Origin of the sequence: Acinetobacter pittii (assembly GCF_022449185.1) — a bacterium.
GTDB lineage: Bacteria > Pseudomonadota > Gammaproteobacteria > Pseudomonadales > Moraxellaceae > Acinetobacter > Acinetobacter pittii_I.
In genome coordinates this window covers 1-56194 of sequence record NZ_JAKUKO010000009.1, presented here as the reverse complement: position 1 = coordinate 56194, position 56194 = coordinate 1, and the positions used below count along the sequence as shown (strand labels likewise).

The 56194-nt window shown below is 38.3% G+C and carries 61 protein-coding genes, 1 tRNA gene and 2 pseudogenes (1 of these 64 cut by a window edge); 32 read left to right on the top strand and 32 right to left on the bottom strand.

The genetic code is table 11. The features are described from left to right. Positions 1 to 35, bottom strand: partial view of a winged helix-turn-helix transcriptional regulator gene (locus MKX14_RS16490; protein WP_240282994.1) — the 5' end (the start) only. Its footprint begins 412 nt before the window's first position; only the first 35 of its 447 coding nucleotides appear in the window; the start codon lies at positions 33 to 35; its stop codon lies beyond the left edge, outside the window. 111 nt (positions 36 to 146) lie between these two features. On the opposite strand from MKX14_RS16490, the gene MKX14_RS16485 reads away from it, so the two are divergent. After that, complete coding sequence (locus MKX14_RS16485; RefSeq protein ID WP_240282993.1) at positions 147 to 1412, top strand: MFS transporter; 1266 nt, start codon at positions 147 to 149, stop codon at positions 1410 to 1412. Between the two features lie 133 nt (positions 1413 to 1545). Continuing rightward, complete coding sequence (locus MKX14_RS16480; protein ID WP_240282992.1) at positions 1546 to 1950, top strand: hypothetical protein; 405 nt, start codon at positions 1546 to 1548, stop codon at positions 1948 to 1950. Between the two features lie 87 nt (positions 1951 to 2037). Here MKX14_RS16480 and MKX14_RS16475 read toward each other — a convergent pair whose 3' ends face one another. Continuing rightward, the gene (locus MKX14_RS16475) at positions 2038 to 3285 is read right to left on the bottom strand and encodes a mechanosensitive ion channel family protein (protein WP_005070199.1); all 1248 of its coding nucleotides are present in this window, start codon (positions 3283 to 3285) and stop codon (positions 2038 to 2040) included. 242 nt (positions 3286 to 3527) lie between these two features. Here MKX14_RS16475 and MKX14_RS16470 point away from each other — a divergent pair, with 242 nt between their 5' ends. After that, positions 3528 to 3890: a DUF3592 domain-containing protein gene (locus MKX14_RS16470; protein ID WP_240282991.1), complete on the top strand. Its 363-nt coding sequence runs from the start codon at positions 3528 to 3530 to the stop codon at positions 3888 to 3890. A gap of 4 nt (positions 3891 to 3894) precedes the next feature. Here the strand turns inward: MKX14_RS16470 and MKX14_RS16465 are convergent, their stop codons facing one another. From MKX14_RS16465 to MKX14_RS16450, 4 genes are read right to left on the bottom strand one after another with little or no spacing between them, the layout of a single operon-like run. Beyond that, a complete protein-coding gene (locus MKX14_RS16465) occupies positions 3895 to 4539 on the bottom strand; it encodes a glycosyltransferase (RefSeq protein ID WP_213073505.1) in 645 nt (214 codons plus the stop codon). After that, positions 4536 to 5135, bottom strand: a complete 600-nt coding sequence (gene nodS, locus MKX14_RS16460; protein ID WP_240282990.1) for a class I SAM-dependent methyltransferase — start codon at positions 5133 to 5135, stop codon at positions 4536 to 4538. Before nodS ends, MKX14_RS16465 begins: the two co-directional genes overlap by 4 nt. Continuing rightward, positions 5110 to 5904, bottom strand: coding sequence for a PIG-L deacetylase family protein (locus tag MKX14_RS16455; protein WP_240282989.1), 795 nt, complete (start codon positions 5902 to 5904; stop codon positions 5110 to 5112). Before MKX14_RS16455 ends, nodS begins: the two co-directional genes overlap by 26 nt. Next, positions 5892 to 6905 carry an acyl-CoA dehydrogenase family protein gene (locus tag MKX14_RS16450; RefSeq protein WP_130625970.1) on the bottom strand — a complete coding sequence of 338 codons (1014 nt, stop codon included), beginning with the start codon at positions 6903 to 6905 and terminating at the stop codon, positions 5892 to 5894. The genes MKX14_RS16455 and MKX14_RS16450 overlap by 13 nt, the downstream gene beginning before the upstream one ends. A 249-nt stretch (positions 6906 to 7154) precedes the next feature. On the opposite strand from MKX14_RS16450, the gene MKX14_RS16445 reads away from it, so the two are divergent. Beyond that, on the top strand, positions 7155 to 7388 hold the full coding sequence (locus MKX14_RS16445) for a DUF2171 domain-containing protein (RefSeq protein WP_002113991.1): 234 nt from the start codon (positions 7155 to 7157) through the stop codon (positions 7386 to 7388). A 305-nt stretch (positions 7389 to 7693) separates the two neighbouring features. Next, positions 7694 to 8638, top strand: coding sequence for a metal-dependent hydrolase (locus tag MKX14_RS16435; RefSeq protein ID WP_240282988.1), 945 nt, complete (start codon positions 7694 to 7696; stop codon positions 8636 to 8638). A gap of 68 nt (positions 8639 to 8706) precedes the next feature. On the opposite strand, the gene MKX14_RS16430 is transcribed toward MKX14_RS16435, so the two are convergent. The 3 genes from MKX14_RS16430 to MKX14_RS16420 all read right to left on the bottom strand — a co-directional run bounded on the left by MKX14_RS16430 (position 8707) and on the right by MKX14_RS16420 (position 10546). Further along, positions 8707 to 9261 carry a TetR/AcrR family transcriptional regulator gene (locus MKX14_RS16430; protein WP_240282987.1) on the bottom strand — a complete coding sequence of 185 codons (555 nt, stop codon included), beginning with the start codon at positions 9259 to 9261 and terminating at the stop codon, positions 8707 to 8709. Between the two features lie 646 nt (positions 9262 to 9907). Beyond that, positions 9908 to 10330, bottom strand: coding sequence for an HIRAN domain-containing protein (locus MKX14_RS16425; protein WP_240282986.1), 423 nt, complete (start codon positions 10328 to 10330; stop codon positions 9908 to 9910). Between the two features lie 90 nt (positions 10331 to 10420). Continuing rightward, positions 10421 to 10546: a YHYH domain-containing protein gene (locus tag MKX14_RS16420; protein ID WP_005076872.1), complete on the bottom strand. Its 126-nt coding sequence runs from the start codon at positions 10544 to 10546 to the stop codon at positions 10421 to 10423. A 153-nt stretch (positions 10547 to 10699) separates the two neighbouring features. On the opposite strand from MKX14_RS16420, the gene MKX14_RS16415 reads away from it, so the two are divergent. Next, a complete protein-coding gene (locus tag MKX14_RS16415; RefSeq protein WP_240282985.1) occupies positions 10700 to 11203 on the top strand; it encodes an AAA family ATPase in 504 nt (167 codons plus the stop codon). Positions 11204 to 11460: 257 nt separating this feature from the next. On the opposite strand, the gene MKX14_RS16410 is transcribed toward MKX14_RS16415, so the two are convergent. Beyond that, a complete protein-coding gene (locus MKX14_RS16410; RefSeq protein ID WP_108008429.1) occupies positions 11461 to 11799 on the bottom strand; it encodes a hypothetical protein in 339 nt (112 codons plus the stop codon). Between the two features lie 284 nt (positions 11800 to 12083). Beyond that, complete coding sequence (gene yafE / locus MKX14_RS16405; RefSeq protein ID WP_046812955.1) at positions 12084 to 12851, bottom strand: class I SAM-dependent methyltransferase; 768 nt, start codon at positions 12849 to 12851, stop codon at positions 12084 to 12086. A 364-nt stretch (positions 12852 to 13215) separates the two neighbouring features. Here yafE and MKX14_RS16400 point away from each other — a divergent pair, with 364 nt between their 5' ends. Both MKX14_RS16400 and MKX14_RS16395 read left to right on the top strand, forming a co-directional pair. Then, positions 13216 to 13701 carry an Lrp/AsnC family transcriptional regulator gene (locus MKX14_RS16400; protein ID WP_240282984.1) on the top strand — a complete coding sequence of 162 codons (486 nt, stop codon included), beginning with the start codon at positions 13216 to 13218 and terminating at the stop codon, positions 13699 to 13701. A 178-nt stretch (positions 13702 to 13879) separates the two neighbouring features. After that, positions 13880 to 13996, top strand: a complete 117-nt coding sequence (locus tag MKX14_RS16395; RefSeq protein WP_002117441.1) for a hypothetical protein — start codon at positions 13880 to 13882, stop codon at positions 13994 to 13996. Between the two features lie 15 nt (positions 13997 to 14011). Here the strand turns inward: MKX14_RS16395 and MKX14_RS16390 are convergent, their stop codons facing one another. From MKX14_RS16390 to MKX14_RS16375, 4 genes are all read right to left on the bottom strand, one after another. After that, on the bottom strand, positions 14012 to 14821 hold the full coding sequence (locus MKX14_RS16390) for a pyrroline-5-carboxylate reductase family protein (RefSeq protein ID WP_046812957.1): 810 nt from the start codon (positions 14819 to 14821) through the stop codon (positions 14012 to 14014). Positions 14822 to 15174: 353 nt separating this feature from the next. After that, positions 15175 to 15399 (bottom strand): hypothetical protein, encoded by a 225-nt coding sequence (locus tag MKX14_RS16385; RefSeq protein ID WP_046812958.1) that lies wholly within the window; start codon positions 15397 to 15399, stop codon positions 15175 to 15177. Positions 15400 to 15620: 221 nt separating this feature from the next. Then, a complete protein-coding gene (gene cspV, locus MKX14_RS16380; protein ID WP_240282983.1) occupies positions 15621 to 15836 on the bottom strand; it encodes a cold-shock protein in 216 nt (71 codons plus the stop codon). 345 nt (positions 15837 to 16181) lie between these two features. Continuing rightward, positions 16182 to 17114 carry a lauroyl acyltransferase gene (locus tag MKX14_RS16375; protein ID WP_032006555.1) on the bottom strand — a complete coding sequence of 311 codons (933 nt, stop codon included), beginning with the start codon at positions 17112 to 17114 and terminating at the stop codon, positions 16182 to 16184. A 239-nt stretch (positions 17115 to 17353) separates the two neighbouring features. On the opposite strand from MKX14_RS16375, the gene MKX14_RS16370 reads away from it, so the two are divergent. Beyond that, complete coding sequence (locus MKX14_RS16370; protein WP_014206232.1) at positions 17354 to 17971, top strand: LysE family translocator; 618 nt, start codon at positions 17354 to 17356, stop codon at positions 17969 to 17971. A gap of 97 nt (positions 17972 to 18068) precedes the next feature. Here MKX14_RS16370 and MKX14_RS16365 read toward each other — a convergent pair whose 3' ends face one another. The 3 genes from MKX14_RS16365 to MKX14_RS16355 all read right to left on the bottom strand — a co-directional run bounded on the left by MKX14_RS16365 (position 18069) and on the right by MKX14_RS16355 (position 19498). Beyond that, positions 18069 to 18614, bottom strand: a complete 546-nt coding sequence (locus tag MKX14_RS16365) for a glycoside hydrolase family 108 protein (protein WP_240282982.1) — start codon at positions 18612 to 18614, stop codon at positions 18069 to 18071. Positions 18615 to 18644: 30 nt separating this feature from the next. Next, positions 18645 to 19034, bottom strand: coding sequence for a hypothetical protein (locus MKX14_RS16360; protein ID WP_002119864.1), 390 nt, complete (start codon positions 19032 to 19034; stop codon positions 18645 to 18647). Between the two features lie 209 nt (positions 19035 to 19243). Continuing rightward, a complete protein-coding gene (locus MKX14_RS16355; protein ID WP_002119927.1) occupies positions 19244 to 19498 on the bottom strand; it encodes a hypothetical protein in 255 nt (84 codons plus the stop codon). 673 nt (positions 19499 to 20171) lie between these two features. Here MKX14_RS16355 and MKX14_RS16350 point away from each other — a divergent pair. Next, on the top strand, positions 20172 to 20843 hold the full coding sequence (locus tag MKX14_RS16350) for an XRE family transcriptional regulator (RefSeq protein ID WP_002119885.1): 672 nt from the start codon (positions 20172 to 20174) through the stop codon (positions 20841 to 20843). Between the two features lie 152 nt (positions 20844 to 20995). Here the strand turns inward: MKX14_RS16350 and MKX14_RS16345 are convergent, their stop codons facing one another. Both MKX14_RS16345 and MKX14_RS16340 read right to left on the bottom strand, forming a co-directional pair. Further along, positions 20996 to 21229 carry a transposase gene (locus tag MKX14_RS16345; protein ID WP_240282981.1) on the bottom strand — a complete coding sequence of 78 codons (234 nt, stop codon included), beginning with the start codon at positions 21227 to 21229 and terminating at the stop codon, positions 20996 to 20998. Positions 21230 to 21404: 175 nt separating this feature from the next. Beyond that, positions 21405 to 21481, bottom strand: a tRNA-Met gene (locus MKX14_RS16340). 255 nt (positions 21482 to 21736) lie between these two features. On the opposite strand from MKX14_RS16340, the gene xseA reads away from it, so the two are divergent. Together xseA and xseB are read left to right on the top strand one after the other, a co-directional pair. After that, a complete protein-coding gene (xseA, locus tag MKX14_RS16335; RefSeq protein WP_240282980.1) occupies positions 21737 to 23002 on the top strand; it encodes an exodeoxyribonuclease VII large subunit in 1266 nt (421 codons plus the stop codon). Then, the gene (xseB, locus tag MKX14_RS16330; RefSeq protein WP_046812963.1) at positions 22992 to 23186 is read left to right on the top strand and encodes an exodeoxyribonuclease VII small subunit; all 195 of its coding nucleotides are present in this window, start codon (positions 22992 to 22994) and stop codon (positions 23184 to 23186) included. Before xseA ends, xseB begins: the two co-directional genes overlap by 11 nt. A gap of 232 nt (positions 23187 to 23418) precedes the next feature. Here xseB and MKX14_RS16325 read toward each other — a convergent pair whose 3' ends face one another. Further along, positions 23419 to 23637, bottom strand: a complete 219-nt coding sequence (locus tag MKX14_RS16325; RefSeq protein WP_046812964.1) for a hypothetical protein — start codon at positions 23635 to 23637, stop codon at positions 23419 to 23421. A gap of 48 nt (positions 23638 to 23685) precedes the next feature. Further along, entirely contained in the window at positions 23686 to 24279 is a 594-nt protein-coding gene (locus MKX14_RS16320) for a LysE family translocator (protein ID WP_240282979.1), read from the bottom strand. Between the two features lie 440 nt (positions 24280 to 24719). On the opposite strand from MKX14_RS16320, the gene MKX14_RS16315 reads away from it, so the two are divergent. Both MKX14_RS16315 and MKX14_RS16310 read left to right on the top strand, forming a co-directional pair. Beyond that, positions 24720 to 25049 carry a hypothetical protein gene (locus tag MKX14_RS16315; RefSeq protein ID WP_240282978.1) on the top strand — a complete coding sequence of 110 codons (330 nt, stop codon included), beginning with the start codon at positions 24720 to 24722 and terminating at the stop codon, positions 25047 to 25049. A 475-nt stretch (positions 25050 to 25524) separates the two neighbouring features. Beyond that, on the top strand, positions 25525 to 25881 hold the full coding sequence (locus tag MKX14_RS16310; RefSeq protein ID WP_086266309.1) for a four-helix bundle copper-binding protein: 357 nt from the start codon (positions 25525 to 25527) through the stop codon (positions 25879 to 25881). 597 nt (positions 25882 to 26478) lie between these two features. Here MKX14_RS16310 and MKX14_RS16305 read toward each other — a convergent pair. From MKX14_RS16305 to actP, 3 genes are all read right to left on the bottom strand, one after another. Further along, complete coding sequence (locus MKX14_RS16305; RefSeq protein WP_046812967.1) at positions 26479 to 26886, bottom strand: GFA family protein; 408 nt, start codon at positions 26884 to 26886, stop codon at positions 26479 to 26481. A gap of 27 nt (positions 26887 to 26913) precedes the next feature. Further along, complete coding sequence (gene cueR / locus MKX14_RS16300; RefSeq protein ID WP_001020650.1) at positions 26914 to 27315, bottom strand: Cu(I)-responsive transcriptional regulator; 402 nt, start codon at positions 27313 to 27315, stop codon at positions 26914 to 26916. A gap of 75 nt (positions 27316 to 27390) precedes the next feature. Beyond that, positions 27391 to 29862 carry a heavy metal translocating P-type ATPase gene (gene actP, locus MKX14_RS16295; protein WP_240282977.1) on the bottom strand — a complete coding sequence of 824 codons (2472 nt, stop codon included), beginning with the start codon at positions 29860 to 29862 and terminating at the stop codon, positions 27391 to 27393. A gap of 165 nt (positions 29863 to 30027) precedes the next feature. On the opposite strand from actP, the gene MKX14_RS16290 reads away from it, so the two are divergent. Continuing rightward, the gene (locus tag MKX14_RS16290; RefSeq protein WP_001985155.1) at positions 30028 to 30228 is read left to right on the top strand and encodes a heavy-metal-associated domain-containing protein; all 201 of its coding nucleotides are present in this window, start codon (positions 30028 to 30030) and stop codon (positions 30226 to 30228) included. 51 nt (positions 30229 to 30279) lie between these two features. Here MKX14_RS16290 and mobR read toward each other — a convergent pair whose 3' ends face one another. Beyond that, complete coding sequence (mobR, locus tag MKX14_RS16285) at positions 30280 to 31950, bottom strand: phenol degradation transcriptional regulator MobR (RefSeq protein ID WP_046812969.1); 1671 nt, start codon at positions 31948 to 31950, stop codon at positions 30280 to 30282. Positions 31951 to 32319: 369 nt separating this feature from the next. Here mobR and mphK point away from each other — a divergent pair, with 369 nt between their 5' ends. From mphK to mphX, 7 genes are all read left to right on the top strand, one after another. Continuing rightward, entirely contained in the window at positions 32320 to 32607 is a 288-nt protein-coding gene (mphK, locus tag MKX14_RS16275) for a phenol hydroxylase subunit (RefSeq protein ID WP_000193470.1), read from the top strand. A gap of 20 nt (positions 32608 to 32627) precedes the next feature. Continuing rightward, positions 32628 to 33629 carry an aromatic/alkene monooxygenase hydroxylase subunit beta gene (gene mphL / locus MKX14_RS16270; RefSeq protein ID WP_240282976.1) on the top strand — a complete coding sequence of 334 codons (1002 nt, stop codon included), beginning with the start codon at positions 32628 to 32630 and terminating at the stop codon, positions 33627 to 33629. An 11-nt stretch (positions 33630 to 33640) separates the two neighbouring features. Next, the gene (mphM, locus tag MKX14_RS16265) at positions 33641 to 33907 is read left to right on the top strand and encodes an MmoB/DmpM family protein (RefSeq protein WP_000049450.1); all 267 of its coding nucleotides are present in this window, start codon (positions 33641 to 33643) and stop codon (positions 33905 to 33907) included. A 45-nt stretch (positions 33908 to 33952) separates the two neighbouring features. Further along, positions 33953 to 35479 (top strand): aromatic/alkene/methane monooxygenase hydroxylase/oxygenase subunit alpha, encoded by a 1527-nt coding sequence (gene mphN / locus MKX14_RS16260; RefSeq protein WP_240282975.1) that lies wholly within the window; start codon positions 33953 to 33955, stop codon positions 35477 to 35479. A gap of 59 nt (positions 35480 to 35538) precedes the next feature. Then, a complete protein-coding gene (mphO, locus tag MKX14_RS16255) occupies positions 35539 to 35901 on the top strand; it encodes a phenol hydroxylase subunit P4 (protein ID WP_240282974.1) in 363 nt (120 codons plus the stop codon). A gap of 14 nt (positions 35902 to 35915) precedes the next feature. Next, positions 35916 to 36977 (top strand): NADH:ubiquinone reductase (Na(+)-transporting) subunit F, encoded by a 1062-nt coding sequence (gene mphP / locus MKX14_RS16250; RefSeq protein WP_240282973.1) that lies wholly within the window; start codon positions 35916 to 35918, stop codon positions 36975 to 36977. A gap of 187 nt (positions 36978 to 37164) precedes the next feature. Beyond that, positions 37165 to 38046, top strand: a complete 882-nt coding sequence (mphX, locus tag MKX14_RS16245) for a SphA family protein (RefSeq protein ID WP_240282972.1) — start codon at positions 37165 to 37167, stop codon at positions 38044 to 38046. A 49-nt stretch (positions 38047 to 38095) separates the two neighbouring features. Here the strand turns inward: mphX and benM are convergent, their stop codons facing one another. Both benM and MKX14_RS18345 read right to left on the bottom strand, forming a co-directional pair. Then, on the bottom strand, positions 38096 to 39055 hold the full coding sequence (benM, locus tag MKX14_RS16240) for a LysR family transcriptional regulator (protein WP_017386346.1): 960 nt from the start codon (positions 39053 to 39055) through the stop codon (positions 38096 to 38098). 44 nt (positions 39056 to 39099) lie between these two features. Continuing rightward, positions 39100 to 39168: pseudogene (locus MKX14_RS18345) on the bottom strand (hypothetical protein); the annotation flags it as partial. Positions 39169 to 39342: 174 nt separating this feature from the next. Between MKX14_RS18345 and benA the strand changes: the two are divergent. The 7 genes and pseudogenes from benA (at position 39343) to MKX14_RS16205 (ending at position 47505) form a co-directional block, all read left to right on the top strand. After that, entirely contained in the window at positions 39343 to 40725 is a 1383-nt protein-coding gene (gene benA / locus MKX14_RS16235; RefSeq protein ID WP_240282971.1) for a benzoate 1,2-dioxygenase large subunit, read from the top strand. Further along, positions 40722 to 41241, top strand: a pseudogene (gene benB, locus MKX14_RS16230) (benzoate 1,2-dioxygenase small subunit). The gene benA and the pseudogene benB overlap by 4 nt, the downstream one beginning before the upstream one ends. Before the next feature lie 52 nt (positions 41242 to 41293). After that, entirely contained in the window at positions 41294 to 42310 is a 1017-nt protein-coding gene (benC, locus tag MKX14_RS16225; RefSeq protein WP_057076999.1) for a benzoate 1,2-dioxygenase electron transfer component BenC, read from the top strand. Between the two features lie 18 nt (positions 42311 to 42328). Continuing rightward, positions 42329 to 43114, top strand: coding sequence for a 1,6-dihydroxycyclohexa-2,4-diene-1-carboxylate dehydrogenase (gene benD / locus MKX14_RS16220; protein WP_240282970.1), 786 nt, complete (start codon positions 42329 to 42331; stop codon positions 43112 to 43114). 57 nt (positions 43115 to 43171) lie between these two features. Further along, positions 43172 to 44365: a benzoate/H(+) symporter BenE gene (gene benE / locus MKX14_RS16215; RefSeq protein ID WP_240282969.1), complete on the top strand. Its 1194-nt coding sequence runs from the start codon at positions 43172 to 43174 to the stop codon at positions 44363 to 44365. A gap of 480 nt (positions 44366 to 44845) precedes the next feature. Next, on the top strand, positions 44846 to 46204 hold the full coding sequence (gene benK, locus MKX14_RS16210; RefSeq protein ID WP_240282968.1) for an aromatic acid/H+ symport family MFS transporter: 1359 nt from the start codon (positions 44846 to 44848) through the stop codon (positions 46202 to 46204). Positions 46205 to 46248: 44 nt separating this feature from the next. Continuing rightward, on the top strand, positions 46249 to 47505 hold the full coding sequence (locus MKX14_RS16205; RefSeq protein WP_240282967.1) for an OprD family outer membrane porin: 1257 nt from the start codon (positions 46249 to 46251) through the stop codon (positions 47503 to 47505). 104 nt (positions 47506 to 47609) lie between these two features. Here MKX14_RS16205 and fabH read toward each other — a convergent pair whose 3' ends face one another. Together fabH and hrpA are read right to left on the bottom strand one after the other, a co-directional pair. Further along, entirely contained in the window at positions 47610 to 48716 is a 1107-nt protein-coding gene (gene fabH / locus MKX14_RS16200) for a beta-ketoacyl-ACP synthase III (RefSeq protein WP_060465968.1), read from the bottom strand. A gap of 95 nt (positions 48717 to 48811) precedes the next feature. Continuing rightward, positions 48812 to 52669 (bottom strand): ATP-dependent RNA helicase HrpA, encoded by a 3858-nt coding sequence (gene hrpA, locus MKX14_RS16195; protein WP_240282966.1) that lies wholly within the window; start codon positions 52667 to 52669, stop codon positions 48812 to 48814. 352 nt (positions 52670 to 53021) lie between these two features. Between hrpA and ahpC the strand changes: the two genes are divergently transcribed. Next, on the top strand, positions 53022 to 53585 hold the full coding sequence (gene ahpC, locus MKX14_RS16190) for an alkyl hydroperoxide reductase subunit C (protein ID WP_133480630.1): 564 nt from the start codon (positions 53022 to 53024) through the stop codon (positions 53583 to 53585). Positions 53586 to 53779: 194 nt separating this feature from the next. Continuing rightward, positions 53780 to 53995, top strand: coding sequence for a KTSC domain-containing protein (locus MKX14_RS16185; protein ID WP_005070287.1), 216 nt, complete (start codon positions 53780 to 53782; stop codon positions 53993 to 53995). A 65-nt stretch (positions 53996 to 54060) separates the two neighbouring features. On the opposite strand, the gene mdmC is transcribed toward MKX14_RS16185, so the two are convergent. Both mdmC and MKX14_RS16175 read right to left on the bottom strand, forming a co-directional pair. Next, positions 54061 to 54648, bottom strand: coding sequence for an O-methyltransferase (mdmC, locus tag MKX14_RS16180; RefSeq protein WP_046812983.1), 588 nt, complete (start codon positions 54646 to 54648; stop codon positions 54061 to 54063). A gap of 45 nt (positions 54649 to 54693) precedes the next feature. Continuing rightward, complete coding sequence (locus tag MKX14_RS16175) at positions 54694 to 54912, bottom strand: DUF1653 domain-containing protein (protein ID WP_002119929.1); 219 nt, start codon at positions 54910 to 54912, stop codon at positions 54694 to 54696. Positions 54913 to 55168: 256 nt separating this feature from the next. On the opposite strand from MKX14_RS16175, the gene MKX14_RS16170 reads away from it, so the two are divergent. Continuing rightward, a partial coding sequence (locus MKX14_RS16170; protein ID WP_240282965.1) for an FAD-dependent oxidoreductase occupies positions 55169 to 56194 on the top strand: 1026 nt, incomplete at its 3' end.

Sequence of the window (56194 nt, the reverse complement as noted above, 5' to 3'; positions counted from 1 at the left end):
CAAGGTTCATTTTTTATCAATGTAGAGTTCGCCATTAAGTTTCCTTACCAATCATCAGCAACAAGTTATCTAGTTGCATTTTAAAACTAGTCGATCTAACATTCAACTAGTTGCATTTTAAAACTAGATTGAATGGATTTAGGCCCATGAAAGCTTCTCTTGCATCTTCAACTTCACATGCTAAAAGCAATAAACCGCTTTCAAGCATGCCTCGTGGCATAATTTTGCTATTTGCTATAGCAAGTGGTGCAAGCGTAGCAAATGTCTATTATGCACAGCCTCTACTCGACATTTTGGCGAGTGACTTTAATGTGAGTCATGCCGCCATTGGTGGTGTGGTGACCGCCACTCAAATAGGTTGTGCCCTAGCCTTAATCTTTATAGTGCCGTTAGGTGATTTGGTAAATCGGCGTCGGTTAATGACACTGCAACTACTAGCCTTAATATCTGCATTGCTTGTGGTTGGCTTTGCTCATTCTACGATTATTCTTTTGGCAGGAATGCTTGCGGTGGGTTTACTCGGCACAGCCATGACTCAAGGGCTTATTGCCTATGCTGCGAGTGCTGCTCTCCCACATGAGCAAGGCCATGTGGTCGGTACTGCACAAAGTGGTGTGTTCATTGGTTTACTGCTTGCCCGTGTATTTTCAGGGGGAATTAGTGATGTAGCAGGTTGGCGTGGCGTATACTTTTGCGCAGCCATCATCATACTCATGATTGCATTGCCGCTTTGGAAACGTCTGCCTCATTTAGAAATTCAGCCCGCTACCATGCGTTACTCGCAACTTTTAGCATCGATGTTAAATCTGCTTCGCCAAGAAAAAGTACTCCAAGTGCGCGGTATGTTAGCTTTACTCATGTTCGCGGCATTTAATATTTTCTGGAGCGCATTGGTACTGCCGTTAAGTGCCCCGCCTTATAGCTTCTCGCATACTGTAATTGGGTCTTTTGGACTTGTTGGAGTGATTGGTGCTTTGGCTGCTGCACGTGCGGGTTACTGGGCCGACCGTGGATATGCTCAGCGCACAAGCTTGTTGGCACTCGTAATATTACTGCTCGCTTGGGGTCCACTTTCACTCATGGCTCACTCGCTCTGGGCACTCGTAATTGGCATCGTATTGTTAGACTTGGGCGGGCAAGCTTTGCACGTGACCAACCAGAGTATGATTTTTCGCACTCGTCCAGAAGCGCATAGCCGTCTTGTTGGTCTATACATGCTCTTTTATGCGGTAGGTAGTGGATTGGGTGCAATCAGCACAACAGCGACTTATGCTTATGCAGGTTGGCTTGGCGTGTGTGCACTCGGTGCAGGTGTAAGTTTCTTGGCCCTATTATTTTGGTGGATGACACGCCATATCGTGCCTCAAATCACTAATGAAAAAGATAACAATATACAAATAAATAAAATATAATAACCCAAAGTTTTATAAGCCCATGAATAAGAAAGTTTAGTCTTTAAATCTTAAGTTCGAACGGTAATAGAATGAAATCTTCTTTAACAATCTAAAGATTGATATGCAACTTTAGACAATTACTATCAAATATATGCAAATCCCTATAGGAACAAAATTGGGTATTAATAATAAATTGCTTTACACGGCTGTATTTGCCCTTGTTGCAGGATGCCACCAACAAGAAGCAAACGACAGTACAAATACTGTGAAACTCCCAGCCTATCAATACGATGGTTTCTCTGGTTCAGCACGCTTAAAAGGAAACTTAGAGTTAAAGCAAGGATGTCTTTATGTGAAAGATATACTCATTGTCTTTCCAGAACATAGCGCTCAGTGGGATGCTGAAAAAAACACTTTAAGTTATAAAGGTCAGCAGATCGGCTTAGGGGGCATATTAGATATTACTGGAGGGAGTGGTAATTTTGAGCAAGACAATCTACGCATTAAACATTTGAGTCCCATGTGTGATCATCAGAATATTTGGTTTGCTGGATAATCTTTTGTGAAGAGTATGAGTAAAAAAAGCCCCCGTCTGGGAGCTTTTTCCAAATAGTTTATGCGCTGTTATTTACAGCTTAAAAACTTAACTTGGGTGAATTTCTGCCGTCAATCTTTGCAAGTCATGACCCGAAGGTGCTTGGTAAACGCGTAAACCAAACTCGGGAAGAATCGCAATTAAATGGTCAAAGATATCTGACTGAATTGCTTCATAAGATACCCATGCAATCGTGTTGGTAAATGCATAAATTTCTAACGGCAACCCTTGGCTGGTCGGCTGTAACTGACGAACAATAATGGTTTGATTTTGAGCAATACCCTTGTGCTGACGTAAGTAAAATTCAACATAGGCTCTAAATGTACCAATATTGGTTAGACGGCGCTTGTTGTAACGAGATTGATTGCTTAAATGCTTATTGAATTCTTCAATCTCAGAGTTCTTTGCATTTAAGTATTGATCTAACAATAAAAAGTCTTTGAGCTTTTGTTGCTCTTCATCACTCATGAAATGAACGCTACTTTGATCGATAAAAAGTGAACGCTTCATTCGACGGCAACCCGAGTTGCTCATGCCTCGCCAGTTTTTAAATGTATCGGTCACGAGCTTATTGGTCGGAATGGTGGTATAGGTTTTATCAAAGTTTTGAACAGTCACGGTATGCAGTGAAATATCAATTACATCACCATCTGCATTGAGTGATGGCATTTCAATCCAGTCGCCAATACGCACCATGTCATAAGAGGCAATTTGTACACTCGCCACCAAAGACAAAATAGTGTTTTGGAAAACCAGCATTAATACCGCTGCCATTGCACCAAAACCAGCAAGTAAAGTGAACACATCCTTTTTAAGGAATGTTCCCAAAATCATGAGGCCACAGACAACAAATAAAATGAGTTTAACCAGTTGCAAGTAACCTTTAATCGGTTTGTTTCTAGATTTTGGATTACGCTGATAAATAAGGTTAAAGATATTTAACAGTTCGCTGACTGTAAGCGCCAGTGTAAGAAAAATGAATGCTTGTGCCGCCATCTCTACAAAAGCAATAAACTTCGGAGATAGATGAGGAACCGTTGCAATACCGTTCATAATCACAACGGCAGGAACAATATTTGCAAATTTCTTTATAACGCTATGCTGAGCAAAAATAGACTGATTTGGTGATTTGAGTTTTGTGACTAAATGACGAACGCCCCGAACAATAATGCGTTTGGCAATAAAATTTGCTATTGCAGCAAATAAAATCAAAATCGTGAGTGAAACCAACATTTCTAGCCAAGGATATTGACTTAACTCACCCCGAATATCACGGAAAAAATTTAAAAAATCCAAACCTATACACCTTTAAACTTTATTTTCAATAATTTTAAGGGTTAAGGCATTTGATCATAAGGTTTGTTTACATATGTAGTCATAAATACAACAACTAAGTTATATACCCTGCCCAAATTTAATTACGATCCGTTAATTTTAAAGCTTCATCTGCTTAGGGTTCAGACCAATTATATAAACTAGATCAGGCGTATCAGTTCATTTAGAATAATGCGTTAAACGAATAATTCTGGTTTGAGTGAGTGAAATTTTCTGATTTTTTGACTTTTATTGGAACAGTCTGGTTCAGCTTATTGTTTATCTATATTGCTTGGATATTTTTTCTTAAAAGTCAGTTTCAAAGATTTTTAATTTATAAACGAGGAAAGATGACTTCTGCCGAGGTCGTATATTTTCAAGACTCATTAGCTAAGGTGCAATATCGCCCTTTATGTTATGTCAAATTGAAATTTCAAACTGAGCAAGGCCAAGTCCTTACTGAAAATCTAAAGGTGCTTATTGCTAAACAAGATCAACATAAATATAAAGTGGGTAGCGTTATCAATATTAAATATGACCCTAAAAATTTCAAGAATATTTCGATATTGGGTGAAGTGATGATTTAGGTCATTAGAGATTATTTAAAAAATACGATAATCCCTGTGGGGCACGCCCATTTAAACGACTACTTGTGGTTACTCGTACCAGATTACTCCAAGTAATATTGCAACAATGATGGATCAATTTTTTAATTAAAGATACATCTTCATGACATGAAATAGGCTCAAAGCCACCGACCAAAAGATAGACCTCTGCACTAAAACTTAAATTTGCCCCGTGAATATGCTCGTGGTCCATCTGATCTTTATAGTGCGCTAAATATTTTTGCTGTTTCGTTATAGAGAGATGACTAAAATCATCAAGCGTCACAGTGCCGCAAATTGCATCTGTAGGTTGGTGCTGGATTTGATAGCGCAGCCAATCAGGACTCACCACGGTGTCTGCATCGGTACATGCAATCCAAGTTACACCACGCCCGATTAAATGACGGATTCCTAAATCCCTCGCTTGCCCCACGCATGCATAGTTGCATTCAATCCAGTTGATTTGATGGCTTTGTACAATCAACCGCGACTGATCTGTACAGCTATCGAGTACAACAAGCACTTCTACCTCATAACCACTAATGTTATCTATGGCGACCTGAATAGATTGCAAACAGGCCGATAGATAATACTCTTCGTTATGCGCTGGAATGACGATGCCTATTTTCATCTTAGTTTTTCCTGCTGCGCTAAAGAGGAAGTGTTCGCCGTCCACAGATCAATCATAAAATCTGGATCATTTAAACTGAGGTAATGATGAAACGGAAAATGTTGCTGAAAAGCTTGATGGACTTGCTCTGCATTTAATTCAAAATCTTGAATTTCATGACGCCAGTGACAACACAAAATCTCACCGTCATCATTTAAACTATGCTTTAATTTTTCAATAAACTGATGTAATTCATCCTTGGATAAGTAATAGGCCATCTCACTAATTAAAATCAGATCAAACTTTTGAATTGAGTAGTCTTCGGGTATTTTCCAGTTCTCAACCACCACATGCTCAAATTCTTTTAAACGCTCGGACGCCAAGCGAACAGCACTATCAGAGACGTCTATACACACTAACTCCTCAGCTCTTTGCGCCAAATGAAAACTTAAATGTCCATTTGAACAACCCACTTCTAACACTTTTGGGTAACGAGGTTTTGTCAGCAGCGCGAGACAAATTTGTCTTTTACGAGCTTCATACCAATGAAAGTCATAGCCCCATGGGTCACTGTTATGACGATATAAATCTTCAAAGTACACGCGAGAATGAATCACTCAAATAAACCTCATAAGGCATTAAAAGACGTTTAATCGCATTTGGAGAGAGAACGGCGGCATTACCCGTAGTTTCATCTGCTTCAAGTTGGGTTTTAAACTGCAAAATTGCTTGATGTTTTTTAGTTAGCTGTTCTTCGGTTAAGCGGTAGGCTTTTGCTCGGTGCCAATCAATGCGTGGGTCTAAAGGCTCTGCCCAATGCCAAGCCCAAATTAATACGTGTAAACAGAGTAGTTGCTTAGCGGTTGCATAGGCTTGTACGGTTTTACCTACTGCTTCATGGTCTGGGTGACCATCAAATTCATAGCTACAAATTAGAATATCGTTGGCTTGAACCAACTTGTCTAAACTCTGCCACAGTTGATCGGTTTGCAAATGAATCTGACCATCTAACAAATTAAGCTCTATATGCTCGGTGAACTTTGCTACGCCTAGACAATTTAAGGCTGCCAAGCTTTCTTGCGGGCGAAGAGTATTAAGCTGATCTGGAGGATATTTTGTAGAGTTAGGATGACTTTGGGTGCCGTTACTTACCGCTAAAACCAAAATCTTGCAGTTCAGTGCAAACAGCTGCTGCATTAATCCGCCACAGCCAAGCACTTCATCATCCGGATGTGGGGCTACAATTACTACTCTTTTTGAGCGGAATAGCTCAAGATCTAAAGCTGCTAACGGTTGTTCTTTAAATGCCTTTAACCATTGCTCTTTGGCCGTACCCTCACCAAAAATAACGCGGTCTTCAACTAAAGGATGTTTTAAAGTTCCCATAGGCTTTGCTCCGACACACAGAGTTCTGCAATTTGTTCATAGTCAAAAGCAGCATGACTTTGCCTGATAAACACAGGCAGATCAGCCATGAGCTGAGCAAATGTCGCATCTTCACAAAAAGGACGAGCACCCAAGGCTTTCCCTACTCGCTCAATAATGCTCAGGCAGCATTGTTCTGTTTGAGCACGTAATATGCGTATTTCCCGCTCATGACTTAGCGTTGGTTTATGGTCTATGAGCTTGGCAACATATTGAAAATACTGCTTAGTGATTTCTAGCTGCTGAGCGACCTCACCTAAATATAATTTTTTATAAGGATTCGGAGTTGCCTGACAGCTTTCTTGCAAAAAGTTAGCTAGACGCACGGCGGCACCATACCAACAGGCCGCTACACCTGCTGCACCATGCCAAAAACCTGGGCGTTTTAAATAACTATTTGGCTGACCAATCAATTTAACAGGTGTATTTTTAAAAGTTACTTGCGCAGTCTGTGTCGCATGCATGCCTACAGCGTGCCAGTGGCTTAAATCGGTTGTAATGGATGGATGACTTAAGTCGACAATACAAAGCTGCGCCAGCCCTTGCTGATCTTTATAACTTATTAAAGCTTTTTGAATGAATTCAGCACCAGAGCACCAAGGTTTTATGCCATTACAAAGATTGTCTTTTATTTGCAATGGTGCTGGTCCACCGTCTGCTGCCCAAACTGCCCAAGTCTGGTCATCTATTTCTTGCTGATAACCCAATTCATTTAAAATGCTTAAAGCATCACAATGAGACTCAAAAAGCTTAGCTAGACTTAAATCAACTCCAGCAATCTGCGCAAAAAGTTGCCAACGTTGATAGGTTTGACCCGAAGCTGGATGAGGCAAATTTTGAGTTAAATTTACAAGCTGAAAAAGTAAATTTATACGAAGCTTACTTTTATCTTCAGCTAGGGCAGCTTCAAATTCACTCAAACTGCTCAGTATCGTCATGTTTATAGGTATTTTAATATTCATTGCAAATAATTATTTATAAGACTTAACCCAACCATAACTAAAGATTTCTGTTTAGATAAACATATAAATTGTAATAAAAAGAAAAATATTATTAGTTTTATATCTAATTATTTCATTGTTACTCAAATATCATGATTAAGTGAACTTATAATCCGATCATGTAAGGTTTATTAAAAACTCAACATTTAATCGATTATTTAAAGTAGTTTAGTTCTTACCGTTTTTCTATTTCCAAAGAAGAGGTCTAAAATGAACACTTTAAATATTAATGATATTAAAAAACACGCAGATGTTATTGCTTCTTGTGGCACCAAAGTAGGTACTGTCGATCATCTTGATGGCGAGAATCAACTCAAACTCACCCGAGATGAAAGTGGTCAACATCACCTCATTCCTACTGGATGGATTGGGGAGGTAAAAGAAGACCAAGTTATTCTGAATAAAAACTCAGAAGAAGTTAAAGATCAGTGGCAAGCGATCTAAACTTCTAAGTAAGCTAGCTAGTTTTAGCTAGATTAAAATAAAATAAATTTATAACTAAAAATTTAAATTATAAAAACTAAAGCTCCTTTTTATTAAGGAGCTTTTTTTATTCATCTCATATTTAAAATAAATAAAGCTTACCCTCGTGTTGTGTTAAATATACCCAATCTTTAACAGAGTTGCTTTTATCTCTATAAACCTTTTTGAGGCTCATTTTGTCCCTTAAGCACATGGTGATCAATTTTACTTAATGCTAAAAATTGTCCATTCGCATTAAATGAACAATTATGAATAGGGTGACATATATGATCACAGGGAATCATCAGCTTAAAGCAAGAAAGGTCCATTTCGATTTTACCGAATCATCGGTCTGTTGGATGCCGAATGATCCTCTATGCTCGCATGTCGCCAATGGCATCAACATGCTCTTGCCGGCTGGTGAGTTTTGGTTTTGCCGTGTGTTTAATAAAACCCTTCCCTTGATTACCGATGAAGCACTAAAACAAGAAGTGATTGGATTTGTCCGCCAAGAAGCTGCTCATGCACGTGCCCATGAAAAAGCACAGGACTTCTTACGTGAAAATGGTTACGACATTCAAGAAACACTCAACCGTGCCCATTTTGTTTTTAATATTTTGTTGGGTGACAAACCTCTAGGCATACCTTTTTTAAAAGGCGAAAAGCTTGATGAATATTGGTTACTTTTCCGAGTGGGAGTGATTGCTGCAATCGAGCATTTTACTGGAACCATTGGTCAATGGACACTCGACAGTAAGACGTGGGACCAAGCCGACCCTGCTATGGCAGATTTGTTCCGTTGGCATTTAGCTGAAGAAGTTGAACATCGCTGTGTTGCTTATGATTTATTTGAGCACCTTTTAACAAACAAGTTTGGGTTTTATGTGTCGCGCCAAGTGATTATGGCGGCGGTTTTCCCACTGTTTATTTACTTCCTTGCTGACTTTGCCCGTAGTTTAGGTAAGCAAGATTTAGAACACGAAGATATTCAAAAATTGATGCGCCGTGGCTACTTCAAAATTATTCGTGAATTTGAAAAAACCGCAACTCGCTCAGACAACTTACCGACCATTAAATATTTGTGGAAAGCGACGTTAAGATGGGTTTCTCCAAAATTTAACCCAATTCATGAGGGAGATACCGCGCAAGCTTTAGCTTATATGGCTCGCTCGCCTGCAGTTCAATATTTTGAAGGTATGGCACAGGCTGCAAAACCTGCGACATTAAGCTAAGCAACTATTTTTATTTAGAATGAAAAGCCTCCTTGTTTGGAGGCTTTTTCTTTAGAGAGTTTTGTCGCTTAAGCAAAATTTAAAAAGAAATAATCCAACAACCGACCTCTTTCATCTACCACATTTTTATCTAAAAGCTGAACCATTGCCCCATCAATCATAAATAAGAACATGTAAGCATCTTGGAGTGAAGCCGAAGATTTTAAGGTTAAAAGCACCTTATAGATTTCGCTAACCAACCAGTTTCTATAATCAATCACGACTTTATAGGCAACTGGGTAGAGCTTTTCTATTTCAAAAATTGCTTTAAAGGGTAAATGATAAAAGCCATTTAAGTCGGCATGTAAAAGGTAAATCTGCTTAAGTTTATCGAGCACCATTTGCTCACGGTAAGAATTAATAATGGAAAACACTTTTACTTTGAGCGCGTCTTTTTGAAAAGTGAGACACATCTCGATGAGTCGTGCTTTTGAGTGAAAGTCGTTGTAAAAAGTAGCCTTGGCGACTTTGGCCTCTGCAATAATTTGGTCGACTCCGACCTTATGAAACCCATATTGATTAAATAAGTCTTTTGCTACGAGAAGCACTTTTAATGCTTTAAAGGAAGATTGTAAATTTGGCATAGATATACCGCTTAAAATAATTTTTTGTTGTATCTAAAAGAGATAGAAATGCCGTCACTCTTAAAATGAGTGCTAAAAACAGGCATGCAAAAGCCGCACAAAATGGCGTGCTGACCTATCTCAAGTTTTATAGTTGCTGTGTTTTAGATTCTTAAGGTGTAGAAAACCTAGAGTCGATTGAACCGCTTTATAGATTGCTCGAGTGGTATGAATAGAGAAACTTTGGCAAAAGTCAATAAAGAAGAAATAGTACGCATAGCGGACTCCTTTGGGTATAAAGAAGTTTCGCCACATCACTGCTAAATGATTATGGTGGCGAAACGAAAAGGGGTTAGCAGACTGATTTACCCAAAAATCAGCACATCCGAAGATGTCCCCCTCCCGTTCCGCCGCAGAGGGAGACACGTAGGGATGCCCACAAAAAAGAGAGACTTTTTCGTGTGCGTTGGGTAAATACGGCCTGCTAAAACCGACTGGCAATGTGGCCAGCAAGCAAAGGATAATCGGAGGGGTTTTAGGTGTCAATGTGATATTGGCTACAAATAAAGCTTTAAAAACATGAGTAAAAAAAATTTATTAATACCTTAGAGAATGATTTTATTTTTTTAGATTTTAAAATGTAAGTAAAACTTAAAAATGCAATTTGTTATATTAATTCATTAAGACTTTGAATACCGAGTTTTACGCCATAGCTACCTTCACTATCGTTATCAAGCCAACCACCATTAATTAAAGCTGGCACAGTCTTATTTATCACTTTACCAGCTAATAGTTTGGCATCATCCCTACTTAAATAGCCAACTGTTAAACCGTTAATTTCAATTTTAACTGCGTTCTTGTCATAAGCATTAAAAGGTTCAGAGACAACTCTAGCCATTACTTCTACATATTTTGACTTTTCTTGTTTAGGCCCAGCAATCTTTCTTAAATTTGCTTGATAGGATTGCTCCCCAACAATATCAACCAAATAGACTATTGATCTTTCACCAGTGAGATTTTTCTTCTTATGTTTTTTACTTAATATTAAAAATAAAACCAATAAGCCAAATACTGCCAATATCATTTCCATTCTTTTTCCTCTTATTATTCATAAAAAATATAAAACTAAAGATATTAAAAAGAGTAAACCAGAAATCAGCTTACTCTTTCATACCCTTATTTAATGACAATGATGGTCACCAGTTTTACTATTCGTATGACATCCTTTAGAGTTTGTACCCCCAGAATGAGCATTAACCTGTGTAACTGCTAAACCGATTAGACAAATGAATAAAAGTTTTTTCATGAGTTTATTTCCTTCAAGTCGGAATTATAATTGAGTTTTTATTGTACAAAATAAAATTATTAAGCTTTGATAAAACAGATGAGTGACTTATAAACTTTAGTCTAGTTTCTATTTATAACCATTTTTTGAAATATCCCTTTAAAAAGATAAACCATGAAAATTTGCATTGTAGGCCCTTCTGGCGCTGGTAAAACAACTATCACTAAGAAATTAGCTGATGAATTAAAGATATCAACTTATGAGTTTGATGAGATCTACTGGAATATAAGTGGAACTGAGTTTTTAAAGAATTCGGAAGAAACAATCTCAAGTGGTACTCAAGAAATCGCCTTACAAGATAGCTGGATTGTAGAAGGAGCTTACGATAAACGTTTACTTCCATTACTTCTTGAATGCTCTTTAATTTTAAAAATGGGAGTTCCTTTTTATTTAAGAACAATAAGGCTTTTACAACGTTACTTAAAGTCTGTAGCTACAGGCAAAAGACCTAAAGAAACTCTAAAAAATACATTAGAGCTGATTCAGTTTTCACATAGTTTTGATATACGTTTAGAAAAATTTCTGAGTAGTAATGCTCAACTCTCTAAAAAGACTATTCCTTTTAATAACTTTTCAAAAGCTATAAATATTATTCAGACTATTTTTAAAAACAATTAATTCACTTATGAAATCATGATGAAAGAACGGAGGTGGGTTGACAGACCAGCCATCTAGAACTGGCACGCATAAAGCGTCCCGTCTCCGTTCTATCGCAGAGAATAATAAGACAAATTATATGTGTCAATGTGATATTAGGTAGTTTTTTTAGGTTTATTTTCTATTTAGTTGGCGAATTATATATGGTGATATACCGATAAAATGAATAATTAAATACACCTTATCGGCTTGCTAGAATCAGTTTTTAAAACCTTTTTTTATTTTTTAATATAATTTGGAAAGTCCTTTAAAACTCTACTACATAATTGACCTTTTGCATCTTCTCTTTTTCGCTCTTCAAATTGTTTCATACCAAATTTCATGACCTCTCTACCGTATTTATCGCCTAACTCATGCTTAGTACATTTTTCGGCAGTATCCTTTAACTCTTCTGAATAATAGTGATAAGTACAATCAAGTTGAGCACGGCTTAAAAAACCGTGTAGTTCTACTACTTTCTCACATTGTGTTTGCTCTAGAAGACTTTTAGTTGCTGGACCTGCATAAATTGATGTTCCTACCAATAAAGTGAAAATCGTTACTAAAAAATTACGCATTATTTCCCCGACAAAGTTATTAAAAGTATTAGTGATAATATTGCGGGTGTATTAAATAATAATTATTTATAAGTGTCTATTAATAATAAAGAAAATTAGATACTCCTTATCTCTTTTGAATACTTAATCACCTTACAAAAAATGTGTGATTAAGTTTTAATAAATAAATGATATTAAATTTGTTTTATAACCATCTTTAATATTATTCGAGTTATTCGAAAACAGAGTTTTAGTGATATTTAATCCATTACTAATCTACTAAAACCCTTATTCATAACACTACGTTAAAACCCTAATTTCTTAAATACAAAATAACCCACATGGCTTTCAAAGCTACCGTCATTTTGAATTTTGAAATATTTCTTAACGAGGTCAGATGAACCTTCCTGCAAATAACGTAAAGTTTTGACTTGATCTTCAGGAGTTTTCATACGCTTCACCCAACTATTAAAATCTAACGAAAGCGTTTGTTTATCTAAACCAACCAAATCAAAGCCTGCATCTTCAATAAAATAGACCCACTCTTTCACACTATAGTTTCGTACATGGCTTGGGTCTCGAATCGTTTCGATCGTCTGTAAAAAAGTATCTAATATGGGCGAGCTAGAACTGATAATGTCTACAAAAATAACAATACCATCAGGCTTAAGCACGCGGTTTACTTCTTTCATGGCAGTCGGAACATGCTGCCAGTGATGCGCAGAATATCGGCTAATGACGACATCAAACTGCTGATCACTAAAAGGCATATCTTCAGCAATGCCCTGCTGCACAAAGATGTTTTTTAATTTGCGTTGGCTGGCAGCCTTCGACACCGTGTCTAACATTTCATGAGATAAATCGTAAGCAAAAACAAGGTCGGCATACGGAGCAACATTGTAAGAAACATGCCCACCACCACAGCCCAAATCAAGGACTACAGCCTTTTCAATTTTCTGAATTTCATGAATAAATTTATTAAATTCAAGTCCTTCAGAGTGAGCTTGGCTGTTTAAATAGTCGAGAGATTTATTTTGATATTGTTTTTGATTTATATCATGCTGGGTGATCATAACCTTGCTCCTTCTATGTAATGGAATCACATTAAAGGAAAATTTAGATAAAAAATAATGATTAGTTTTTCTTCAATTGATAAATAAAAGTTATTATTTAGTTTATTTTTATATGCCATGCCAATTGATAAAAATAGATTTAAAGATTAATAAGAAATCCGCAAAGAGCACTGTTTAGTCACCCTTACTGAAACAGTGCTCTTTGCTCCATCCCAACCTCTATCCAGAAAGGTTCGATGCATAGAAATAGTGTATGTACCTTCGACTCAAAATGTTTCCTGTATTTTTTAAAATTTTTAAACATTCACAGCATAAAAATGAAGTATATTAATTTTTATCAGAAGATTCTTCTTTGGTTTATATTTTGAACAGAACAGAATACACACTAGATCGTATAGATCGGAAAATTTTATCTGCATTACGTGGAAATGGCCGTTTAACCGTTGCTCAACTGGCCGAAGAAGTAGGTCTTTCATCTTCTCCGTGCTGGACTCGACTGAAACGTCTAGAAACTTTAAAAATTATTGAAGGATATACGGTAAACGTAAGCCAAAAAGCGATTGGCATTCATGAAGTCTTTTTTATTGAAATTACTTTAGAGCGCCATGATGACGAAATGCTAGAAAATTTCAGTGAAGCATTAGCAGATATACCTGAAGTAGTGGAAGCGCATCTCGTCACAGGTGATTATGATTATCTGGTTAAAGTAGCAGTCAAAGATGCTGACCATTACGAGCGATTTTTAAGAAAGAAACTTTATTCAATTAAAGGAATACGCCACACCCGTTCGACCTTTGCCCTACGCCCTCTCAAATCTGCTAATACAGCCGATTTAATGTTAATTGAATAGAAGAGTTAAACACTTAGAGATAATTCCTTAATTTATTGATTTAAAAATCTTTATTAAGGGAAAACCTAGAAAATATAACAGCTCATAGCTCTGTTATATTTTTTTTAAAAAATTCTGTATCTATGATTACAGCCTTCACTTCTTCAAAATGTAATTAATCTAAATTGGAGGCATCGCCATGAACATTTTGAAGAAAAAAAATAAGGCCAGTTTTGTATTCTTTATTATTACTCTCTACTCTTTTATTGGGTTTGGCTTAGGCTTCGTTATTTGGGAATACTTTTTAAAGGCCTAGTTTGCTAAAGAATAGCTAACTCACATCAGATGTAATTTCTGACGTAATTTCTTTACTACGATGATATGCGGCCTTCATAGCTAAACGTATATCATCAGATACATTTCCTAGTTCAAACATTCTGAGTGCCGATTCGGTAATCCCGTTAGCCAACGTCACCTTGCCACACAGATCCGCTGGTGGGACATTACTTTTACGGACCATTTCAACTGCACCACTAGCCGCTTGGAGTGCTAAATCTAGAGCAAATTGTTTATCAAGTCCTAAAGAAACCCCTGTCTTTATCATGCTATCTAAAATATAGAAAAAGTAAGCCGGTCCCGAACCAGACAAAGCAATAATTGCGTCTGTCTGAGTTTCAGACGGCGCCCAAAAAGTCTGACCCGTTGCAGAGTACAGCATTTCGATTAGGTCTTTATCAAGCTGGTCCATTTGCTCTGAAGCAATAAGCACATGCGTCCCCATATGTGTAAGCACAGGTGGATTTGAAATTACACGAACAATTTTTTTCGAACCCGTAAAACGAGTCAAGTTTGCAATATCAATTCCCGCCATCATAGAAACGATAATTTTACTAGCTAACCATTTTTTTAGCGGTACAAGTGTCTCTTTTAACTGTTTCGGATCTAATAGCAAAACAACAATTTCAGCTTTTTTGATTCCATTTTCTTTTTGCTTCAAAGCATTTGTATCATTAATTTTTTTCTCTTCAATTAATTGTATTTTTTCTTTTTTAAATCCTTTTAAAACCAACCCTCCTATTAAAGCTAAAGCTAAATTACTACTGCCAATAAAACAAATATTAGGTTGTACTGCACTTAACATTTAAAATGTTTTCCTTTCTTAAGAGAGGTTTATAAAAATAAATATTATCTATAGTTTAATTATGGATATTGAATTAATGATGACCGTCTGAATAAAGAGCCCACTTTAATAAAATATATTATTAAAGTGGGGTTTGTTTTATTTGCGCAATAAATAAAACAACTTTAGCTTAAGCCTAATGTATTACTATTGTTAATAAATACTACACAAAAAATGTTAAACTATGTAACTTACACTAAGGTTGTGTAAACCGCTCTAGAAACATTATATTTAGCTTAAGTAAAGAATATTCACCATTTAATAAGAAAATCTTTAAATTATTAGAATCCACGAAAGTATTCTAGCTCACGCAACTAAAGAGCTTCTATCTTATTCGCTAAAATTCTCTCGGCTTTTCTGATTGCCTGCTGTAAATCAATATCTTCGCATACCCAAAAAGTAAAAATTTTTCCAAATAGGTGGAAATGCTGTTTAACATACTGAGAGCTATTGTCTGAATAATGCTCTTCTATCTTAAAAACATCATTATGATTTTCTATCTTTTGACCGTCTAAAATACCGCCAATACAAATATCCATTTTAGTACCATACACCTAATTACTTATATTTTAACAAAAATTTAGAAGCACTTTTAAGAGCATATTTTTATTCTGCTTTTTATTTTTAAAGATAAGTTTAATTAAAACTTATAAAAAACCCACAACATAGAGTGGGTTTTTTAACTCTACTTAAGCACTTTAGCCTTAAACATATTCTATTTAAATAATATATTCAAAACAACTCTAGTCGATCTATGAAGTTATGCATTCTGAAGAATCATAATATTTGAAGCTTGTGGGCCTTTTTTACCCTGTATTACAGTAAACTCAACACGTTGGCCTTCTAATAGAACTTTAAAACCTTGTGTTTGAATATCGGTAAAATGAGCGAAAATATCTTTACCTTCATCAGCAGCAATAAAACCAAAGCCTTTAGTTTCATTGAACCATTTTACTGTACCAGTAGAAGTAGACATATATTTATCCTAAATTTTAAAATATTATAACTTATTATTGGGGAAACCAATTTAACTAAAAAAATAGACGTGAAAACTTAAATATCTGAATAAACCGAAGACTTAATAAATAAAACTGCGAAATAGAAATTTATGATGACAAGAATATTTTGTTAGTTATGCTCGACTATACACGCTTCAAAATCATTTGCAATCGATATTCAAAATAATTAAAGCAAGAAAAATTTTATAGTGTTGACTCAACATCTTTCATCTTGATTTGATTAAAGATCCTTTCAATTAAAAATCTAATATTTTATATTTTAATTGAAAGAAGTACTTTTAATTCTTGAGTTACTGATGCCATTAATAGAATTTCTGTTCACCAGCAGGGCGTGTTTTAAAGCGTCGGTGAAACCACATGTATTGTGTAGGGGCAATGCGAATTTGGTTTTCAATAATCTTGTTTACCCTTTCAGCGTCACTGACTTCACAGCCACTTGGGAAATTTTCTAATTTAGGTTCTACTAAAACATGATATTGCGGATTACGAATATCACCACTACGGTAAAAATATAAAGGCACGGCTGCTGCTTTTGAGATATCCATTAGTCTGCGATGCGCTGTAACAGTAGCTGCCTGAATACCAAAAAATGATGCCATTACGCCTTGTTTTAAGCCAAAATCCTGATCTGGGCTATACCATATCGCATGCCCATGTTTAAGGTTTTGTATGAGTCCACGCATGTTGTCTCGAGCAATTTGGTTTTTATACACTCGCGCACGACTACGATGAATCAGAAAATCTAAAAACGGATTGTTTTGAGGTCGGTAAACCACGTCCATATTAAAGAATAAAGTACACGCCGCTCCACCTGCATCTAAAAGCGTACTGTGGGTACCTAATAAAAGTACGCCATTTTCCTGATTATTAGTTAAATTTTCTAAACCATCTATGTGGACACGGCTTTTAAACCAATTTGGGCAATACCAAGCATTGAGAGCTTCAAATACACCCGTTAAAGTATCAACAAAAACCTGTTTAGCTTTTGCCTCGATTTGCAAAGGTGTTTTTTCTGGAAAACATGCTTGTAAATTACGTAGTGTAGTTTTTCTTCGAGAACTTAAAGATTTCCACGCTATTTTTGATAGAAAATCAGCAAGGCGCCATTGAATAGCCCAAGGTAACATCGCAAATAACATTAGAATAAAAGCTAAAAACCATATACCCCAATATTTAAACGCTAAAAAGGAAAATTGAAACTCGCCAGATTTAAACTGCCGTTCATTTTTCGTCATACTATAGATTTCTTGAGGTATAGACTTAGCATACTAACATGCTCAATTTTTAAGGTTGTGTGTTTATGTTGCTTTCACTTTTATAGTTTTATATGCCCTATTTATTTATACAAATCTATATTTTAAATATTTAATCTATGTAAGACTTAAATATACATAACCTTCTGTATACAACGATTATTTTCTCATTTAAAGTAACCGCACAATCTTGCCTCAATTGATAAATAGGATATATCAGCGTGAGCGGTCTTTTAGTATTTATAACAATAGCATTTCTTACCCTATTAAGCCCAGGACCGGGAGTTTTATTTACTGTCACAAATTCAATTAACTATGGTGTAAAAACTGCTTTGTTTGGAATAAGTGGGTTAATTATTGGTATGTTTGTGATCGCTGTAATTTCTGCCAGCGGTGTAGGACTTATTATTACAAGTAACCCTACTATTTTTACGGTTTTAAAGTTTATTGGTGCATTTTATCTAATGTATCTCGGATATAAAAACTTCACTAAAAAACTTGCAACGCAAGAGTTAATGACCGATCAACAAAAAGATAAAGCTGTAAGTAAATCTAAATTGTTTTATCAAGGCCTATTCGCATCTTTGCTTAATCCTAAAACAATCGTATTTTTTATCGCACTCTTCCCTCAATTTATTGATATCAAGAAAGAGATTTTAAATCAATTTTTAATTCTTTCTTTAACCTTCTGTTTTATTGGTTTTTTAATTCATTTAGTTTACGCAAACTTCTCTTCAATTTTTAAAGAGAAGATGTTGGCTGGAAATAATTTCTCGATTCTCAACAAAATTAGTGGCGCTATTTTCTTTCTGCTTGCCATTTTACTCATCGCACAATAAAGCATTGCTCGACCTATTATTTGTTAAAAAGCCTTAACTCGTGGTTAGGCTTTTTAACTCATTAGATCTTTAAACATGCTCTCTTCTAACGCATTTTTTAGAGTGTTACTCTGTTTAATATCCAACCGTAAAAGAAATCTTCGTAGTTAGGATTGTTCTCGGTAATTTCAATATAATGCTGTCCTTGCATAATATTTAAAATGCGCACGAATACTTTTTCTCCCTCTTTATTACGTCTATTTAAGTACGTAGCTAGTGCTTGTAAAGTTAGAGGCCCGTACTGGCCATCTACCACAAGATTTGGGCAACCTTCCTTCCCCTGCTTATTCAGCAGATTTAAAGCACGTTGTAATAAAGGCTTAGTAAAATTGACGCCACAATTTATAGCTGTATCCAGTAACTCTTCTGCAATAGCTGGGCTAATCGCATTAATCTGGTCAAACTGGGGTTCAAGCCAGTATTTTTGCTTATAAATAGATTTGGCGACACTTAAGGGCAAGTCTTGCATGTTGCCTTGATATCCGTTCGATCGAGCGACTGCTTCTGTAATGCCAAATTTAGTCGCATGGCCATGATCTGATGGATGGTTAACATACCCGCCTTCTCGGCTGATCATTTTTTCTAAGTATTGGTCGATATTCATTTTATTCTACCTTTATATTTAAAGCTGTCTTTAGCTATTTTGAAGATCATCTTTTGCTTTTTTTAGGTCTTTGATGACCTCTACAATCGTTTTGCCTTCTTGTTTATTGATGAAGTTAAATATCCATCTCACAATAGCCCAGCCTGGTAAACCACAAATGAAGAAGAATCCAGATAGGGTGATCATTCCCCAAATATCGGATACCCATTCATGCAGGTTCCATTTCATAATAATGAATGAGCCGCCTGTCAGGCTTGAAACTACTGTACAGATGAGAGCAACAATCCATTCTTGTGGAGAACGAGGAAAACGCATCATTAATACAACTGCGACAACTAAGCTGACTGCTAGAGCCACCATAATTGCAATACTATAAAAATTTAAAAATGTGGCTAACCCACTGCTAGAAACTGTTTCCATGACTTTGTCCTGCGCTAAAGGGTAAAACTTGAAAACTCATCACGTTGACCAGCTTGTGGTTTTCAATGTTTATTAATCCCTTCGTTTTCTTTATTACAGTCAATAAAAAACACTAACGCTTTAAAGCAGCGCTAAATTGCAAGACGAACTTATCCTTGACCCCATTTATTTCAGGGGTCCGAGAAAGAATGTTTGTATGCTAAAGCCTGTTAGTGTGCACCGTTTAAGGCTTGTTCAATCAACTCAATCACTGTGATTGCACCAATCGCTTTTTGCATAGAGACTTGATCATCGAATTCGAATGCGTCATCTTCAAGCTCATTTACAATCTGCTTGGCCTCCTCAAGTGCCCTTTTTATTTTTTGTACCTTATATTTGTTTACGTCTTTGGCAATTGTCGGGATATACCCTCCACGTTTTGCATTTTTAAGTTGTTTAGCTCTGTTCTGCATTGCTGTAGTCATTCACTATCTCCAACTCAATGTACTCGTTAGTAAGGCGTCTTTATCGTTTGTTATTCTTGAGGTTTTGATACATTCTTTGAGCAATATAGCTAAGCTATGACTACAAATGTGTGTTCAAAACGTTTCATCTGGTACAACAATCATAAAGAACCCAACTATATGCAATTAAGCCACTAATTTATAAACAAATATTTCCTTTTCTAAAAATGTAAAAAAGTATTAAATTTTGTGGATTTAAGCTTTTTACACGCCTTAATTTTTTGACCAAAAAGTTCATATAAGGCTTTGCCGTATATCGGAAACTTTTGTTAGGTCTCACAATCTTTGTTAAATTCTTCATGTTCTTGATACCCTTTATCGACGAACATTAAGCCTGATCCACGGAATCGGGCTTTTTTTTATTCCAATTTTTGTTTTGATAGCCTGTTTGCAAATAATAATTGAGCTATCTCCCTTTTATTCTGCTACCTGTAGAAACAAAATAAATTTAGCTTCCATCTCAAAGCTTTGATAAAGCGATAAATAGTGACTTAGGTACCATTTAAATTTTCTCTATTCATCTTGAGATATAACTGATATTATAACTATAGTTATTATTAGTCAATAACTATAGTTGTTTTACTCTATATAACTTAAGTTATATATTTGTTATAAGTTTACTGGTGTAACCATTATGGCTCTTAAAGACCGTTTAAAAGACTCTAGAATTAAAGCCAAAAAAACTCAGGCTGAAGTGGCAGAAGCTGTAAAGATGTCGCAACCTGCCTATCAGGCTTTAGAGTCAGGGAAAAATTTAAAATCCGCATTTCTTCCTTTAATTGCTCAATTTTTAGGAGTGGATGGTTATTGGTTAACGACAGGGAATACTGAAGACTCTTTTAGAGAAAGTGATGTATTTAGCCCGACTGTAGTAAGTGCAGAATCTACCGATCAATATGTCTGGATTGAAGTTGTAGAAGCTAACTTTTCTTGCGGGACAGGTGAATCTATTGAATTTCACTTTGATGCTATTAATGGAAAAATTCCATTCCCTGCTTCATTCTTTAAAGAAAAACGCGTTGCTCAAGAATGCATGCGTATTATTAAAGCTAAAGGCGATAGCATGACCGACTACATTAAAGACGGTGATTTGGTGGGTATTGATATCTCTCAAACAGAAGTCATTGATGGCGAGATTTATGCGGTTTACTTTGCTGGCGAAGGAATGATTAAACAGATTTTTAAAGAGGCAGATGGCTCTTTAATTTTGCATAGCTTAAATGAAAAATTTAGAGACCGACGCGTAACAGAAGAGAACGGTAAAAACTTTAAGGTTATGGGTCGCCAGTTCTGGCGAGCAGGCTAATTTAGTTATTAAATATAATTAAAATAATAATGCACTTATTTTTAATCACTTCAGCCTTTTTATAACTTTAATTATTTATATAACCTGTAGACATAAAAAAACCTATCTCCTTTAAAAGAGATAGGTTTTCTCGCTTTATTACCATGGTTTTATCAACAATATGTATTTAAACGATAAAGTTGATTAAACCCGGCATAGAAGCTTTTACCATCTTGGTTTAACTCAATTTCTTCACCAGATTGAAGTTGAATTTTTTTACCAACTTCGACCCAACGATATCCATTGAGAGAGTTTTGTTTACGAACATGAGGAACAATCCTCACATTAATTTCGTTGCCATTTACGGCTGTGGCAATGTGCCACTCATTTACTATATTCACAATCATTCACTCATCACTGAGCTCATGTGATTTTACGGTATGTAATTAGAACGCTAGATTTAGGGTATGGACAGTTCGTCTAGAATTTAATATTTAGCTTTATATAGGGTTATTTATAAGCTAATTGCTTTTCATAATTTTCGTATTATGAAAAGTGGTACATCACAGAGCATAATATTTTTGGATGCGGGAGTCGGATTTGAACCAACGACCTTCGGGTTATGAGCCCGACGAGCTACCAGACTGCTCCACCCCGCAATTGGAAGTAAGCTTTATACGCTCATCTATTTTATAAAGCAAACTTTATTTTTTAATCGGTTGTAATTATTAACAATTCTCTTTTTATTATTTTTTCATTTTAACCATTCAGTCTAAATTCACATATCAATTTCAATTTTTAATTCTTTAAATTGTTGTATTTATTTTAAATAGAACCCGATATTCATAGACAACAATTGCCTTGGTTGGATGGCTTTTATACTATCTAGTTTGGCCCTTTAATTTTTAGTTCGTATGTCTGAACCTCAGTTTTCCCTTAGTGAATATCTCGGCACAGTTCAGGAAGTCATACGTGTGGCTTTTGATGAGCCAGTTTGGGTAAAAGCAGAAATTCGAAATTTAAATATTAAGGGCGGTCATTACTATTTAGAACTCGCAGAAAAAGATGCAGAGACTGATAAAGTTATTGCCAGCTGTAAAGCCACGATCTGGAAATTTTCAGCGAGTAAAATTGTTTTAAAGTTCGAACGTGAAACTGGGATTGAGATTTCAAGTGATTTAAATGTACTCATCAAAATTAGAGCACGTTTTGATCCTCAATATGGATTTTCGGTCAATATTGAAGAGATTGACTCAAGCTTTACATTGGGTGAAATTGCTAAACGTTATCAGCAAATTATTGAACGACTTACTCAAGAAGGTTTAATCCATAAAAATAAACTTCTTCCCACTCCTTTTGATATTCAAAATGTTTTAGTCATTGCCCCTCAAAATGCTGCGGGCCTTGGTGACTTTAAAAAAGATGCAGATGCACTTGAGCGAAATGGGGTTTGTCATTTTGTGTATCACACCGCTACTTTTCAAGGAAACACGGCTGCAACCAGCTTGATTGAATCTTTAGGTTCAGGTTTAAGACAATGGGCCAGTACATTTAACTTTCCACCTGATTTGATTGTGATTATTCGCGGTGGTGGATCGGTCAATGATTTAGCTTATTTAAATGATTATGAACTTGCCGCCCTACTTTGCAAACGTAGCGTACCCATTTGGGTAGGCATCGGGCATGAAAAAGACCGTACAATTCTTGATGAAATTGCCCATCGCTCATTTGATACACCAAGTAAAGTGATTGCTGGCATCCGAAACCACATTGTCGAACGCGTCCAAGAAGCTGTAGATAGCCTACAAACGATTAAGCTACTTTCTCAACATCAAATCACGACCTATCAAAGCAAGAATGATCAACTGCTTCATCACATAAAATCTTCGGCACAGAGTCAACTTAGCTCGGCCCATCGTTTGCTTGACCAGATGAAAGAACGTATTCAGTTTAGCTCACAGCAACAAGTTAAATTTTCATTAGCCCAAATCGAATCTTTGATGAAAGAAATCCTTTTGCAAAACCCGAAACAGGTTCAGGCCAAGGGCTATGCAATTGTTAGATCAGAAGGAAAAGCGATTCGCTCTATACATCAAATTTCAAGCCCCGCCATCGCTATTGAGATGCAAGATGGTCTGGTTGAAGCCAACATTACGCAGGTAATTCCAAATGAAGAATGAAGAGTTAACGTTTAAAGATGGTCATGACATTTTGAAGAAAAATGCCGAATTACTTGAATCTCAAGAAAGCCCGGATATCGATAATTTAATGAAAATTGTTGAAGAATCTATTACTGCTTATAAAGCATGCAAGTCACGTATTGAAGCCGTTCAAAAGGCTTTAGATGAGACATTCAAAGAATAAAAAAAGCCCACTCCTACTTCTCATTGAAGGAATGGGCTTAGTGAAATCCACTTAATCCTGAAATGCAAAAATGTGGATTAGGTCACATTTTTACACAGGCATAGTCCCATAACCATTTTAGATGTTCAATATTTTAATTGTGTCTATACGTTAGTTTGGCTTAATTTTCACCGTCTAAGACTATACAAAATACAAACTCTACTCATGGTTATTGTTAAATTTAATTTAAAAGTTATTCCTCACTGAATGCACCAATTAACTGATAAATTTTGCCGTCTTTAGGGTTTTCATAGAGCAAATCCATATTAGGTAAAATAATATCATCATTAATTTCAATATGTTCAACGCTCTTATGAAGTTCGAGCGCGTGATCATTCATGGGTCTAACTTTTGCCAAAGCAATTGATTCTTTATCAAACTGATCCTTGATAATTACTTTTAATCTTGTCATGAAAATCTCCTGAAAATTAAATTTTTTAATATAAATAAAGGGTTAAGTTTAAAATGAGCTAATCGCAGAATAGCCGATTGGCATCGCAAAAAAAGTTAAAATAAATGCAGCCGTACGTTGTAAATTACGTTGGTTTAACCAAGTTACTTTGTTTGAAATTAATACGGTTCCAAAAGCAATCCATAAAAATGCAATGGGTGTAATTAATGATAAAAAAATAGCAATATGCACAAAATAAACGTGAAACACTTCCCATGCTGCATGTGGAAAAATAGCAGAAGCAAAGAGTAAAGCTTTAGGATTTAAAAGTGTTGCAACAAATAAAGCCTTAGGCGTAATCAGTGGGCTGTCTAATTTGATGTCATTTGTTGATGTTATCCAAAGTTTAAATGCAAGGTAGAGAATAAAAGTTGCACTTATTAACTTTAATAAGGCAGGAAGCCAAGGAATAAAATGTGAAACTGACTCAAGCAAAACACCCCATGAAGTAATTGCAATGAGATAACCCATTACTTCAGCAGGAATAAGTTTAAGAGACTGCTTCACCCCTGCTTGTATTCCAGCCGAGGCTAACAATGTATTTGTTGGGCCTGGAGTCAACAAAATGGTGACCACAAGTCCAATAAACATAAATGACACCATAGGCAACGAACTCTTTAATTATGCTAGGCGAAATATGTCAAAAAGGAATATCTATTGTCGACATAATGGTTGTAACAAGAAATATTACATTTTATTTTTTTAATTTTAAAACAAATATTTAACTCTACCTGACTGCAAATTCACTTACTATTTCAATAATTTAAAATATGCAAAATCGATCACAGAAACATAGAATAAGCGCTATTTTTTCTGCTCGCTAAACAATTAAATCAAGCTTTTTACACAGAAAAATAAGCCGTTATTTTTAATATTTAGCTCTTATTTAGCTTATTTAATAAACGTTTTTTTCTGACTTGAAATTTGAAAATTGATCAATATACAAACAACTAGAAATCGTGATTTTACTGAATATGATGTCCCGTTCCCCATCAATTCTTTGATTGTCGCTTTCATCAAATAAATCAGATGATGGAGGATGCATGATGAATGCTTATGTTCGCCCTCATCCAGATGGTTTTAAATCTTATTTAGGTAAGAATCAGAAAACCGGACTCTACATCGTACGAGTTGGTTGGACGGTTTATGAAACGAATGGCAATGGCTCTGTGCTGTACATTGTTAAGAATGAAGATACGATTCCGTTGGATGTAGAAAAGTTTAAAACTGATCGTCCCAAAATTTATGCTGCTCTTCTAAGTGAAGTCCAGTTTCAACGCAAGAAACAACTCGCGATTGATCTCCAGCAATCAAACATCCCTTCTTATGACCGTAAAGCCTACAAAAAACTGCGTGGCTTTATAGACTCTTAAGTGAAGGTATTTACTTTAAACTCATATAGAAAAAGCACCCTTAGGTGCTTTTTCTTTTAACGACCAGTTGTAATTAATACGAGCATACTCAGTATTAAAGTACTTAATGATCGTTTGCAATGTATGTGGACTTCATGCTCAGCTCCGTGAGCATATTGATTAACGTTTTCCATTTCGTGTGCCCTTAAAGTTCACACTGATAATCTGCCCAATTTTCACACAATAAGAAATTAGCCAAAAGTATTATATGCAATTAAATTTAACACAATCCTTAAATTTAAATCCCCTCTTAACATGAACAATTATGAGCGTTTTAACTAAAAACTGGATGTAACATTCTACTACGAGGTTAATTATGTATTAGCGATTTGTAGACCTTTCATCTCAAACAGCCATGCCTTAAAAATGATCTTCTAAAATAGGAAATATAACGATATTCCATTTTTTAATAATAGTCTTCGACAGGAGAACTTTTATGGAAATTCAACGAGAAACCAACTCTTCTTTATTTTGTAATGCCTCTACCTCAATTCAAGCATGTATTGAATGTATGATTGCTTGTAAAACTTGTGCAGCTGCATGTTTACAAGAAGAACATGTTCATATGATGCGTGAATGTATTAAGCATTGCATGACATGTGTAGAAACCTGCCAACTTTGTACGTCTTTAGAACTAAGAAACTCTGAACTAGCAGAATCAGCCATGCAACTTTGCGCAAATGCATGTCAACTTTGTGCAGCGGAATGTAGCAAACATGAGCATGAACATTGTCAGATCTGTGCGAAAGCATGTTTAGCCTGTGCTCAAGCTTGTCTTGCCTATCGTGCTTAAATAATTTTCCAGATGTAAAGCCTACGCGTCTTTAGATCGTAGGCTGATTAAAATATTTTAAATAACAACGAATTATATATTTATTATTTAAGGAATACTTTTTTATAGGCATAAAAAAAACCCGCATCTTGGGGAAAATGCAGGCTCTTAGATCTCCCACAACGACCATGAGTCCATTATTAAACTTGAACTTTAAACCGTTAACTAAATGTACCGTTAATTAAAATAAAAATCAATACAGAATAGTCTGTATATTTCAATTTTTTTATGATTTTTACATTACTTTTTCATAAATAGTTTAAAAATATAAGATATTTTTAAATGAGAAATAGCTTTTTAAAAGACATTAAAAAAGCCCGTTTCACGGGCTTTTCTGCAACGGTGAGCAAGTTAAGATTTGTGTCTATCCATCTCTTAGTTTGCTCTTTGCTAGCTATATGTAAGGTCTTATCGTATCTTTTGCCCTGTCCCAAGTTTCCCTGTGGATCGAGGAGATATTACGATTACCTTAGGTACAGTTATAGCACATTATTTATTCATGACTAGTCTTGTTCACGTTTTTTTACAAATGAACAAAATACCATGCAACCTTAATATTTAAGGGTTTTCTATCCCATTTGGATATTGGCGAGCGTTATCGCAAATTGGATACCACTTCACTTGTGAATTGACAAAAGCATGAGAGATGACTGGCGTCGATATTTCTTCATTAATAAGTCCGACCCTTAGGCGTACCACTTCTGGCTTATCTAGACGTTCACTCCAGATCGGTGAACCACAAGTTTTACAGAACACTCTCTTTTTATTAGGCGATGCAAAATAAGCCTGTAAAAGATTTTCACCCTGCACAATGTTTAAATCACTTTTTTGTACTTGAGTGATGGCAGCAAAAGCAGCCCCTTGTGCTTTTTGGCATTGCTTACAATGACAAACCATGATGGGTTCTAATTCGACATTAATGCACAGTTGAACGCCATTACAAAGACAAGAAGCAGTATAAGCCATGATTTTTCCTTTTTATTTTAATGAAACTTAGCTTACACCCACACCTTTTTCAATGTGATCTAAGATGGCACAAGAAGCCTGTTGGTCGCCACAGCAATCATCAGCAGAAGCCTGCAAAATATTGACCATTTCTTGGAGATGGGCAATTTTTTGTTTTAATTCGGCAATGTGTTTTACAGTTAAGGCTTTCACCTCTGCACTATGCCGATCGGTATTTTTCCAAAGCGAAATGAGTTCTTTCATCTGTTCGGATGAAAAACCTAACTCTCGAGCATGCTTTAAAAAGTTTAAAGTTTTCAGGTCTGTTTCTGAATAAATGCGATAGCCAGAAGCAGAACGCTGAGCTGCTTCAAGTAAACCGATTTCTTCATAGTAGCGAATCATTTTCGCCGAAATGCCCGAATGTTTGGATGCCTGACCGATATTCATCTCACACCTCAAATACTAAATTTGGTTTAAGACCTGCTGTCATGATCTTAAACCAAAAGTTGATTTGCAGCACGCTTACTCTACTGGCGCATGAAAGCGTTTTAAGCGTAATGCATTGCCTAAAACAAAGACTGAAGAAAGTGCCATCGCGCCTGCTGCAAACATCGGTGAAAGTAACACACCAAATGCTGGATAAAGTGCACCTGCTGCAATTGGAATTAGAGCAACGTTATATACAAATGCCCAGAACAGGTTTTGACGTATGTTTCGCATGGTTGCTTTACTTAATGCAATTGCGTTCGGTACGCCTTTTAAACTACCTGACATCAATACAACATCGGCAGCTTCAATGGCAACATCTGTTCCAGTACCAATGGCTAAGCCAACATCTGCTTGCGCCAAGGCTGGTGCATCATTAATACCATCGCCTACGAAAGCCAAACGACCATATTGTTTTTGTAGTTGGCGAACTGTATCAACTTTGCCTTCGGGTAAAACCTCTGCCACAACTTCATCAATATTCAGCTTTTTAGCAATCGCTTGCGCCGTATGACGATTGTCTCCTGTAATCATGGCAACCTTGAGACCTAATTGATGCAAGGCTTCAATCGCAGCATAGGTTGTTTCTTTAATTGGGTCTGCCACGGCAATAATTGCGGCAAGTTTCTGATCAATAGCGACGTATAGCGGTGTTTTGCCTTCTTCACCCAATTGAGCAGCAATCGCTTGGAATGAGTTGGTGTCTAAACCAAGTTGATGCATATAACGATCTGCGCCAATTTGTACTTTTTGGCCTGAAACTTCAGCTTCAATACCTGAGCCTGTAATCGAATTAAATGCTGTTACTGGTAATAAGTTTAGGCCTTCACTTTCTGCTGCTTGAACAATCGCGAGAGCAATGGGATGTTCAGACTTAGCTTCGACCGAAGCAACTAAAGTCAGCACTTGTTCACGTTCAAAGCCCTGTTGCACATTAAAGTCAGTCAGTGTTGGTTTGCCTTCGGTGAGCGTACCAGTTTTATCAACTGCAACGACCTGCGCTTCTTGCAAAAGCTGCAAAGCTTCACCTTTACGGAATAACACACCTAACTCAGCACCACGTCCAGTACCGACCATAATTGAGGTTGGTGTTGCAAGTCCCATTGCACAAGGACAAGCAATAATCAGTACTGCAACAGCATTCACTAAACCAAAAGTGAGCGCAGGATCTGGCCCCCAAATAAACCAAACCAAGAAAGTGATTGCAGCAATTAACATCACTACAGGCACAAACCACATGGTGACTTTATCAACCAACCCCTGAATCGGAAGTTTAGAACCTTGGGCTTGTTCAACCATACGAATAATTTGTGAAAGTACAGATGAGCTACCCACTGCGGTTGCACGTATGTTGAGAGTACCGTTCTGATTGACCGTACCTCCAACCACTTGATGCCCTACTATTTTTTCAACAGGAACAGGCTCACCCGTAATCATAGATTCATCAATGTAGCTGTGCCCTTCGACTACTTCACCATCCACTGGCACACGTTCACCCGGACGAATTTCTACAATAGTTCCACTCACCACTTCAGTAACTGCAACTTCAACCACTTGACCGTCACGCTGAATGCGAGCAGTTTTTGGCTGCATTCCAACTAAATGTTGAATCGCTTGTGAAGTACGTCCTTTAGCTTTGGCTTCGAAATAACGTCCGAGTAAAATTAAACTGACAATAACGGCAGCCGCTTCAAAGTAAACATTAACCGTGCCTTGGGGTAATACTTGTGGCATAAAGGTTGCCACGACTGAAAAGCTATAGGCAGCTAAGGTTCCAACAGCAACCAGCGAGTTCATGTCTGGCGCCAAACGCCATAGAGCTGGAATCCCTTTTTGATAAAAACGGCGACCAGGGAAAACGAGTACTAATGTGGTTAAAACAAACTGTAAAAGCCAGCTATTATATTGACCAAGGGTGTGCATGACCCACATGTGAAAAGCTGGAATGAGATGTGAACCCATTTCCAGAATAAACACAGGTAAAGCCAACACAATCGAAATGATTAAATCTTTTTTAAGCTGATCTAACTCTGACGCTTTTTTGTCGAGTTGCTCATCTTGATTTTTTTCAGATGCTTTTGCGTCGTAACCTGCTTTTTTAACAGCGCGAATTAAGTCTTCAACATTGACTGATGCATCTGCTTGTACCCAAGCTTGCTCTGTTGCTAAGTTGACTGTGGCTTCTTGAACGCCTTCTACTTTTTTAAGGGCCTTTTCAACACGTGCAACACAAGATGCACAAGTCATACCCTCAATAGACAACTCCACTGGCGCAGCTTTTGGAACATCGTAACCTGCTCGTTCAACTGCTTTAACCAAGGCTTCACGGTGGATCGGTTGATTTGAATAAACGACGGCTTTTTCTGTTGCCAAATTAACGTTGGCAATCTCTACATTTTCAACTTTTTTAAGTGCTTTTTCGACACGACCTACACACGAGGCACAGGTCATGCCTTCGATTGGAAGTGTTTCACTATATGCTGGCAATTTTGTGGTTTTTGAGTCCATCAAACACCTCTGCAAATCTGCAAAATTTAATATTCTGTATTGAGCATACAGATTCCCATCATGGGAAGGTCAAGCATATTTTTTAAAAATTTGGTCTTGACCTTACAATCATGACAAGGTTTAGACTCAGTGTTATCCAAACAAATATCTCATTCTTGATGGAGTATGAACATGAAACTACTTATTGAAAATATGACATGTGGCGGCTGCGCACGTGGTGTGACTGCAACGATTCAAGATGTCGACCCAAATGCAAAAGTAGATGTAGATTTAGCGACCAAAATCGTGACTGTTGAAAGCAGTGAAAGCGTCGATAAAATTACCGAAGCGCTTGAAGAAGATGGTTTCCCAGCGAAAGTACAATAATGAATAAGGCCTAACTTTAAACGTTAGGCCTTATTCATTATTGATATTGATTCAAAGCTGAAATTTTTTAATTCGATAATCCAGTGCTGCCCGAGTTAGCCCTAATAAACGTGCCGCTTCAGACACATTATGATTTGCTTTTTTTAAGGCTGTTAAAATCAACTGCCTCTCGTGTTCTTCTAAATTAAACTCTGGCTGTAATAATTGTCCAAAGTCAGTTTCTATAGTTATCGCCTGCTCTGGGTCATGCTTGATCTGTGGAAAAATGGCATTTAACTTAATCAGCTGCTGATCATCCGTTAATAAAACCGCCCTTTCTAATAAGTTTTCTAACTCACGAATATTTCCCGGCCATTCATATTGCTGCATAAAAACTTTGGTCTTTTCACTTACACCTTGAATGGTTTTGCCGTACATTTTTTCAAAGCGACGAAGAAAATGTTCAACCAGTAAAGGAATGTCTTCACGGCGCTCTCGCAAAGGCGGAATCTGCACTGGGAAAATATTTAAGCGATAATATAAATCTGCCCGAAATCGCCCTGTTTTTACAGCCTGCTCAAGATCTTCATTGGTTGCTGTAATTACACGGACATCTAAAATACGTGTCTGTGAATCTCCTACTCGCTCAAATTCACCTTCCTGCAAAATGCGTAATAGTGCTGCTTGTGCACGAGGAGAAAGCTCAATCACTTCATCTAAAAAAATCGTACCGCCATTGGCTCGTTCAAACTTACCCAAGCGAGACTGATGTGCTCCTGTATAGGCACCTTTTTCTACCCCGAATAATTCAGACTCAATTAACTCTAGTGGAATCGCTGCACAGTTTACCGCAATAAAAGGTTGGTCTTTTCTTTGGCTATTTTCATGAACTCCTCGTGCAAAAGCTTCTTTACCAACCCCTGTTTCGCCTTGTAGCAAAATAGAAACTTTCGAACCTGCTGCTTTTGTTAATAATGCACAGACCTGTTTATAAGATGCTGACTTACCCACAGAACTAAATAATTGGTAATCGGCTTCACTGTCGCTATAAATTGATTTTTTTAGTTCAAAAAGTTCAGCCTGCAACGCAATCAGTTCTTTTTCCATGGGTTCGGGAGACATGAACTGAATTAGCTCATCTGCATTTTCCCACTCTTCTAAAGGCTTACCGATAATACGGCAATGCTCGTGGCCACAGGCCTTACACTCTATTTCTTGATAAATAATAGTCATGCCCGTCGCAAAACTGCTATATCCGCATGCATAGCCAAGTAACATCCAACATGAAGGTTCATCACTTAGGCCAAAATGCTCTAAATGCACATCGGCTTCAAAAGAGTTAAGCCAATTTAAATCGGCATAAAATTGTTTTTTATCATGGCTTAAATTGAGCTGGTTGGCCTGTACTTGCACCATTCCACGAATCGCATGCATTTGTGGACCCGCCATAAAAGCATCGTGTTCATTTAAATCGGGACGCATTTTTGTTGTAACTTCTGCATCTTTTAACCCAGCTTGATACCCTAAACGAATAAAGAAATGCTTAGTCCGCTCAAGCCCAATCATGTGCGCTAAATCTTTACGCAAATATCCCATAATGCTGGTGTGTAAAAGCAGCATCCGATATTCATCAAACCAGATTTGGCCGTGGGCAGTATCAAAGTGCAGTTTAGACAGCAAATCGTGAATTTCTTGCGGATGATCTGCGTATCGTCCCGTTGTATCGTATTTTACTCGAGCCATGAGTGATCTGTTTTAATCCATTAAACACATTTGGGTGTTATCTCATCTTATCGAAGAACCAGATATATGTCCTAGTACCTTAAAGACATAACTTCATACTAAAAAAGTATTTCTAAATCTCTCCATTTAAAGCCTCAAAAAATCTAAAAAGAAATTTTTACGGCTCTCTTCATCAAATCATGAATATATCTATTTCACCATTCAAAAAAATTCATGAAATGGTGAATTTAAAAAATTCCTCATTTTCCATAAAAAACTTAATCATCTGTTTTTAATAACAAAAATAAAGTTGGCATAGCTTTTGTAAAGCTAGTAGCGAGAGCAAGGAGCATTCATCAATTTCAAGACCATGTCTTGATGGAGTACAGCATGACGCAACCTCAAGTCGAAGCATTAACCAAATATATTCGGATCACTGGCGACTTAAACGCAGAGTTTATTGAGTTCGATTTTGCCATTCACGACCCAAGTCTATTTGTGGAACTGGTTTTGCCTAAACATGCATTTAATGATTTTTGTAAAACCAATCAAGTGGTTGAAATGACCCAAGAGCAGCAAGCTTTTAATGATGCTCAAGAAGAAAAATGGCGCTATGGCACTGAAGCAACCTTAGTCGGCACGCAACGTAATAGCAACGATCACGATGATCAGATGTAAAAATATAAGGAGATAAAGCCATGACTTTAGAAATCAAAACGTCAAATGTCGAACCTATCCGCCAGAACTATGCCTATATCGAAAGACGATTTGGTAGTAAGCCAGCAACTCGATATCAAGAAGTAAGTTTTGATGTACAGGCAGAGACTAACTTCCACTATCGTCCTTTGTGGAAACCTGAAAAGACCTTAAATGACAAAACCCATACTGCCCTGCAAATGCAAGACTGGTATGCATTTAAAGATCCACGTCAATTCTATTATGGAACTTACGTTCAACATCGTGCACGTTTGCAGGACACAGCCGAAAGTAATTTTGCTTTTTTTGAAAAACGTCAGCTTGCAGAGCATTTGTCTGACGAAGTCAAAGCCAAGGTTATTGAATGCCTATTGCCATTTCGCCACGTTGAACAAACTGCAAACTTACACATGATGTCTGGCAGTGCCTATGGTTATGGCACCGTGCTTACCCAAGCTTGTATTTATGCCGCAATGGATCATTTAGGGATAGCGCAGTACATCTCACGGATTGGCTTAGCTTTAGATGGTAATAGCGGAGATTCATTACAACAGGCAAAACAGGCTTGGATGCAACATCCTGCATGGCAAGGCTTACGACGTTTGTGTGAAGAAAGCCTCACCGAGCAAGACTATTTCAAACTTTTCTTATTACAAAACCTAGTGATTGACGGCTTTGTGACAGAGCTTGTCTATCAACAGTTTGATCAGTGGTTAGTCACTCAAAATGCTCGTGACTTAGCCATGCTGACTGAGTTTATGAAAGACACTTTAGGTGATTTACGTAAGTGGTCAGACACCGTCATTAAAACTGCCGCAGCAGAATCCGATCATAACAAACAGCTATTAAATGAATGGTTCACTCAGTCTCTAGCTCAAGTGAAAGCAGCCTTTACACCTTGGGCATCAGCAGCCTTAACAGCAGATGTAGTCGATCAAGCAGAACATGCCGTTATTGAACGCGCAAAAAAACTCGGCCTACAACCAGAACTGGCAAAAGCTTAAGGAGAAGCAACATGTCTAAAGTCTATCTCGCATTACAAGACAACGATACATCACGCTACATCCTCGAAGCGATTGAAGAAGATAACCCTGAAGCTTCAATTCAGTATTTACCCGCCATGATCCGAATTGAAAGTGAAACTGATTTGGTGATTAAAGCTGAAACCGTATCTGAAAAACTAGGCCAAGATTGGGACATCCAATCGTTACAACTCAACATGATTACGCTGGGCGGCAATGTCGAAGAAGATGACGATACTTTCCGCCTTCACTGGAATTAATCACAACATAGATGTTGTTTAACAAAGATTTAAGGATGATCAATCATGACAACTCAAACGAAAGAAACCAGCAAAAAATTAAATGCTAAAGATCGTTATCGTGCATTAACCCGTGATTTGGACTGGGACTTTTCCTATGCTGATCGTAAAGAAGCCTTCCCTTATGAAGAGTTTGAAGGCATCAAAATTACTGACTGGTCTAAATGGGAAGATCCATTCCGTTTAACTATGGATGCTTACTGGAAATATCAGGCAGAAAAAGAGAAAAAACTTTATGCCATTTTTGATGCTTTTGCTCAAAACAATGGTCAGATGAATGTCAGCAATGAACGCTACTTAAATGCAATCAAACTCTTCTTAACAGCGGTGACGCCACTTGAATATCAGGCTTATCAAGGCTATGCACATGTAGGCCGCCAATTTAGCGGTATTGGAGCACGTATTGCTTCTCAGATGCAGTCGATTGATGAGCTGCGTCATGTACAGACTCAAATTCATGCCATGAGCCATTACAACAAGTTCTTTGATGGTTTTCAGGATTGGGCACACATGCATGACCGCGTTTGGTATTTGTCTGTACCTAAATCATTTTTTGAAGACGCTCGTTCTGCTGGTCCATTCGAGTTTTTATTAGCCATTAGTTTTGCTTTTGAATATGTACTTACCAATCTGCTATTTGTGCCGTTTATGTCGGGTGCAGCTTATAACGGCGATATGGCAACCGTAACCTTTGGTTTTAGTGCACAGTCAGATGAAGCGCGCCACATGACGCTTGGTCTTGAAATCGTAAAATTCTTGCTCGAACAACATGAAGACAACGTACCGATTGTGCAGGAATGGATTGATAAATGGTTCTGGCGTGGAACGCGTTTGCTTTCAATTGTGGGCATGATGATGGATTACATGCTGCCAAACAAAGTGATGTCTTGGAAAGAAGCTTGGGAAGTTTATTTTGAACAGGCAGGCGGTGCGCTATTTAAAGATTTGAGCCGTTATGGCATTCGTATGCCGAAATATAGCGATGTCATTGTGAAAGAAAAAGAGCACGTCTCACATCAGGCATGGTGGATTTTCTACAACTTTGGTCATGCTGCTGGTTTCCATACATGGATTCCAACCGACGAAGAAATGGATTGGTTATCTGCTAAATATCCAGACACTTTCGATAAATACTACCGTCCAAAATGGGAGTTGGCTCGCCAAATGGAAGCTGAAGGTAAACGCTTCTATAGCGCAGGTTTACCACAGCTTTGTCAGGTTTGTCAGATTCCAATGACCTTTACCGAAATGGGCGATGACCCGACTCAGTTCAGTTATCGCCATAGCATCTACCAAGGCGAACGCTACCACACCTGTTCAGATGGCTGTCATGACATTTTCGAACATGAGCCTGAGAAATATATACAAGCATGGTTACCTGTAAATCAAATTTTGCAAGGCAACTGTGGTGGCGGTGACCTCGAAACCATGCTCCGCGATTATTACCGCATGAATGTCGGTGCCGACAATCTGGATATTGAAGGCTCACCAGACCAACAGCGCTGGAAAAAATGGAAAGGCAACGCAGCTTAAGCACAAGGAATTGTTCAGGCAGTCATCAAGCTGCCTGATAGGAAATAAGGAGATTGAACATGACTGTTCGCGCGATACACAACAACTATCAATTTGAACCGCTTGATCTGCAAAAAAACTATGGTGATCAATTCTTACTTTACGTGGGTTGGGATCATCACACCCTTTTTTGCTCGGCACATGCCATGCTTGCCTCGCCTCAACAAACTTTGGGACAGTTGATTGAGCAACAAATTACAGGTGGTTTTGCTCAACATCCAGATTTTGCCAAAATTGATTGGTCAAAAGTGCAATACACCTTAGATGGTCAAACAATCGAACCAGAGAGTACAAAAACTTTGGCAGAGCTTGGTTTTGGGCATAAGTCATTACTTCGTTTCGTTACGCCAAAGTTAAATGGCTATAACGACAGCTACGTTTAATTCGGAGGTGTGTCATGAGTTATCAAGTCACCATTGAACCGATCGGAACAACGATTGAAGTAGAAGAAGACCAAACCATTTTAGATGCTGCCCTACGCCAAGGCGTTTGGTTACCCTTTGCCTGTGGTCATGGCACTTGCGGGACATGCAAGGTTCAAGTCACCGATGGTTTTTATGATGTCGGTGAAGCTTCTCCCTTTGCGCTCATGGATATTGAACGTGATGAAAATAAGGTGCTTGCCTGCTGCTGCAAACCACAATCCGATATGGTCATTGAAGCCGATGTCGATGAAGACCCAGATTTCTTAGGTCATTTGGTTCAAGACTATCAAGCGACAGTCATTGAAATAAAAGACCTGTCGCCAACCATCAAAGGAATCCGACTACAACTAGATTATCCAATTGAGTTCCAAGCTGGTCAATATATCAATGTCCAGTTCCCAGATATTGAAGGAACTCGTGCATTTTCAATTGCTAATTCGCCAAGTGAAGTGGGCATTGTTGAGCTGCATATTCGTAAAGTTGAAGGCGGTGCAGCGACGACTTATGTGCATGAACAACTTGCCACGGGCGATCAGCTTGATATTTCAGGCCCTTATGGACAATTTTTTGTACGCAAGTCAGATGATCAAAATGCCATTTTTATTGCAGGCGGTTCAGGTCTTTCAAGTCCACAATCGATGATTTTAGATTTACTTGAGTCTGGAGATAGTCGTACGATCTACCTCTTCCAAGGAGCACGAGACTTAGCAGAGCTATACAACCGAGAATTGTTTGAACAACTTGTGAAAGACTATCCGAACTTCCGCTATATCCCTGCTCTCAATGCACCAAAACCAGAAGACCAATGGACTGGATTTACTGGATTTGTGCATGAGGCTGTTGCCGATTACTTTGAAAATCGATGTGGTGGACACAAAGCGTATTTGTGCGGCCCACCCATCATGATCGACTCGGCAATTTCAACACTCATGCAAAGTCGCTTATTCGAACGGGACATTCACACTGAACGGTTCTTAAGTGCAGCCGATGGTGCTGCTGGACAATCGCGTTCGGCCTTATTCAAACATATTTAAAGATAAACCATTAAACCATCCACTTTTTCAAATGAGCTTTGTATTGGCGCTTTAGCGAAAGTAAATACAAAGCTCACAGGAGTTCTGCATTCCAAATTTACAGATTAAACAGACTCAGATTTTTAAAGACCGTTAAGGAATAACGTTTTTTTAGTGACAAGCCAAACAACACAGAATAGGACATTCTATGAATAACAAAATTGCTGCAATCATATGTGGTGTAATCAGCGCCCTTTACCTTCCTTCTGCATTTGCGACAGAAAACGGCTCGGACTCTTTTGCCTTAGGTGCCGAAGGTATGATGGCGGGTGCCTTACCACCTGCTGGGGTTTATCTACTCAGTTATTATCAAAATTATCACGCATCAGAGTTTCAAAATGGTCCCGACCAGTTCCATGTTGATGTCAACGCCGTGGTTCCGCGGTTGGTCTGGATGACCGATCAAAAAATTATGGATGGACAACTCGGGTTTTATGCAGCCCAGCCATTGGTTGATCTAAGACTCAAAGTAAATGGAATGGCTGACTCAAACCAAGGTCTCGGAGACTTGATTTTGGGTGGCATGCTCGGCTGGCATCAAGGAAATCATCACTGGATTGCAGCCCTAGAAACTGTGCTCGGGACAGGAGAATACGACACTCCAAGTACGACACATCCAGTTGAAGCTAATCTTGGGAAAAACTATCACACCATTCGACCGATTATTGCCTATAGTTATGCCAACGCAGCAGGTTTAGACCTTTCTACTAAACTGTCTTATAGCTGGAATACGCGTAACGACGCAACCGACTACCAAGCTGGACAATACATTGCGGGTGACTATAGCTTGGGTTATCGCATTAACCCAAAAATCAAAGTGGCAGTTGAAGGCTATGCTTTTAAACAAACCACAGATGACAAAGTAAACGGAAGTGACATTGGGTTTAAAGGACAGGCTTTTGCAATTGGTCCAGGCATTCAATATGCTGATAAGAACTGGTCTATTGAAGCCAAATTTCTAAAAGAAACCGAAGTCGAATATCGTCCCGAAGGCCATACCAGCTGGCTAAAACTCATTTGGGCTTTCTAAACTACTTCAACGCATAGCTTCATCTTTTGAGGCTATGCACTTCCGTTATTTAAAAGTCGATACCGTTTGAATCATCTATCGGGTTCTGATCAAGTGTAAAGACAGTCCGTTGATAAGGTATCCCTTCTAAGTCATAAACCTGATAAATACAATCAAACAATGACTGTAAATCTTCACTTCGGTCCATTGCCCGTGCTGTAATAAAAATTGGGCTGACCGCGCCGTTATCTAAAATCGGAATATAGTTTAAGTGTGGAAATCGAATGGTATCGGCACTTGCTGGAATAATGCAGATCCCTTCTCCCGCTGCCACTAAGCCCAAAGCCAGTTGAATTTCTCGTATCTCATGCATATTTTTCGGAACCAAACTATGTTCGGCAAAAATATTCAAAAGCTGAGTTGAAAAATTAGGCTTTGGCGAAGTGGGATACATAAACATCTTTTCATCAATCAAGTCAGCTAGATATACCCCTTCCGTGCGCTGTGCAATTGGATGGCTGGTATGTGCAGCAACCACCAAACGCTCTTTACGTAAAAGAATTCGTCTCACAGCAGGATCACTAATTCTTAAACGTCCAAAACCGACATCAATACGTCCTTCTTTTAATGCCTGTAGCTGTTCAGTAGTACTTAACTCCATGAGCTGAATATTCAAATGGGGTTGCTGCTGGCGAAATAAATAAATAATTCGAGGTAACAAACCATAGAGTAAAGACCCAACAAAACCAATGGTCATACTTCTTTCGATGAGACCAATACGCTTGGTCATACTTTTTATTTCTTCAGCATTCGACAAAAGTTTAACGGCGTGCTGGTAAAAGAAATGCCCTGCTTGTGTAGTTTGTAAAGGACGGCTTCCACGCTCAAACAGTTGAATGCCAAGCTCGCTTTCCAGATTTTGAATCTGTCTACTCAAAGGTGGTTGAGCAATAAATAGTTTTTCGGCTGCCTTTGTAAAGCTCTGTTCTTCAACAACAGCCACAAAATACCGTAAATGTCTTAGTTCCATCAGGTTTCCATACCTTTAAGATATATTAAAATGCAAATTCAGTCTTAGACACAGTTTAACCATTCTTTTAAGGTATATACAAGCAATAACCCGATGAAGTTATAGATCACTTGTATAGCACCGATTGAAATCATACTGGCCAACATTCGATCTATCTATCTTTATCCATTCGCGGTTAAACACCCGACGCGTTTATGCGCTTCATTGACATATTAGGATATCAAGACCTTTTAAATCGTAGCGAAGGTCTTGATGACTTCCACCCTTTGGAAAGTCGGAGAACGGACATGCCACGTATTCCTGTAATCAATACCAGCCATCTTGACCGTATTGATGAATTACTTGTCGATAACATCGATACAGGTGAATTTAAACTTCATCGCTCAGTGTTTACTGACGAAGCCCTTTTTGACCTCGAAATGAAGTATATCTTCGAAGGCAATTGGGTTTACTTAGCACACGAAAGTCAAATTCCAAATAATAATGACTACTACACCACTCACATTGGTCGTCAGCCTGTCATTATTGCCCGCAACCGTAACGGCGAACTCAATGCCATGATCAATGCGTGTTCACACCGCGGAGCACAACTTTGCCGTCACAAGCGTGGTAATAAAGCAACGTATACTTGCCCTTTCCACGGTTGGACGTTTAACAACTCAGGTAAATTACTTAAGGTTAAAGATCCAACTGAAGCAGGCTATTCTGACTGTTTTAACCAAGATGGCTCACACGACCTTAAAAAAGTGGCTCGTTTTGAGAGTTACAAAGGTTTCTTATTTGGTAGCTTAAATCCCGATGTTCCTTCACTTGAAGAATTCTTGGGTGAAACCACCAAAATCATCGACATGATTGTTGACCAGTCTGAACATGGTTTAGAAGTTTTACGTGGTTCATCTACCTATACCTATGAAGGCAACTGGAAACTCACCGCTGAAAATGGTGCCGATGGTTATCATGTTTCTGCTGTTCACTGGAACTATGCGGCAACAACCCAGCACCGTAAAGAAACTCAAGCTGCCGATAACATCCGTGCGATGAGCGCAGGTTCTTGGGGTAAACAAGGCGGTGGCTCGTATGGCTTTGAAAATGGCCACATGTTGCTTTGGACACAATGGGCAAACCCAGAAGACCGTCCAAACTTCCCGAAAGCAGATGAATACACCGAGAAATACGGTGAAGCGATGTCGAAATGGATGATTGAGCGTTCTCGTAACTTATGTCTCTATCCAAACGTTTATTTGATGGATCAGTTCGGTTCGCAAATTCGTGTACTTCGCCCACTTTCTGTTAATAGAACCGAAGTCACCATTTATTGTATCGCACCTAAAGGCGAAGCACCCGAAGCTCGTGCACGTCGTATCCGTCAATATGAAGATTTCTTTAATGCATCGGGTATGGCAACACCAGATGATTTAGAAGAATTCCGTGCTTGTCAGGCAGGCTACGCAGGGATTGCACTTGAATGGAATGACATGTGCCGTGGTTCAAAACACTGGATTTATGGACCAGACGATGCAGCGAACGAAATCGGTTTAAAACCCATGTTAAGTGGGATTAAAACTGAAGATGAAGGCCTGTATCTTGCCCAACATCAATATTGGTTACACACCATGAAACATGCGATTGCATCAGAGAAAGAAATTGCTGATCAGGGAGAAACAGCATGAGTGCTCAAGACAAAGCAACTTTAGAAAATATTGCTCAGTTTCTCTATCGTGAAGCTCGTTTTTTAGATGATGAACAATGGGATGATTGGCTTGAATGCTATGCACCAGAAGCTTCTTTCTGGATGCCAGCTTGGGACGACGACGATAGATTAACTGAAGATCCACAATCTGAAATTTCACTTATTTATTATCCAGACCGTCAAGGTTTAGAAGATCGTGTGTTCCGTATTAAAACCGAGCGCTCATCTGCAACCATGCCGGACACACGCACAAGCCACAATATTGCCAACGTTGAAGTCGTAGAGCGCGACGGAGACAAAGTCACTGTTCGCTTTAATTGGAATACCTTGAGTTTCCGTTACAAGACAAATTACAGCTATTTCGGTATGTCACGTTATGTGATCGATTTTTCAGGTGATCAACCAAAAATCTTGAGCAAGTATGTCGTTTTGAAAAATGACTACATCAATCAAGTGATTGATATCTACCACCTTTAAGACATACCCCCTCAGTTAAACGGACTGTTGGCTGAGGGTAAAAGTTTCAAATATTTTGTAGGATACATGCCATGTCAAACCACAATATCGCACTTCAATTTGAAGATGGTGTTACACGTTTTATTAACGTAGCTCAAGGCGAAACCCTATCTGACGCAGCCTATCGCCAAAAAATTAATATTCCTTTGGATTGCCGTGATGGTGCATGTGGAACTTGCCGCGCATTTTGCGAGTCCGGTAATTATGACATGCCAGAAGAAACCTATATTGAAGATGCATTAACCCCTGAAGAAGCTGAGCAAGGTTATATTCTTGCTTGCCAATGTCGACCAACTTCAGATGCTGTATTCCAGATTCAAGCATCGTCAGATGTCTGCAAAACAGAAATTCATAGCTTCCAAGGTACATTAGCTCGCGTTGAAAACTTATCAGATTCAACCATCACGTTTGATATTCAACTTGATGAAGGCCAACCGGATATTCATTTCCTTGCAGGTCAGTATGTGAATGTTGCAATTCCTGAAACTGGCGAAACCCGTTCATATTCATTTAGCTCAAAACCGGGTAACCGTTTAACTGGCTTTGTGGTGCGTAACGTACCGAATGGCAAAATGAGTGAATTCTTGAGTAAGAATGCTCAAGCTGGTGACAAAATGACATTTACCGGTCCATTCGGTAGCTTCTATTTACGTAATGTAGCGCGTCCTGTGCTTATGCTAGCAGGCGGTACTGGCATTGCCCCATTTATGTCAATGCTACAAGTACTCGAAGAGAAAGGTTCTGACCAACCTGTACGTTTAGTCTTTGGTGTCACCAATGACTTTGATTTGGTTGCTCTAGAAAAACTCAATGAGTTGCAAGCGAAATTCCCATGGTTTGAATATCGAACTGTAGTTGCAAGCCCTGAGAGCAACCATGAACGCAAAGGCTATGTCACTGGTCATATTGAAAGTGAATGGTTAAATGGTGGCGATGTCGATGTTTATCTATGTGGACCTGTACCAATGGTAGAAGCTGTACGTGGCTGGTTAGAAACTGAAAATATCAAACCTGCTAACTTCTTGTTTGAAAAATTCTCTGCGAATTAACAGGTGGAGAAGTTATCTATGTCAAACCGTCAAAGATTTACCAATAAAGTCGTGATTGTTACGGGTAGTGCCCAAGGTATTGGTCGTGGTGTGGCACTGCAAGTCGCAGCTGAAGGCGGCCAAGTCATCATGGCTGATCGCTCTGAATATGTTGAGGAAGTTCTCAAAGAAATTCAGAGTGCAAATGGCAATGCCGTCACGATTAATGCTGACCTTGAAACCTATGCAGGTGCACAAGCGATTGTTGCAAAAGCCATTGAACACTATGGTCGGGTAGATATCCTGATTAATAATGTAGGTGGCGCGATCTGGATGAAACCTTTTGAAGAGTTTTCCGAAGAAGAGATCATTAAGGAAGTAAATCGCTCATTGTTTCCAACGTTATGGTGCTGCCGCGCCGTGTTACCAGCCATGATTAAGCAAAAATCGGGTGTGATTGTAAATGTATCTTCAATTGCAACCCGTGGTATTAACCGTATTCCCTACTCGGCATCTAAAGGTGGGGTAAATGCTCTAACGGCATCGCTTGCTTTTGAACATGCCAAAGACGGAATTCGAGTCAATGCTGTTGCGACCGGTGGAACTGAAGCACCGCCTCGCAAAGTACCGCGAAACGCCAACCCATTAAGTCAGAATGAAAAAGACTGGATGCAGCAAGTGGTTGATCAAACCATAGATCGAACATTTATGGGCCGTTATGGCACAATTCAAGAACAAGTCAATGCAATTTTATTTCTTGCATCAGACGAAGCATCCTATATGACTGGCTCGGTTATTTCGGTCGGAGGTGGAGATCAGGGTTAACCCTGATCTTTTTGCATGATTGGGTAAATAATATGATTTGCATGGAGGCAATCACACATGGCAACCCTGTTAAAGACATTAAAAAATGACTGGTCCATATCAGCAACAGTTGCTGGCTTTCTTGCAGTTTTAATTTCTTACTCAGGCCCACTAATTATTTTTTTCCAAGCTGCTCAGCGTGCCCACGTCTCAACCGATATGATGGTGTCATGGATTTGGGGAATCTCAATTGGTGCCGCCGTTTCAGGTATTTATCTTTCGATTAAATATAAAACACCTGTCATAACCGCATGGTCAGCACCGGGTACTGCCCTGTTAGTTACCCTATTTCCAGATGTCTCACTGAATGAAGCGGTAGCCGCCTATATTACTTCTGCCATCGTTATTTTTTTAATTGGCGTTACAGGTTACTTCGACAAATTACTCAAGTGGATTCCGCAAGATGTCGCTGCAGGCATGATGGCGGGTATTCTTTTTCAATTCGGTATTGGTCTATTTACCGCGTCTGATAGCATGCCTTTTATTGTTTTTAGCATGCTCATTGTCTTCTTAATTGCCAAACGTTTAATGCCTCGCTACACCATGATTTGGGTGTTAGCTGCTGGAGTTTTATTAAGCCTCATTTTAGGCAAAATGAATCCGGTTGATGTGAGTTTTAGTTTAGCTATTCCACAGTGGATTAGCCCAGAATGGACATGGAACTCGACACTGAACCTCGCCGTTCCTCTCATTTTAGTCAGTCTAACCGGCCAATTTTTACCAGGTATGGCGATTATGAAACTCAGCGGTTACGACACGCCAGCCAAACCCATTATTACTGTCACTAGTATTGCCTCTTTAGCCGTTGCCTGTGTCGGTGGTATTACGATTGTACTTGCCTCAATTACCGCTGCTTTATGCATGGGCAAAGATGCACATGAACTGAAAGAAAAACGCTATATCGCAGGAATCGCCAATGGGATTTTTTATATTTTAGGAGGCTTATTTGCTGGTAGTATTGTCATGCTATTTAGCTTACTTCCTAAAGAGTTGGTCGCAGCACTGGCAGGTTTAGCTTTGTTAGGTGCCATTGCCACCAATATTTCTGTTGCCATGAAAAATGATAGTCAACGCGATGCTGCACTTATTACCTTTTTAGCAACAGCATCAGGCATGCATTTCCTTGGATTAAGCTCAGTTTTTTGGGGTATTTGCATTGGTGTAATCGCCCATTTCATTCTCACCCCACGCTCAACGCCAGCCACAAATTAGTTTTTTTATCCAAGCGCCCGTCACTAAAATGAAACCTCAATCGTCAAATCAGGATTCAAATAATTTGCTAATTCTGATTTTGCGTTCTTTTCATTGAATATAGATTAAATTTCATTTTTAAGATGAATAACTAAAATAGTTAAATAATAGACTTTAGTATTTTGTTTTTATATTTTCACTTCAATTTATAATATAAATTTAGCGATATTTTCAAGCTTGATTCTCACCAATAAAATCAATAAAAAAACACCTATAAAATCCTTAAAATTCTCATCATACAATATTTAACCCCATTTTAAAGATATCAAAAAGATTAGCAAAACCGCCCAAAATAAATTATATTTTTCAAATAATTAAATCAATAAAAGCACAATACCTTAAAGACATAAAGATATATCAATTAGGTTTTTGACTCCAACTCAATAACAAAATAGTTTATTAAAAAATAACGCGATGCTTCACAAATTGGAGGTGAAGAAAATGGATACGAGCAAGGTAAATATTAATGAGTTAATTGATAAAGCCTGTTTTACATCTTTTCATTGGAAAGTTTTAATCTGGTGCTTACTTATTATTATTTTTGATGGATATGATTTAGTTATTTATGGGGTTGCTCTTCCTCTGTTAATGCAGCAATGGTCATTAACTGCGGTAGAAGCTGGTTTACTCGCCAGTGCTGCTCTATTCGGCATGATGTTCGGTGCCATGATTTTCGGCACACTTTCAGACAAACTAGGACGTAAAAAAACCATCCTGATTTGTGTCACCTTATTTAGCGGATTTACCTTTATAGGTGCCTTTGCCAAAGGACCAACTGAGTTTGCTATTTTACGCTTTATTGCAGGTCTTGGGATTGGTGGCGTTATGCCAAACGTCGTCGCGCTTATGACCGAATACGCACCCAAAAAAATCCGCAGTACATTAGTTGCAATTATGTTTAGTGGCTATGCAATTGGTGGCATGACATCTGCTCTACTCGGTGCATGGCTCGTAAAAGATATGGGCTGGCAAATCATGTTTTTAATTGCAGGTATTCCGCTGTTGCTGCTCCCGCTCATTTGGAAATTTTTGCCAGAGTCTCTCGCCTTTTTAGTGAAATCTAACCATAGCGAACAGGCGAAAAGTATTGTGAGTAAAATAGCGCCTCAAACTCAGGTAAACACCGATACTCAACTGGTGTTAAATGAAAGTACAACAACCGATGCACCTGTCCGTGCGCTTTTCCAGCAAGGCCGCACCTTCAGCACATTTATGTTCTGGATTGCTTTCTTTATGTGCTTACTCATGGTGTATGCATTAGGAAGCTGGTTGCCTAAACTCATGCTACAAGCGGGCTACTCATTAGGTGCAAGCATGTTATTCCTCTTTGCACTCAATATTGGCGGCATGGTCGGTGCAATTGGTGGTGGTGCTTTAGCAGACAGATTCCATTTAAAACCTGTCATTACCATTATGTTTATTGTGGGATCGGCAGCTTTAATTCTGCTTGGCATTAATAGTCCACAATTTATTTTATATAGCCTGATTGCGATTGCCGGTGCTGCCACAATTGGTTCGCAAATCTTACTCTACACTTTCGTTGCGCAGTTCTATCCGACGGCACTTCGTTCAACTGGCATGGGCTGGGCCTCTGGAATTGGCCGTATCGGTGCGATTATCGGACCAGTTTTAACAGGAGCCCTTCTCACACTTGAGCTTCCTCACCAAATGAATTTCTTAGCGATTGCAATTCCGGGTGTGATTGCTGCACTTGCAATATTTATGGTCAATCTCAAAGCCTCAGTTGCCGCACAAACGCCATCAACTTTTAACTCTCAAAACACGCTTACCCAGCAGTAAATATACATGCGCCGAGGACTGGCGCATCTTTTTGGAAATGGATTATGGAATTATTACACCGCTTTAAGCCACGTGCTTTAACTTTCGCGACCTTAATATTGATGTGTGGCAATTCATTCGCTGCAAATCCAAATCAGCAGCCCGAAGATGAATGGAAACTCACTTTAAAAAACGCCTATATCAACCGTAATTTTGATAATGATGCACTCAAAGATACTGGTAGCTGGTCTCAGGCAGCATCACTATTTTATAAATCGAAAATGCATGACACTCCGCTGCAAATTGCAGACAAGCCTATTACGATTGGTGCCGATGCTTCTGTTCAATATGCCGTGCGCTTGAGCTCAGATAAACATGTTGCGGACACAGTTTTGCCTTTTAATAAAGAAACACAGTCACAAGCATCCGACTTTTTAAAATATGGTGCAACTTTAAAACTAGGTTATGACAAAACCTTGCTGAGTGTCGGTGAACTCTGGTTAGACTTGCCTGTAACGGCTGTCGATGCTAGTCGTCAGTTACTCACTTCGTATTGGGGAACCAATCTTAAATCACAACTTTCAGATCAGCTTTATGCAGAAATTGGTCGGGTTGAAAAAGTCTCTCCACGAAATGAAGAGGACTTTAAAAAGTTTTCTTTCACATCAAATGGAATTACCAAAGAATCTGATGGCCTGAACTACATTGACCTGCGCTATCAATTTACGCCGTCACTCAAGGGCGAATACTACTTCGGTAATTTAGAAGACCTCTACAACAAACACTATGTAGGACTTGAGCATAATTGGAAACAACCTAATTTTGCGCTTACGTCTAAGTTTAAATATTTCAATGCAAAAGATGACGGCAATACTTTTGATATTGATGCACAAAACATTGGGGTGTTGGAAACACTTAAAGTAAAGAACCATACCTTTGGTTTAGGTTATCAACAAATTATCGGCGAGTCGGCTTATCCATTACCGGATGGTTTCTTGCCAGAAACGTATTTCATTAATTGGAACGCAACGGGTTTCTTTAAAGAAGACGAAAAGTCCTATCATGTGATATATGGCTACGACTTTAAAGACTATGTACCAGGCTTAAATGCAATGGTGAAATATGTTTACGGACATGACTTTAAAGCAGCCAATGGTGAGAAAAACCATGAAACTGAGTCGAATGTGATTTTAAATTATGCGTTTCAGCAGCCATTCTTAAAAGGCGTTGCCCTGCAATATATTCGTATTGATTACAACGTAAAACACGGCAATGACTTTGGTGAAGACCGCTTGTTTGTAAACTACACCAAAAAGTTTTAATAAATTTTGATTTAATCTAAGCGGGCCAATTTTGGCATGCTTTTTTATATTATTTCGCTCATAAAAAAACGCTCTTACGAGCGTTTTTTAATTAACTTTGCAACTTAAGCAACGTGCTTTTGTACAACAATTGAACCTACTGAATAACCAGCACCGAAAGATGAAATCACGCCATATTCGCCATTATCTACTTCATGGCCTGTACGGTGTAAAGCAATAATAACGCCTGCTGAAGAGGTATTTGCAAACTCATCTAAAATAATTGGTGCACGGCTTAAATCAGCTTCTTTACCAGCAACATATTTCAAGATTAGTTCATTCATATTGGCATTGGCTTGGTGTAACCAGAAACGCTTAATATCGTTTGCAGTTAACTGCATTTTTTCTAACTGCGCATTAATGATTTTTGCCACCAATGGACAAACATCTTTAAATACCTTGCGGCCATCTTGACGGAATAATTTGTCGTCAACGACTGCATCTTCGCTACGGTTTAAGAAACCGAAGTTATTGCGAATGTTGTTTGAAAATTGAGTAAATAAATGAATATCTAAAATTTCAAAACCAGTCTTAGTGGTGGTTTCTTCAATAATAGAAGCCGTTGCAACATCACCAAAAATGAAGTGACAATCACGGTTACGGTAGTCTAGGTGACCCGATGTAATCTCAACATTTACCAATAAAACACGGCGAGCACCCGAGCGAATTGCATCTGCCGCTTGTTTCAAACCAAAAGTTGCAGCTGAACATGCAACGTTCATGTCGTAGGCATAACCTTGAATGCCAAGTGCTGACTGGATTTCAATTGCAACTGCTGGATAAGCACGCTGCATGTTTGAACATGCCAAAATCACAACATCGATATCTTCAGCAGTTACATCTGCATTTTCCATTGCCTGTTTCGCAGCAATCACGCCCCACTCTGCTTGAAGTGAAAGTTCATCATTTGAACGTTCAGACAAACGAGGACGCAAACGATTTGGATCAAGGATACCTGATTTCTCAATCACGTAACGACGCTTAATCCCAGACGCTTTTTCAATAAATTCAGCACTAGAACCACGTAATTCTTCGAGTTCACCTGCTGCAATTTTCTCTGCATTCTCTTGGTTATATTGTTCCACATAAGCATTTAAACTGTCGGCCAGTTCTTCATTAGAAATGATTTCTGTTGGGTGAAATAACCCAGTACCTGTGATACGAATGCCCATGTAAAACTCCTAAAAAAATGAATAGGGTCTGTTAATCTTTCATTTATAAATTGCGTTGTAGGCTAAACAACAACATAAACAGACCCCGATCTATCTTAACTGATTCCCAAACGATCCCATAACTTTTGCAGTCGAGTTGGCGAAATAGGCATCTTGGTTTTCATCGGCTGAGAAAATAAAGAAATGCGGAATTCCTCCAACATCAAATACAATTCTTTGATTTTGGGATCGTTTTTGAATTTAAATACCTTGTCCATCCATGGATCGACATCGTCAATTGCAGCATGATCTCGCTGTAGATTATTTGGCAATCGATCTAAACGCAATAGCAGTGCTTTTAAATAACGCGGGTATTCCTGCCAAAGATCGACGGGTTGACGGTAAACAAAATTGCCAAGTGACATTAAATCTAACTGATCTTCAATATCATCAATGCTGCGTCCAAATACGTCTGGATCAAGTACTAAAAGCTGACGACGAATTTGTTGCCACTGAATATAAATATCACTTAATTGCTCAAGTGCTTGCTGACCATAACTCAAAAATTGTTTTTTGACCTGATCTAGCAGCTTATTAAATTCATCAGCGTTAATTGGCAAAGTCGTAATCGCCATCTGCAAGGTTGCATAGATCAACATCTGCTCAAGCTTAGCTTTATCGCCCAAAGGTGAATAAGCCAACGCGAGCGGTTTTGAAATCTGCTTTTTCAACTGACGGACTAAATCACCAAGTTGCATATGGACTAGACGAATAATCCCTTCGCGATGCTGTTTAATCGCCTCAGCCTGATCGTTAAACGTCTGAATAACAATGCCTGACTCATCTTTAGCTTCGAGGTCAGCAAAAGCCTTGGTCGGAACTAAAGCCTGATATTGCTTTACTACAACGCCCGTAACTTTATGAGAAGCCTCAAAAGTAAAGTTTTCAGGAAAGTCCTTAAACTCACCTTTTTGCTGTTTAACTGGGCGATGCGTTTCCACTCGACAACGTGCTTTTAACTCAGGTAAATCACGACCTTTCGCAATCAGCTTACCTTTTTCATCAATCACTTTAATGAAAGGTACCAAATATGGATCAATACGTTCAAACGAGAAATCTTTTTCAGTAATTTGCTCACCACGCAAGGCAAAAGCTAAATAACTAAAAATATGTTCACGTAAATGTACTGCATCAACCCCTTGCATGAGCTTACGAGCTGTATCAGGAATTGGCACTACATTACGACGTTTGTCTTTTGGTAAAGCTTTTAGTAGCGCTTCGATTAAATCTAAACGCCAACCCGGAATTCCCCATGACCATATATTTTCATCCACTTGAGGCAGCGCCTGTACAGGAATTTGAACAGTGGCACCATCTTCGTCGTGGCTCGGATCAAAATGATATGTAGTTGCTAAACGCAGCTGCCCATTATGCAAATGATCAGGGAATTGCTGCGTTGTTGGTCGGTCATTGAGCCAAAGCGCATCATCCTCAATAAATAAATAACGAGGATTATTTGCTTCTACCGTTGCACGCCAGTCTTCAAAACTACGGCGACTTGCGATTTCTTCAGGTATTTTAGAGGCATAGAACTGATAAATCGTTTCTTCATCAACCACTAAATCGCGGCGACGCAATTTATCTTCAACTCGCTCTACTTCTTCAAGCTTAAGTAAGTTGTGTTTTAAAAATGGTGGAACTGTACCCAAGTTACCAGTAGTTAATGCATCGCGTAAGAAAATCTCATGAGCAGCAGGTTGGTCAACTTTCTCAAAATTAATTAACCGTTTTGGCTCAATAATTAAGCCAAATAAAGAAATTTGCGCATACGCATTGACGATTCCCGCTTTCTTAGACCAATGCGGCTCGAAATAGTGATATTTCAATAAATCACGTGCAGCAAGCAAAATCCATTCGGGGTCAATTTTGGCTAAAGTACGTAAGTACACTTGAGAGGTTTCGACCATCTCAAAAGCCATCACCCAAGAGGTATTGGTTTTGTGCAGCGTACTCGCAGGGAAAACTTTAGCCTTTTGCTGACGCACTGCCATAAAGGTATTTCGTTCATCAGTTTTATTGGCAATAAACGATAATAAACCTGTCAGCAACGCACGGTGTAGGTTTTCATAGTTCGCAGGTTTTTCATTAAAGCTGAGTTTTAAGCCTTCGGCTAACTCAACCAATTGCTGGTGTGTCTGTTTCCATTCACGTAAACGCAACCAGCTTAAGAAATGCTGCTTGGCAAATTGACGGCGTTTATTTTCAGACATCCCTGCTTCGCCTTTAGGATTTAAAGTATCCCAAAGTTTTAAATAAAACAGAAAATCTGAATCCGCTTCTTTGAATAATGCATGCTTTTGGTCAGCTTGCATTTGTTTATCTGCCGGACGCTCACGCGGGTCCTGAACGGCTAAAGCACTTACCACAATTAAGATTTCTTTGAGTACGCCGAAATGAGCACCACCCACGATCATACGAGCGAGTCGTGGGTCAATTGGCATACGTGCCATCATTTGCCCAACTTTAGTCAGCTCATTTTTCTTCTCGTTAAGTGCGCCTAACTCAATCAGTAATTTACGTCCATCATTTACAAGGCGGAAATCTGGCGGCTCAATAAAGTCGAAGTTTTCTAGCTCACCTAATCCTAAGCTCTGCATTTGCAAAATAACAGACGCTAAGTTGGTTCGTTTAATTTCAGGTTCGGTAAATTCAGGACGACTTAAAAAGTCTTCTTCGCTATATAAACGAATACACACACCCGGAGCAATACGACCACAACGCCCTTTACGCTGATTGGCTGCGGCTTGAGAAATTGCTTCAATTGGTAAGCGTTGTACACGTGAACGATAGTTATAACGCGATATACGAGCAAAACCGCTATCAATCACATAACGAATATTTGGAACCGTAAGCGCAGTTTCGGCCACGTTCGTCGCAATAATAATACGACGGCCTTTTCCACCCGGACTAAAGATCTTCTGTTGTTCAGAAACAGCTAAACGCGCATACAAAGGTAAAATTTCGGTATGTCTTGGCCCGTACTTTTGCAAGGTTTCCTGCAATTCTCGAATTTCTTGCTCTGTACTTGAAAAAATTAAAATGTCGGCATGTTCTGGATGACCTTTTGCTTCTGCGTCAGCAAAGCATTCTTCTACCGCTTGTACAACTGCACGAGGAAGGTTTTCTTCGAAATCATCAAACTCATCGTCATCACTGCCACCAATATTCATTTCTGAAATTGGGCGATAAAGCACTTCAACTGGATAGCTACGACCTTCTACTTCAAAAACTGGTGCATTATTAAAGTAGTTACTAAAACGATTTACATCTAAAGTTGCCGAAGTCACAATCACTTTTAGGTCTGGGCGTTTTGGCAGTAACTGCTTTAAATAACCCATAATAAAATCGATATTGAGTGAGCGTTCATGCGCTTCATCAATAATGATCGTGTCATATTTAGACAAGAAGCGGTCATTGCCTAACTCGGCAAGCAAAATACCGTCGGTCATTAACCGTACGATAGAGTCCTGCGAACCTTGTTCGTTAAAACGGATTTTAAAACCGATAGATTCGCCAAGCTTTTCGCCAACTTCTTCTGCAATACGTTGAGAAACACTACGCGCAGCTAAACGGCGTGGCTGGGTATGACCAATCATCCCCGTTAAACCACGACCCGCTAGCATTGCAATTTGAGGAAGCTGAGTGGTTTTACCTGAACCCGTCTCACCTGCCACAATAATCACCTGATGCTTTTGAATCGCATCAATTAAGCGGTCTGCATATTGAGAAACAGGTAAATCCTGATTCAGTTTAATTTTAGGGAGACGTTCAAAACGCTGTCTAACTTTGGCATTAGATTGTTCAAATAATTTTTCAATCTCTGCTGTATTGGCTTTTTTATCTTTACGCAAACGATTTAAACGGTAACGATCTCTTGCCATCACCCACTGATCAATATTTAAATCATTCTGCACAGACAAATTTTCCTGAAAATACAACAATCCTCTATTTTACGCTCTAATGACCATAAGGTAAAACAGTTGGTTTTTTATATATTTTTAATTTTTTAAAATTTTGCCCTTGAATTTTGTCTCACTAGACTTCATGTTGTTAGGCAAGTTTCTTTTACGATAACTGTCATTTGATTTACATGTTTTTGCAGTCAAATCGAATACAGTGTTTGGGGACTTAAAAATCGTAAATTTATCACTTATTCGATTTTCCGATTTTAGTCATGTAAAAATACTATTTCCCCAATAAAGAATTTTTATTTATTCTACATCTCGTAAACAAGTTTAAATATAAACCTCAATCATGGAGACAATGATGAGCTTGATTAATACTGAAGTTAAACCATTCCAAGCAACTGCTTACCACAACGGCCAATTTATTGAAGTTAACGAAACTAACCTTAAAGGTAAATGGTCTGTTGTATTCTTCTATCCAGCTGACTTCACTTTCGTTTGTCCAACTGAACTTGGTGACTTAGCTGACAACTACGCTGAATTCCAAAAACTTGGTGTTGAAATTTATGCTGTATCTACTGATACACACTTCACTCACAAAGCTTGGCACGATACTTCTGAAGAAATCAAAAAAATCCAATACCCATTAGTTGGTGACCCAACTTGGACTCTTTCTAAAAACTTCGACGTTCTTATCGAATCTGAAGGTTTAGCTGACCGTGGTACTTTCGTTATCGATCCAGAAGGTAAAATCCAAATCGTTGAACTCAACGCTGGTGGTATCGGCCGTGACGCATCTGAACTTCTTCGTAAAGTAAAAGCTGCTCAATACGTACACGCTCACCCAGGTGAAGTTTGCCCAGCTAAATGGAAAGAAGGCGAAGCTACTCTTGCTCCATCTATCGACCTAGTTGGTAAAATCTAATCTCTTATTAGATTTTAAAAATTCAAAGAACCATCCCTCATCGGATGGTTCTTTTGTTTTGAATAAGCACATCACATTTTCTACTGATACTTTTACAATTATGTCCTTCCCCATTACATGAAGTTTGAGTAATGTCGAATAAATAACCGATGTTTTTTGAGCTTAAGTAATATGAAATAAAAGGGGAAAAATTTATGGCGAATACTGTGGCAGTCACTTCATGGAAATACAATGCGACTTCACGTCATCTAAAAATATTTTATAGCGATGGTTCAGGCGAACTTTATCATCCTGTACCAGAATTTATTTATGACAACTTATTACGATCAACAGACAAAGCTGCTTTTGTACATAAATATTTAGAATTCGATTTACACTTTACTCGCCTATCTTTAGTGAATGCTTCATAACATAATGCAATAAGGCCTGCTTTAAACAGGCCTTTATGAATGAATAAATCACATTTTTAAATGGTTTATCTTGCCACCACAATACATAAACCAGCGCCTACAGGCAAAATACTGCTCATAAAATTTTCATCTTTTTTAATTAAAGCTAAGAATGAACTGACTTCAGCCGCATGTGAAATGACATTATCAATAATGAGTACGCCACCTTTTGGCTTCATTAAACGTTTTAAATCTGGCCAATAATTCTCATAAGCAGGTCGCTCAGCATCTAACAAAATAAAATCGAAAGTTTCCTGAGTTTCTTTTAAATAGTCGGCTGCATCTCCAACCCAAAAATCAACCAATTCATCTAATGCCAGTTCAGTCGCATGGCGTTTAGCTTCATTACTACGATTGGCATCAATTTCAAGCGTGGTTACTTTTCCATGAGTAGCTTGAGCAGCCTCAGCAAGCCATAAAGTAGAGTAACCTGTTGAAGTACCGATTTCTAAAATTGATTTGGCTTGCTGCATTCGAATAAATTGCGATAGTAATTTTGCAGACTCCGCCTCAATATTACGATACCGCAGCAAACGATCTGTCTGCTGTGCATCATGTCGTTTAAAGGTGTCATATAAATCGGCAACTCTTTGTAAGAAAAAAGTATTTGGCATATATTCACCCTTTAAAATCGTTATTTTATATAAAAGTCGTTTGAGTTAAGTGCTTTGAATTAACTTGAAACGCGGCACGATACTTCCATCAGCCATTTGAACCGTTTCAGTAAACATCTCTAGCGGACGCACCCAAGTTGAATAGTCACCGTAAAGACACTGATAAACGACTAACTCTTCTTCAGTCTCGCTGTGTTTTGCCACAGAAAAAACTTGATAGAGATTACCTTTATAATGCTGATAAATGCCGCGTTGCAATGACATGAAAGTACCTTTTAATGTTATGACATAAAATCTTTACAGCCATATAACATATATAAATTTTTAAATACTTTCACTTTAAAACACTACAAAAGATAAAAAAGTATATTTTAGAGATAAATTATTGATCTTATTTATGAATGTTTCTAATAATTCAAAAAACCGATCAAATATATAAAAACATACTGTTTTACCTATTTTATGTTTTAACGTACTATGCATCTATTGAAAGAATTTGGATGCATTGGAGTAAAAACAGATGTTAGATCAAAACATTAAAACTCAATTAAAAGCTTACTTAGAACGTTTAGAAAGTCCAATCGAATTAGTTGCTGCTTTAGATGAATCAGATAAATCAGCTCAAATTAAAGAGCTGGTAAGTGAAATCGCTGAGCTTTCTGACAAGGTGACTGCCCGTTTTGACGGTAACAATACACGTCGTCCAAGCTTTGGTGTGGCTAAAGCAGGTGAACAACCTCGTGTGTTTTTTGCAGGCTTACCAATGGGCCATGAGTTTACGTCTTTGATCTTGGCACTGTTACAAGTGTCTGGCTATGCACCTAAAGTGTCGGATGATGTGCTTAACCAGATTAAAGGTTTAAACCTCAAAGCCAACTTTGATGTGTTTGTATCATTAAGCTGTCATAACTGTCCGGATGTGGTACAGGCACTTAACCTGATTGCCATTTACAATCCGAACACCACGGCAACCATGATTGACGGTTCATTCTTCCAAGACGAAGTCGAACAACGCAAAATCATGGCTGTACCGATGGTATTCCAAGACAATGAGCACATTGGTCAAGGTCGTATGACCCTTGAAGAGATTGTAGCAAAACTTGATACCAACTCAGCTGAAAAAGATGCGGCAGCACTTAATGCCAAAGATGCTTTTGATGTATTGGTGATTGGTGGTGGTCCTGCGGGCGCAACAGCTGCAATCTATGCTGCACGTAAAGGTATCAACACGGGTATCGTGGCTGAACGCTTTGGTGGTCAGGTCATGGACACCATGGATATTGAAAACTTCACCTCTGTGCAAAAGACGCAAGGTCCTAAGTTTGCTGCCGAGATGGAAGCACATGTCCGTGAATACGATGTCGATATCATGAACCTGCAACGTGTCAGCAAAATCACGGGTGCCAACCAGACTGCAAATGGCTTGGTTGAAGTTGAACTTGAAAACGGTGCGAAACTTGAATCGAAAACTGTGATCCTTTCTACAGGTGCACGTTGGAGAGAAATGAATGTACCAGGTGAGCAAGAATACCGTACCCGTGGTGTT

What these genes read in the sequence shown, in the direction of transcription:
- MKX14_RS16365 (WP_240282982.1), bottom strand. Translation starts at nt 18,614, where the DNA reads ATGAATATCGACCAATACTTAGAAAAAATGATCAGCCGAGAAGGCGGG.
- MKX14_RS16420 (WP_005076872.1), bottom strand. Translation starts at nt 10,546, where the DNA reads ATGAAAAAACTTTTATTCATTTGTCTAATCGGTTTAGCAGTTACACAG.
- MKX14_RS16485 (WP_240282993.1), top strand. Translation starts at nt 147, where the DNA reads ATGAAAGCTTCTCTTGCATCTTCAACTTCACATGCTAAAAGCAATAAA.
- MKX14_RS16375 (WP_032006555.1), bottom strand. Translation starts at nt 17,114, where the DNA reads ATGACGAAAAATGAACGGCAGTTTAAATCTGGCGAGTTTCAATTTTCC.
- cueR (WP_001020650.1), bottom strand. Translation starts at nt 27,315, where the DNA reads ATGAATATCGGTCAGGCATCCAAACATTCGGGCATTTCGGCGAAAATG.
- MKX14_RS16360 (WP_002119864.1), bottom strand. Translation starts at nt 19,034, where the DNA reads ATGGAAACAGTTTCTAGCAGTGGGTTAGCCACATTTTTAAATTTTTAT.
- MKX14_RS16185 (WP_005070287.1), top strand. Translation starts at nt 53,780, where the DNA reads ATGGCGAATACTGTGGCAGTCACTTCATGGAAATACAATGCGACTTCA.
- MKX14_RS16435 (WP_240282988.1), top strand. Translation starts at nt 7,694, where the DNA reads ATGATCACAGGGAATCATCAGCTTAAAGCAAGAAAGGTCCATTTCGAT.
- MKX14_RS16430 (WP_240282987.1), bottom strand. Translation starts at nt 9,261, where the DNA reads ATGCCAAATTTACAATCTTCCTTTAAAGCATTAAAAGTGCTTCTCGTA.
- benC (WP_057076999.1), top strand. Translation starts at nt 41,294, where the DNA reads ATGTCAAACCACAATATCGCACTTCAATTTGAAGATGGTGTTACACGT.
- MKX14_RS16445 (WP_002113991.1), top strand. Translation starts at nt 7,155, where the DNA reads ATGAACACTTTAAATATTAATGATATTAAAAAACACGCAGATGTTATT.
- MKX14_RS16320 (WP_240282979.1), bottom strand. Translation starts at nt 24,279, where the DNA reads ATGGTGTCATTTATGTTTATTGGACTTGTGGTCACCATTTTGTTGACT.
- MKX14_RS16455 (WP_240282989.1), bottom strand. Translation starts at nt 5,904, where the DNA reads ATGGGAACTTTAAAACATCCTTTAGTTGAAGACCGCGTTATTTTTGGT.
- actP (WP_240282977.1), bottom strand. Translation starts at nt 29,862, where the DNA reads ATGGACTCAAAAACCACAAAATTGCCAGCATATAGTGAAACACTTCCA.
- MKX14_RS16390 (WP_046812957.1), bottom strand. Translation starts at nt 14,821, where the DNA reads ATGTTAAGTGCAGTACAACCTAATATTTGTTTTATTGGCAGTAGTAAT.
- mphO (WP_240282974.1), top strand. Translation starts at nt 35,539, where the DNA reads ATGACTGTTCGCGCGATACACAACAACTATCAATTTGAACCGCTTGAT.
- MKX14_RS16205 (WP_240282967.1), top strand. Translation starts at nt 46,249, where the DNA reads ATGGAATTATTACACCGCTTTAAGCCACGTGCTTTAACTTTCGCGACC.
- benD (WP_240282970.1), top strand. Translation starts at nt 42,329, where the DNA reads ATGTCAAACCGTCAAAGATTTACCAATAAAGTCGTGATTGTTACGGGT.
- MKX14_RS16480 (WP_240282992.1), top strand. Translation starts at nt 1,546, where the DNA reads ATGCAAATCCCTATAGGAACAAAATTGGGTATTAATAATAAATTGCTT.
- MKX14_RS16310 (WP_086266309.1), top strand. Translation starts at nt 25,525, where the DNA reads ATGGAAATTCAACGAGAAACCAACTCTTCTTTATTTTGTAATGCCTCT.
- yafE (WP_046812955.1), bottom strand. Translation starts at nt 12,851, where the DNA reads ATGATCACCCAGCATGATATAAATCAAAAACAATATCAAAATAAATCT.
- fabH (WP_060465968.1), bottom strand. Translation starts at nt 48,716, where the DNA reads ATGGGCATTCGTATCACAGGTACTGGGTTATTTCACCCAACAGAAATC.
- benM (WP_017386346.1), bottom strand. Translation starts at nt 39,055, where the DNA reads ATGGAACTAAGACATTTACGGTATTTTGTGGCTGTTGTTGAAGAACAG.
- benE (WP_240282969.1), top strand. Translation starts at nt 43,172, where the DNA reads ATGGCAACCCTGTTAAAGACATTAAAAAATGACTGGTCCATATCAGCA.
- MKX14_RS16290 (WP_001985155.1), top strand. Translation starts at nt 30,028, where the DNA reads ATGAACATGAAACTACTTATTGAAAATATGACATGTGGCGGCTGCGCA.
- MKX14_RS16345 (WP_240282981.1), bottom strand. Translation starts at nt 21,229, where the DNA reads ATGATTGTGAATATAGTAAATGAGTGGCACATTGCCACAGCCGTAAAT.
- MKX14_RS16415 (WP_240282985.1), top strand. Translation starts at nt 10,700, where the DNA reads ATGAAAATTTGCATTGTAGGCCCTTCTGGCGCTGGTAAAACAACTATC.
- MKX14_RS16450 (WP_130625970.1), bottom strand. Translation starts at nt 6,905, where the DNA reads ATGAATATTAAAATACCTATAAACATGACGATACTGAGCAGTTTGAGT.
- cspV (WP_240282983.1), bottom strand. Translation starts at nt 15,836, where the DNA reads ATGTCTACTTCTACTGGTACAGTAAAATGGTTCAATGAAACTAAAGGC.
- xseB (WP_046812963.1), top strand. Translation starts at nt 22,992, where the DNA reads ATGAAGAATGAAGAGTTAACGTTTAAAGATGGTCATGACATTTTGAAG.
- MKX14_RS16325 (WP_046812964.1), bottom strand. Translation starts at nt 23,637, where the DNA reads ATGACAAGATTAAAAGTAATTATCAAGGATCAGTTTGATAAAGAATCA.
- MKX14_RS16350 (WP_002119885.1), top strand. Translation starts at nt 20,172, where the DNA reads ATGGCTCTTAAAGACCGTTTAAAAGACTCTAGAATTAAAGCCAAAAAA.
- xseA (WP_240282980.1), top strand. Translation starts at nt 21,737, where the DNA reads ATGTCTGAACCTCAGTTTTCCCTTAGTGAATATCTCGGCACAGTTCAG.
- MKX14_RS16315 (WP_240282978.1), top strand. Translation starts at nt 24,720, where the DNA reads ATGATGAATGCTTATGTTCGCCCTCATCCAGATGGTTTTAAATCTTAT.
- mobR (WP_046812969.1), bottom strand. Translation starts at nt 31,950, where the DNA reads ATGGCTCGAGTAAAATACGATACAACGGGACGATACGCAGATCATCCG.
- mphM (WP_000049450.1), top strand. Translation starts at nt 33,641, where the DNA reads ATGTCTAAAGTCTATCTCGCATTACAAGACAACGATACATCACGCTAC.
- MKX14_RS16425 (WP_240282986.1), bottom strand. Translation starts at nt 10,330, where the DNA reads ATGGAAATGATATTGGCAGTATTTGGCTTATTGGTTTTATTTTTAATA.
- benK (WP_240282968.1), top strand. Translation starts at nt 44,846, where the DNA reads ATGGATACGAGCAAGGTAAATATTAATGAGTTAATTGATAAAGCCTGT.
- MKX14_RS16385 (WP_046812958.1), bottom strand. Translation starts at nt 15,399, where the DNA reads ATGGATATTTGTATTGGCGGTATTTTAGACGGTCAAAAGATAGAAAAT.
- MKX14_RS16305 (WP_046812967.1), bottom strand. Translation starts at nt 26,886, where the DNA reads ATGGCTTATACTGCTTCTTGTCTTTGTAATGGCGTTCAACTGTGCATT.
- MKX14_RS16465 (WP_213073505.1), bottom strand. Translation starts at nt 4,539, where the DNA reads ATGAAAATAGGCATCGTCATTCCAGCGCATAACGAAGAGTATTATCTA.
- mdmC (WP_046812983.1), bottom strand. Translation starts at nt 54,648, where the DNA reads ATGCCAAATACTTTTTTCTTACAAAGAGTTGCCGATTTATATGACACC.
- mphX (WP_240282972.1), top strand. Translation starts at nt 37,165, where the DNA reads ATGAATAACAAAATTGCTGCAATCATATGTGGTGTAATCAGCGCCCTT.
- mphN (WP_240282975.1), top strand. Translation starts at nt 33,953, where the DNA reads ATGACAACTCAAACGAAAGAAACCAGCAAAAAATTAAATGCTAAAGAT.
- ahpC (WP_133480630.1), top strand. Translation starts at nt 53,022, where the DNA reads ATGAGCTTGATTAATACTGAAGTTAAACCATTCCAAGCAACTGCTTAC.
- benA (WP_240282971.1), top strand. Translation starts at nt 39,343, where the DNA reads ATGCCACGTATTCCTGTAATCAATACCAGCCATCTTGACCGTATTGAT.
- MKX14_RS16355 (WP_002119927.1), bottom strand. Translation starts at nt 19,498, where the DNA reads ATGACTACAGCAATGCAGAACAGAGCTAAACAACTTAAAAATGCAAAA.
- MKX14_RS16410 (WP_108008429.1), bottom strand. Translation starts at nt 11,799, where the DNA reads ATGCGTAATTTTTTAGTAACGATTTTCACTTTATTGGTAGGAACATCA.
- MKX14_RS16395 (WP_002117441.1), top strand. Translation starts at nt 13,880, where the DNA reads ATGAACATTTTGAAGAAAAAAAATAAGGCCAGTTTTGTATTCTTTATT.
- mphK (WP_000193470.1), top strand. Translation starts at nt 32,320, where the DNA reads ATGACGCAACCTCAAGTCGAAGCATTAACCAAATATATTCGGATCACT.
- mphL (WP_240282976.1), top strand. Translation starts at nt 32,628, where the DNA reads ATGACTTTAGAAATCAAAACGTCAAATGTCGAACCTATCCGCCAGAAC.
- mphP (WP_240282973.1), top strand. Translation starts at nt 35,916, where the DNA reads ATGAGTTATCAAGTCACCATTGAACCGATCGGAACAACGATTGAAGTA.
- MKX14_RS16175 (WP_002119929.1), bottom strand. Translation starts at nt 54,912, where the DNA reads ATGTCATTGCAACGCGGCATTTATCAGCATTATAAAGGTAATCTCTAT.